The organism is Ekhidna sp. (assembly GCF_039960695.1).
In the GTDB taxonomy this organism is placed as follows: Bacteria; Bacteroidota; Bacteroidia; order Cytophagales; family Cyclobacteriaceae; genus Ekhidna.
In genome coordinates, this window is sequence record NZ_JBDVKP010000012.1 from 115,343 (window position 1) to 172,705 (window position 57,363).

General features: G+C 40.0%; 60 protein-coding genes (2 of these 60 only partly in view). 35 read left to right on the forward strand and 25 right to left on the reverse strand.

Annotated elements, in window-relative coordinates; genetic code table 11:
* The 4 genes from ABJG98_RS08335 to ABJG98_RS08350 all read right to left on the reverse strand — a co-directional run.
* A protein-coding gene (locus ABJG98_RS08335; protein WP_348279041.1) for a SusC/RagA family TonB-linked outer membrane protein crosses the window boundary here: on the reverse strand, window positions 1–63 show its 5' end (the start). Its footprint begins 2,895 nt before the window's first position; 63 of the gene's 2,958 nt are visible here — the first part of the coding sequence; the start codon lies at window positions 61–63; its stop codon lies off the left edge, out of view.
* Between the two features lie 156 nt (window positions 64–219).
* Complete coding sequence (locus ABJG98_RS08340) at window positions 220–1,200, reverse strand: NADPH:quinone oxidoreductase family protein (protein ID WP_348279042.1); 981 nt, start codon at window positions 1,198–1,200, stop codon at window positions 220–222.
* Entirely contained in the window at window positions 1,197–1,544 is a 348-nt protein-coding gene (arsC, locus tag ABJG98_RS08345) for an arsenate reductase (glutaredoxin) (protein WP_348279109.1), read from the reverse strand. The genes ABJG98_RS08340 and arsC overlap by 4 nt, the downstream gene beginning before the upstream one ends.
* Entirely contained in the window at window positions 1,535–2,530 is a 996-nt protein-coding gene (locus ABJG98_RS08350) for an acetamidase/formamidase family protein (RefSeq protein WP_348279043.1), read from the reverse strand. Before ABJG98_RS08350 ends, arsC begins: the two co-directional genes overlap by 10 nt.
* Window positions 2,531–2,597: 67 nt before the next feature.
* On the opposite strand from ABJG98_RS08350, the gene ABJG98_RS08355 reads away from it, so the two are divergent.
* From ABJG98_RS08355 to ABJG98_RS08370, 4 genes are all read left to right on the forward strand, one after another.
* A complete protein-coding gene (locus tag ABJG98_RS08355; protein WP_348279044.1) occupies window positions 2,598–5,495 on the forward strand; it encodes a glycosyl hydrolase in 2,898 nt (965 codons plus the stop codon).
* A 119-nt stretch (window positions 5,496–5,614) separates the two neighbouring features.
* Window positions 5,615–5,947 carry a metalloregulator ArsR/SmtB family transcription factor gene (locus ABJG98_RS08360; protein ID WP_348279045.1) on the forward strand — a complete coding sequence of 111 codons (333 nt, stop codon included), beginning with the start codon at window positions 5,615–5,617 and terminating at the stop codon, window positions 5,945–5,947.
* Entirely contained in the window at window positions 5,944–6,453 is a 510-nt protein-coding gene (locus ABJG98_RS08365) for an SRPBCC domain-containing protein (protein ID WP_348279046.1), read from the forward strand. Before ABJG98_RS08360 ends, ABJG98_RS08365 begins: the two co-directional genes overlap by 4 nt.
* Window positions 6,434–6,670 carry a DUF1059 domain-containing protein gene (locus ABJG98_RS08370; RefSeq protein WP_348279047.1) on the forward strand — a complete coding sequence of 79 codons (237 nt, stop codon included), beginning with the start codon at window positions 6,434–6,436 and terminating at the stop codon, window positions 6,668–6,670. The genes ABJG98_RS08365 and ABJG98_RS08370 overlap by 20 nt, the downstream gene beginning before the upstream one ends.
* A 23-nt stretch (window positions 6,671–6,693) precedes the next feature.
* Here ABJG98_RS08370 and ABJG98_RS08375 read toward each other — a convergent pair whose 3' ends face one another.
* Window positions 6,694–7,236 (reverse strand): EF-hand domain-containing protein, encoded by a 543-nt coding sequence (locus tag ABJG98_RS08375; protein ID WP_348279048.1) that lies wholly within the window; start codon window positions 7,234–7,236, stop codon window positions 6,694–6,696.
* 127 nt (window positions 7,237–7,363) lie between these two features.
* The gene (aroQ, locus tag ABJG98_RS08380) at window positions 7,364–7,783 is read right to left on the reverse strand and encodes a type II 3-dehydroquinate dehydratase (protein ID WP_348279049.1); all 420 of its coding nucleotides are present in this window, start codon (window positions 7,781–7,783) and stop codon (window positions 7,364–7,366) included.
* A 28-nt stretch (window positions 7,784–7,811) separates the two neighbouring features.
* Between aroQ and xerD the strand changes: the two genes are divergently transcribed.
* The 15 genes from xerD (at window position 7,812) to ABJG98_RS08455 (ending at window position 21,639) form a co-directional block, all read left to right on the forward strand.
* On the forward strand, window positions 7,812–8,729 hold the full coding sequence (gene xerD / locus ABJG98_RS08385) for a site-specific tyrosine recombinase XerD (RefSeq protein ID WP_348279050.1): 918 nt from the start codon (window positions 7,812–7,814) through the stop codon (window positions 8,727–8,729).
* A complete protein-coding gene (locus ABJG98_RS08390; RefSeq protein ID WP_348279051.1) occupies window positions 8,729–9,757 on the forward strand; it encodes a quinone-dependent dihydroorotate dehydrogenase in 1,029 nt (342 codons plus the stop codon). Before xerD ends, ABJG98_RS08390 begins: the two co-directional genes overlap by 1 nt.
* A 39-nt stretch (window positions 9,758–9,796) precedes the next feature.
* Entirely contained in the window at window positions 9,797–12,340 is a 2,544-nt protein-coding gene (locus ABJG98_RS08395; protein ID WP_348279052.1) for a DNA translocase FtsK, read from the forward strand.
* Between the two features lie 92 nt (window positions 12,341–12,432).
* The gene (locus ABJG98_RS08400; protein ID WP_348279053.1) at window positions 12,433–13,059 is read left to right on the forward strand and encodes an outer membrane lipoprotein carrier protein LolA; all 627 of its coding nucleotides are present in this window, start codon (window positions 12,433–12,435) and stop codon (window positions 13,057–13,059) included.
* A gap of 76 nt (window positions 13,060–13,135) precedes the next feature.
* On the forward strand, window positions 13,136–13,381 hold the full coding sequence (locus ABJG98_RS08405; RefSeq protein WP_348279054.1) for an RNA-binding protein: 246 nt from the start codon (window positions 13,136–13,138) through the stop codon (window positions 13,379–13,381).
* A 110-nt stretch (window positions 13,382–13,491) separates the two neighbouring features.
* Window positions 13,492–13,707, forward strand: coding sequence for a hypothetical protein (locus ABJG98_RS08410; RefSeq protein WP_348279055.1), 216 nt, complete (start codon window positions 13,492–13,494; stop codon window positions 13,705–13,707).
* A 102-nt stretch (window positions 13,708–13,809) separates the two neighbouring features.
* On the forward strand, window positions 13,810–14,625 hold the full coding sequence (gene pyrF / locus ABJG98_RS08415) for an orotidine-5'-phosphate decarboxylase (RefSeq protein ID WP_348279056.1): 816 nt from the start codon (window positions 13,810–13,812) through the stop codon (window positions 14,623–14,625).
* A gap of 30 nt (window positions 14,626–14,655) precedes the next feature.
* Complete coding sequence (locus ABJG98_RS08420) at window positions 14,656–15,921, forward strand: DUF2851 family protein (RefSeq protein ID WP_348279057.1); 1,266 nt, start codon at window positions 14,656–14,658, stop codon at window positions 15,919–15,921.
* Entirely contained in the window at window positions 15,922–17,091 is a 1,170-nt protein-coding gene (locus ABJG98_RS08425; protein ID WP_348279058.1) for a hypothetical protein, read from the forward strand.
* Window positions 17,092–17,124: 33 nt separating this feature from the next.
* The gene (locus ABJG98_RS08430) at window positions 17,125–17,760 is read left to right on the forward strand and encodes a NeuD/PglB/VioB family sugar acetyltransferase (RefSeq protein WP_348279059.1); all 636 of its coding nucleotides are present in this window, start codon (window positions 17,125–17,127) and stop codon (window positions 17,758–17,760) included.
* Between the two features lie 16 nt (window positions 17,761–17,776).
* Complete coding sequence (locus ABJG98_RS08435; RefSeq protein WP_348279060.1) at window positions 17,777–18,394, forward strand: hypothetical protein; 618 nt, start codon at window positions 17,777–17,779, stop codon at window positions 18,392–18,394.
* A gap of 17 nt (window positions 18,395–18,411) precedes the next feature.
* Window positions 18,412–19,275, forward strand: coding sequence for a hypothetical protein (locus tag ABJG98_RS08440; RefSeq protein ID WP_348279061.1), 864 nt, complete (start codon window positions 18,412–18,414; stop codon window positions 19,273–19,275).
* A 48-nt stretch (window positions 19,276–19,323) separates the two neighbouring features.
* Entirely contained in the window at window positions 19,324–19,686 is a 363-nt protein-coding gene (locus ABJG98_RS08445) for a carboxypeptidase-like regulatory domain-containing protein (RefSeq protein ID WP_348279062.1), read from the forward strand.
* Window positions 19,687–19,782: 96 nt separating this feature from the next.
* Window positions 19,783–20,745, forward strand: coding sequence for a rhodanese-related sulfurtransferase (locus ABJG98_RS08450; RefSeq protein ID WP_348279063.1), 963 nt, complete (start codon window positions 19,783–19,785; stop codon window positions 20,743–20,745).
* Between the two features lie 33 nt (window positions 20,746–20,778).
* Window positions 20,779–21,639, forward strand: coding sequence for a nucleoside phosphorylase (locus ABJG98_RS08455; protein WP_348279064.1), 861 nt, complete (start codon window positions 20,779–20,781; stop codon window positions 21,637–21,639).
* Here ABJG98_RS08455 and ABJG98_RS08460 read toward each other — a convergent pair.
* Together ABJG98_RS08460 and ABJG98_RS08465 are read right to left on the reverse strand one after the other, a co-directional pair.
* Complete coding sequence (locus ABJG98_RS08460; RefSeq protein WP_348279065.1) at window positions 21,636–21,905, reverse strand: hypothetical protein; 270 nt, start codon at window positions 21,903–21,905, stop codon at window positions 21,636–21,638. The genes ABJG98_RS08455 and ABJG98_RS08460 overlap by 4 nt on opposite strands.
* 24 nt (window positions 21,906–21,929) lie before the next feature.
* The gene (locus ABJG98_RS08465; protein WP_348279066.1) at window positions 21,930–22,943 is read right to left on the reverse strand and encodes a hypothetical protein; all 1,014 of its coding nucleotides are present in this window, start codon (window positions 22,941–22,943) and stop codon (window positions 21,930–21,932) included.
* A gap of 172 nt (window positions 22,944–23,115) precedes the next feature.
* On the opposite strand from ABJG98_RS08465, the gene ABJG98_RS08470 reads away from it, so the two are divergent.
* From ABJG98_RS08470 to ABJG98_RS08485, 4 genes are all read left to right on the forward strand, one after another.
* Complete coding sequence (locus tag ABJG98_RS08470; protein ID WP_348279067.1) at window positions 23,116–23,688, forward strand: Crp/Fnr family transcriptional regulator; 573 nt, start codon at window positions 23,116–23,118, stop codon at window positions 23,686–23,688.
* Between the two features lie 96 nt (window positions 23,689–23,784).
* On the forward strand, window positions 23,785–24,195 hold the full coding sequence (locus tag ABJG98_RS08475; RefSeq protein WP_348279068.1) for a hypothetical protein: 411 nt from the start codon (window positions 23,785–23,787) through the stop codon (window positions 24,193–24,195).
* A 10-nt stretch (window positions 24,196–24,205) separates the two neighbouring features.
* The gene (locus ABJG98_RS08480; protein ID WP_348279069.1) at window positions 24,206–24,814 is read left to right on the forward strand and encodes an START domain-containing protein; all 609 of its coding nucleotides are present in this window, start codon (window positions 24,206–24,208) and stop codon (window positions 24,812–24,814) included.
* Between the two features lie 83 nt (window positions 24,815–24,897).
* Window positions 24,898–25,317: a gamma-glutamylcyclotransferase gene (locus ABJG98_RS08485; protein WP_348279070.1), complete on the forward strand. Its 420-nt coding sequence runs from the start codon at window positions 24,898–24,900 to the stop codon at window positions 25,315–25,317.
* Here ABJG98_RS08485 and ABJG98_RS08490 read toward each other — a convergent pair.
* From ABJG98_RS08490 to ABJG98_RS08505, 4 genes are read right to left on the reverse strand one after another with little or no spacing between them, the layout of a single operon-like run.
* Window positions 25,314–26,096 carry a queuosine precursor transporter gene (locus tag ABJG98_RS08490; protein WP_348279071.1) on the reverse strand — a complete coding sequence of 261 codons (783 nt, stop codon included), beginning with the start codon at window positions 26,094–26,096 and terminating at the stop codon, window positions 25,314–25,316. The two genes, ABJG98_RS08485 and ABJG98_RS08490, sit on opposite strands and share 4 nt — an antisense overlap.
* Window positions 26,086–27,009, reverse strand: a complete 924-nt coding sequence (locus ABJG98_RS08495; RefSeq protein WP_348279072.1) for a ribonuclease Z — start codon at window positions 27,007–27,009, stop codon at window positions 26,086–26,088. Before ABJG98_RS08495 ends, ABJG98_RS08490 begins: the two co-directional genes overlap by 11 nt.
* Window positions 27,010–27,011: 2 nt before the next feature.
* The gene (locus ABJG98_RS08500; RefSeq protein ID WP_348279073.1) at window positions 27,012–27,383 is read right to left on the reverse strand and encodes an STAS domain-containing protein; all 372 of its coding nucleotides are present in this window, start codon (window positions 27,381–27,383) and stop codon (window positions 27,012–27,014) included.
* Window positions 27,384–27,389: 6 nt separating this feature from the next.
* Window positions 27,390–28,328 carry a phosphoribosylaminoimidazolesuccinocarboxamide synthase gene (locus ABJG98_RS08505; protein WP_348279074.1) on the reverse strand — a complete coding sequence of 313 codons (939 nt, stop codon included), beginning with the start codon at window positions 28,326–28,328 and terminating at the stop codon, window positions 27,390–27,392.
* A gap of 48 nt (window positions 28,329–28,376) precedes the next feature.
* On the opposite strand from ABJG98_RS08505, the gene ABJG98_RS08510 reads away from it, so the two are divergent.
* Window positions 28,377–29,204: an alpha/beta hydrolase gene (locus ABJG98_RS08510; RefSeq protein WP_348279075.1), complete on the forward strand. Its 828-nt coding sequence runs from the start codon at window positions 28,377–28,379 to the stop codon at window positions 29,202–29,204.
* Here ABJG98_RS08510 and ABJG98_RS08515 read toward each other — a convergent pair whose 3' ends face one another.
* The 5 genes from ABJG98_RS08515 to ABJG98_RS08535 all read right to left on the reverse strand — a co-directional run bounded on the left by ABJG98_RS08515 (window position 29,205) and on the right by ABJG98_RS08535 (window position 33,624).
* Entirely contained in the window at window positions 29,205–29,366 is a 162-nt protein-coding gene (locus tag ABJG98_RS08515) for a hypothetical protein (protein ID WP_348279076.1), read from the reverse strand.
* Between the two features lie 186 nt (window positions 29,367–29,552).
* Window positions 29,553–29,711 carry a hypothetical protein gene (locus tag ABJG98_RS08520; protein WP_348279077.1) on the reverse strand — a complete coding sequence of 53 codons (159 nt, stop codon included), beginning with the start codon at window positions 29,709–29,711 and terminating at the stop codon, window positions 29,553–29,555.
* A 181-nt stretch (window positions 29,712–29,892) separates the two neighbouring features.
* On the reverse strand, window positions 29,893–30,900 hold the full coding sequence (locus tag ABJG98_RS08525) for a beta-ketoacyl-ACP synthase III (RefSeq protein ID WP_348279078.1): 1,008 nt from the start codon (window positions 30,898–30,900) through the stop codon (window positions 29,893–29,895).
* Window positions 30,901–30,943: 43 nt separating this feature from the next.
* Window positions 30,944–32,959 carry an OmpA family protein gene (locus ABJG98_RS08530; protein WP_348279079.1) on the reverse strand — a complete coding sequence of 672 codons (2,016 nt, stop codon included), beginning with the start codon at window positions 32,957–32,959 and terminating at the stop codon, window positions 30,944–30,946.
* Window positions 32,960–33,024: 65 nt separating this feature from the next.
* The gene (locus tag ABJG98_RS08535) at window positions 33,025–33,624 is read right to left on the reverse strand and encodes a hypothetical protein (protein WP_348279080.1); all 600 of its coding nucleotides are present in this window, start codon (window positions 33,622–33,624) and stop codon (window positions 33,025–33,027) included.
* Between the two features lie 84 nt (window positions 33,625–33,708).
* On the opposite strand from ABJG98_RS08535, the gene ABJG98_RS08540 reads away from it, so the two are divergent.
* The 5 genes from ABJG98_RS08540 to ABJG98_RS08560 all read left to right on the forward strand — a co-directional run bounded on the left by ABJG98_RS08540 (window position 33,709) and on the right by ABJG98_RS08560 (window position 38,613).
* A complete protein-coding gene (locus ABJG98_RS08540; RefSeq protein WP_348279081.1) occupies window positions 33,709–34,269 on the forward strand; it encodes a sigma-70 family RNA polymerase sigma factor in 561 nt (186 codons plus the stop codon).
* Window positions 34,262–34,780 carry a hypothetical protein gene (locus ABJG98_RS08545; protein ID WP_348279082.1) on the forward strand — a complete coding sequence of 173 codons (519 nt, stop codon included), beginning with the start codon at window positions 34,262–34,264 and terminating at the stop codon, window positions 34,778–34,780. Before ABJG98_RS08540 ends, ABJG98_RS08545 begins: the two co-directional genes overlap by 8 nt.
* A complete protein-coding gene (locus ABJG98_RS08550; RefSeq protein WP_348279083.1) occupies window positions 34,752–35,813 on the forward strand; it encodes a hypothetical protein in 1,062 nt (353 codons plus the stop codon). Before ABJG98_RS08545 ends, ABJG98_RS08550 begins: the two co-directional genes overlap by 29 nt.
* Window positions 35,814–35,987: 174 nt before the next feature.
* The gene (locus ABJG98_RS08555) at window positions 35,988–37,412 is read left to right on the forward strand and encodes a carboxypeptidase (RefSeq protein ID WP_348279110.1); all 1,425 of its coding nucleotides are present in this window, start codon (window positions 35,988–35,990) and stop codon (window positions 37,410–37,412) included.
* Between the two features lie 40 nt (window positions 37,413–37,452).
* Entirely contained in the window at window positions 37,453–38,613 is a 1,161-nt protein-coding gene (locus ABJG98_RS08560; RefSeq protein WP_348279084.1) for a hypothetical protein, read from the forward strand.
* On the opposite strand, the gene ABJG98_RS08565 is transcribed toward ABJG98_RS08560, so the two are convergent.
* Window positions 38,607–39,560 (reverse strand): L-threonylcarbamoyladenylate synthase, encoded by a 954-nt coding sequence (locus ABJG98_RS08565; RefSeq protein WP_348279085.1) that lies wholly within the window; start codon window positions 39,558–39,560, stop codon window positions 38,607–38,609. The two genes, ABJG98_RS08560 and ABJG98_RS08565, sit on opposite strands and share 7 nt — an antisense overlap.
* Window positions 39,561–39,647: 87 nt before the next feature.
* Here ABJG98_RS08565 and ABJG98_RS08570 point away from each other — a divergent pair, with 87 nt between their 5' ends.
* Window positions 39,648–39,806 carry a hypothetical protein gene (locus ABJG98_RS08570; RefSeq protein ID WP_348279086.1) on the forward strand — a complete coding sequence of 53 codons (159 nt, stop codon included), beginning with the start codon at window positions 39,648–39,650 and terminating at the stop codon, window positions 39,804–39,806.
* On the opposite strand, the gene ABJG98_RS08575 is transcribed toward ABJG98_RS08570, so the two are convergent.
* From ABJG98_RS08575 to ABJG98_RS08590, 4 genes are read right to left on the reverse strand one after another with little or no spacing between them, the layout of a single operon-like run.
* Entirely contained in the window at window positions 39,803–42,580 is a 2,778-nt protein-coding gene (locus ABJG98_RS08575; RefSeq protein ID WP_348279087.1) for a FlgD immunoglobulin-like domain containing protein, read from the reverse strand. The genes ABJG98_RS08570 and ABJG98_RS08575 overlap by 4 nt on opposite strands.
* A gap of 2 nt (window positions 42,581–42,582) precedes the next feature.
* Complete coding sequence (locus tag ABJG98_RS08580) at window positions 42,583–42,936, reverse strand: carboxypeptidase regulatory-like domain-containing protein (RefSeq protein ID WP_348279088.1); 354 nt, start codon at window positions 42,934–42,936, stop codon at window positions 42,583–42,585.
* A gap of 10 nt (window positions 42,937–42,946) precedes the next feature.
* Window positions 42,947–43,534 carry a hypothetical protein gene (locus tag ABJG98_RS08585; RefSeq protein ID WP_348279089.1) on the reverse strand — a complete coding sequence of 196 codons (588 nt, stop codon included), beginning with the start codon at window positions 43,532–43,534 and terminating at the stop codon, window positions 42,947–42,949.
* Complete coding sequence (locus tag ABJG98_RS08590) at window positions 43,534–48,705, reverse strand: PKD domain-containing protein (protein WP_348279090.1); 5,172 nt, start codon at window positions 48,703–48,705, stop codon at window positions 43,534–43,536. The genes ABJG98_RS08585 and ABJG98_RS08590 overlap by 1 nt, the downstream gene beginning before the upstream one ends.
* Before the next feature lie 243 nt (window positions 48,706–48,948).
* Between ABJG98_RS08590 and ABJG98_RS08595 the strand changes: the two genes are divergently transcribed.
* Together ABJG98_RS08595 and ABJG98_RS08600 are read left to right on the forward strand one after the other, a co-directional pair.
* Entirely contained in the window at window positions 48,949–49,977 is a 1,029-nt protein-coding gene (locus ABJG98_RS08595) for a type IX secretion system membrane protein PorP/SprF (protein ID WP_348279091.1), read from the forward strand.
* A 23-nt stretch (window positions 49,978–50,000) separates the two neighbouring features.
* Window positions 50,001–51,233: a M48 family metallopeptidase gene (locus tag ABJG98_RS08600; RefSeq protein WP_348279092.1), complete on the forward strand. Its 1,233-nt coding sequence runs from the start codon at window positions 50,001–50,003 to the stop codon at window positions 51,231–51,233.
* Here the strand turns inward: ABJG98_RS08600 and ABJG98_RS08605 are convergent.
* Both ABJG98_RS08605 and ABJG98_RS08610 read right to left on the reverse strand, forming a co-directional pair.
* Window positions 51,230–52,306 (reverse strand): NAD(P)H-dependent glycerol-3-phosphate dehydrogenase, encoded by a 1,077-nt coding sequence (locus ABJG98_RS08605; RefSeq protein ID WP_348279093.1) that lies wholly within the window; start codon window positions 52,304–52,306, stop codon window positions 51,230–51,232. The two genes, ABJG98_RS08600 and ABJG98_RS08605, sit on opposite strands and share 4 nt — an antisense overlap.
* Complete coding sequence (locus tag ABJG98_RS08610; protein ID WP_348279094.1) at window positions 52,284–53,957, reverse strand: 1-acyl-sn-glycerol-3-phosphate acyltransferase; 1,674 nt, start codon at window positions 53,955–53,957, stop codon at window positions 52,284–52,286. Before ABJG98_RS08610 ends, ABJG98_RS08605 begins: the two co-directional genes overlap by 23 nt.
* Window positions 53,958–54,023: 66 nt before the next feature.
* Here ABJG98_RS08610 and ABJG98_RS08615 point away from each other — a divergent pair, with 66 nt between their 5' ends.
* Complete coding sequence (locus tag ABJG98_RS08615; RefSeq protein ID WP_348279095.1) at window positions 54,024–54,998, forward strand: polyprenyl synthetase family protein; 975 nt, start codon at window positions 54,024–54,026, stop codon at window positions 54,996–54,998.
* On the opposite strand, the gene ABJG98_RS08620 is transcribed toward ABJG98_RS08615, so the two are convergent.
* Window positions 54,999–55,739 carry a TspO/MBR family protein gene (locus ABJG98_RS08620; RefSeq protein ID WP_348279096.1) on the reverse strand — a complete coding sequence of 247 codons (741 nt, stop codon included), beginning with the start codon at window positions 55,737–55,739 and terminating at the stop codon, window positions 54,999–55,001.
* A 99-nt stretch (window positions 55,740–55,838) separates the two neighbouring features.
* Between ABJG98_RS08620 and ABJG98_RS08625 the strand changes: the two genes are divergently transcribed.
* Both ABJG98_RS08625 and ABJG98_RS08630 read left to right on the forward strand, forming a co-directional pair.
* On the forward strand, window positions 55,839–57,026 hold the full coding sequence (locus ABJG98_RS08625) for a phosphoglycerate kinase (RefSeq protein ID WP_348279097.1): 1,188 nt from the start codon (window positions 55,839–55,841) through the stop codon (window positions 57,024–57,026).
* A 54-nt stretch (window positions 57,027–57,080) separates the two neighbouring features.
* On the forward strand, window positions 57,081–57,363 hold the 5' portion of the coding sequence (locus tag ABJG98_RS08630; protein ID WP_348279098.1) for a hypothetical protein. Its footprint extends 269 nt past the window's final position; 283 of the gene's 552 nt are visible here — the first part of the coding sequence; it begins with the start codon at window positions 57,081–57,083; its stop codon lies off the right edge, out of view.

The window sequence follows — 57,363 nt, forward strand, 5'->3', positions numbered from 1 at the left end:
CAAAAAACTAATGGGCACTAATAAAGTAAGTACCAATAGTTTTCTTTTTAAGTAGTTTTTCATCATAGTAGAGTTTTTAACTTAAAAAAAATTTAACATACCGATAAAACTCACCAAATAATCGATAAATACCAAAAAAGCTCAGGTTAAAATAGTTGCTTAAACAACAAAGAAGTGTTAAGAATTACGTAAACAAAATTTTATTTGGATAAATAAAGGTTATTCTTCAACTATCAGAATAATCTTACCCATAACTTTCCTATTTTCGATTCTTTGTAACGCATTTTTAGCAGTAGATAATGGGTATACTTTATCGATTATTGGTATCAACTTCTTATTTGCCACCCACTTCAATAGCTCTTGAATATTTGACTGATTGTCATCAGGATACTTACGAAAGAAATTACCCCAAAACACTCCGGTGATTGATGCGCTTTTAAGTAAGGGTAGATTCAAAGGTATAGCTGGAACAGAACCAGAAGCAAATCCAATAACTAAATGCCTGCCCATAGGTGCAATCGCTCGAAATGCTTGCTCTGAGTAATCACCTCCTACTGCATCAAAAATCACATCTGCACCATCGCCTCCAGTCATATCTTTTATCGCTGATTTCAGGTTCTCTGGACTGTATTTATGCAAAAAATCGGCTCCTGCGTTTTTGCAAAATTCTAACTTTGCATCAGATGATGCACAGGCAATGACATTAGCGCCCATAATCTTACCAACTTGAATAGCTGCTGTCCCAACCCCTCCTGATGCTCCGAGAATAACCAAAGTTTCTCCTTTTCGAAGTTTTGCTCGATCTATCAAAGCATGAATGACTGTGCCATGCGTCAACAAGACTGAGGCGGCTTCTTTGAAGCTCACTTCATCAGGAAGATGATGTGTATTAAAAGAAAACGCATTCACTTCTTCAGCAAAGCCCCCAGCAGTTGTGCCGGCAACCACACGATCGCCAACTTTGAAATCAGTAACTCCTGCTCCAACCTCTCTGACTACACCAGCTACTTCACCCCCTGGCGAAAATGGCAACTCTGGTTGAAATTGATATTTACCTCGTATAATTAGTGTGTCAGGGAAATTAACACCCGCGTATTTTACATTAATTCTTACTGCTCCGGGCCCTGGTGGATCAATCACATGATCCCTATACACTAGCTTTTCAAGTCCACCCAACTCCTCTACAAGTATGGCCTTCATAAAAGTTTTAGCACGTTTTCCGGAGGACGACCTAATACGGCATTATCCCCATCAATTACAATTGGTCGTTCGATTAGCTTGGGATACTTTATCATGGCCTCAATCCACTCGGCATCTGTCAGATCTTTTCCCTTAAAGTTTTCTTTAAATTCCGGCTCGCCTTTCCTCACAAGTTGTTCTGGCTTAATGGCCAATAAATCAATTACTTGTTCTAACTCCGATTTAGTTGGAGGATTTTTCAAATACTCTTTTACAACAAATTTTCGGCCTTTTTCTTCGATCAATCCGAGCGTCTGCCGGCTCTTTGAACATCTTGGGTTGTGATATATGGTAATCATTTTGATAATACTTCTTTGTTTATGGACATGGTAACTAACATATGAGGAACATCTACAGTCTCAGCAATTTTTAAATCGCCTGCTAAAGAACATAGCATATATGCATCGTTTCTACTTAAACTATACTCCTTCATTAAATAGTCAATCATATAACGAGTTGCTTTTTTGGCCGCTTCATCTAGCGTAGTGGCAAATGCTGTCACTGCATAAACATCCTCATTTTCATATTGCGGTTCCTTAATACTTCCATCCTTTAGCAATTCTATCTCCACCAAAAACTTCATCGGGGCTTCAATTGCTGTTCCACAGACTTCACCTAACCCCTGAGCTGCATGCGCATCTCCAATAGAGAATAATGCGCCTTCTACAAAGACTGGCAGGTACACCGTGGTTCCTTCTACAATATTGGGATCATCCATATTTCCACCATTTGCCCTGGGTGGGATTGTTGACAGTAAAGAATCAGTATTCGGTGCAACACCTAAAACTCCTGGAAATGGCTTCAATGGTATATTTATCCCATCGGAAAAGCGAACATTATTCTTACCTGCCAGCTCAAAAGTTTTAAGTGCTGGTTCAGTAAACTCTTCCGCAAGAAATCCAAAGCCCGGCAGGATGGCCGTCCAGCCCCAGTTTCCGATTTCAATTTTATGCAATGTCACGGCAATAACATCTCCAGGTACTGCTTCATTGATATAGATAGGTCCAGTAAGTGGATGAATAGGGTCAAAACTCAGGTTCATTAAGTCTGATGTATCTGAATCAATTGTCAACTGCCCATCCGTAGCTTCTTCAGTACTTATTTCAACCACTTCACCAGAATTTATTCTTATTATCGGCTCAATTGATCGACTCCACTTATTATGAGTCTGATCGGAGGATAAAACATAATTTGCAGTGGGGAGCTCTTTAGTTGGTATATCATTATCAACTTTTACTGTAGTTGTACATCCAAAGACAACTACCACTAATATCCAGATATGCTTCTTCATATGCTTTAGGGTTGGTTTCAGTGAGTTTAATTTTTATACTTACTAACTTATCAAAAAATCTAACCTCATGAGAATCATTTATCTACTTCTCTTTTTGAGCATAGCAGTTATGCTACCTGCTCAGCGAAAGAAAAAAACCAATGACACACCCCCTCCCACCTCTGCAGAAGATCGCTGGAAGGGCTATCAACAACGTCTAAAGCTCGAGGAGAATTCACTAATAAAAAATGTTCCATTTAAAAATGTAGGTCCGACTGTCATGAGCGGACGAGTGGTGGACTTAGCTGTAGATCCAGTTGATCCTTCTCATTTTTATGTGGCTTATGCATCTGGATCTCTATGGGAGACTAAGAACAATGGCACTTCATTTGACCCAATATTCGATAATCAAATCGTAATGACCATTGGTGACATTGCTGTTGATTGGAAAAATGGAATCTTATATGTAGGGTCAGGTGAGAATAATTCAAGTCGCTCTTCATATTCTGGTTACGGCATGTTCAAATCATCTGATAATGGAGAAACCTGGGAAAATATTGGCCTTACTGAAACACATCATATTGGACGAATATTAATTCATCCTTCCAATCCGAATACACTTTGGGTGGGCGCTCTCGGACATCTTTATTCAGAAAATCCTGATCGAGGAGTTTACAAATCCACAGATGGTGGAAAGACATGGAATAAAACTCTGTTTGTGAATAATAGAACAGGGATAGTAGATCTAGTTATGCAGCCTGCCAATCCTAATGTATTGATTGCTGCAGCATGGGAAAAGGATCGAAAGGCCTGGAACTTTAAAGAAGCTGGTGCCGGCACCGCCATGTACCGTTCTGAAGACGGAGGAAACACCTGGCAAGAAATAGCGGATAATTCGGGATTTCCAGACACCAACGGTACAGGAAGAATCGGGCTATCTTTTGCACCATCAGATCCGAATAGAGTATATGCCATTTTGGACAATCAGGATAGAAGAGATAAGGATGATGAAGATGAAAGTGGTGACCTATCAAAAGATCAGTTGCGCACCATGAGTAATCAAGAATTTCTCGACCTTGAGAATACCGACATCAATGAGTTTCTAGACGACAATGGCTTTCCCAGAGAATACAATGCAGTAGATATTAAAAAAGATGTTCAGGCAGGAAAAGTAAAGCCGCAAGATCTCGTGATATATACAGAGGACGCTAATTCATTACTTTTTGATACACCAGTTAAAGGAGGAGAAATGTATCGATCAAACGATGCTGGAAAAACCTGGACAAAAACACATGAGGATTATATCGAAAGCATGATCTTCTCCTATGGATATTATTTCGGTCAGGTGCGTGTAGATGCGCAGGATCCCGATGTGATTTATACGATGGGAGTTCCGGTTGTTCGATCAGATGATGGAGGTAAGACTTTTAAAAGTATAAATGAAGACAATGTTCATGTAGATCATCATGCTTTGTGGATCAATCCGAAAGACCCGAGACATCTAATTTTAGGAAACGACGGAGGTGTATATGTAAGCTATGATACTGGAACAACCTGGACCAATTGCAATTCCCCTTCTGTTGGTCAGTTTTATTCCATAGCAGTTGATATGGATGAACCTTACAATGTTTATGGGGGACTCCAAGATAATGGCGTCTGGAAAGGGCCAAGCACCTATAGCTATTCTCGAAGATGGTATCAGGAAGGTAAGTATCCATATGAAAGACTAATGGGAGGAGATGGGATGCAAGTAGCTGTAGATACTCGAGACAATACAACAGTATACACTGGCTATCAGTTTGGAAACTATTTTCGCATAAATACCAGTACAGGAGAAAGGAAATACATTACCCCAAGACATACCCTGGGAGATGCTCCGTACAGATGGAATTGGGAGGCACCAATTGCAATTTCCAGCCATAATCAAGATATCATATATTTTGGGAGCAATCGATTTCATAGATCCATGGATAAGGGCGAAAGTTTTGAAACACTGAGTGATGACCTTACACAAGGTGGCAAAAAAGGTGATGTGAGTTACGGTACACTTACTTCAATCTCAGAATCCCCCACACGGTTTGGGCTGATCTATGTGGGCAGTGATGATGGACTTATCCATCGCTCAGACGATGTGGGAGACAGCTGGACTAAAATTACCAATGGACTTCCCACGAATTTCTGGATAAGCGCAATTGTTTCCTCAAAGCACAGTGAAGGTCGTGTGTATGCTTCACTAAATGGCTATCGATGGGATAACTTTCAGCCATTGGTGTATCGCAGTGACAACTATGGAAATAACTGGAAAAACATTTCAGGCAATCTTCCAAATGAGCCAATCAATGTAGTAAAAGAAGATCCTATCAATGAAAATATTATTTATGTCGGCACTGATCATGGCGTATATGTTTCATTGGATGGTGGCATCAGCTACCATGCCTTTGCAGAAGGACTTCCAAACACACCAGTGCACGATTTGATTGTGCATCCAAGAGAGAATGACCTTGTCTTGGGCACTCATGGGCGAGGGATTTATATTGGAAATGTAGCTCTCATTCAGCAAATGAATAGTGAGATACTGGCTAAGACACTACATGCCTTCCCGATAGATGAAGTAACCTTTAGCAGTCGGTGGGGAAGTAAGACCTGGACATGGGGAGATGTTATAGAGCCGACAACAGTTGTAAACATTTACTCAAATCAGACTGGAAAAGGAAAAATCGAAATCATTTTTAAGGATGAAGTTGTATCTTCGAAAGATATCTCAGCTGACAAAGGACTAAACATTGTTGAACTCAGCTTAGAAACTGATTCATCTTTCAAGGATCTTTTGGACGATGATGGAAAAGAAGACTATAAAGCTGCTGAAAATGGAGATTTCCATTTGGTAGTTGGTGAGTATTCTATAAGGGTCACATTAGGAGACACTAACGTAGAAACACCACTCACCATAAAAAAACCGAGGGAGAGACCAGGTAGAAAGGAATAGGATTAAATAAGCTAATGGTACAAGAGAGCCACTTTCATGTTGAAGGTGGTTTTTTTTATTGCTTTTCATTTGCGTAAGTGTTTACTTACTTATATACTTGTAAGCACATACTTACATAAATGAGTACAAGAAGAGATGTATTTCAAGCAATAGCCGATCCAACAAGAAGACAAATAATCGATCTCCTATCGGAAGAACCTAAGAACCTAAACAGTCTGGCCGAACAGTTTGATATCAGCAGACCAGCGATTTCTCAGCAGATTAAGATATTAGAAGAATGCGGACTTGTAGAGATCACAAAAAAAGGAAGGGAGCGGTATTGCAGCATACAGCCATCTCAACTAATTCCAGCCTTTATGTGGATAGAACAATATAAAAAACTCTGGGAAGATCGTATCGATTCCTTTGAGAGTTACTTAGTGAAACTTCAATCTGAAAAAAAAGAAAAATGACAGTAAATAACAATCCGAAAACTATAACTATCAAACGCACACTTGATGCTCCTATTGAAGTAGTTTGGGAAGCATGGACTCAGGCGGAGCATATCGTAAATTGGTGGGGTCCGCAAGGTATAGAAACTGAAATAGTAGAGCATAATTTCAATGTAGGTGGCCGATGGAAATATATTATGGCTATGCCAGGTGGAAAGGATTTTATCGCGGAAGGTGAGTATCTGGAAATCGTCGCCCCAAATAAATTAATCACCAGTGCTAACTTCCTACCAATGACGGAAGGAGTTATTATGGAAGTCCACCTAAAAAGGTTAGACGATAAGACAGACTTTACCTTCAATGTCATTCATAAAACCGAGGAATATAAACTTCAGCAAGAAAAAATGGGAGTCTACAATGGCTGGGGTTCAGCATTCGATCGACTTGCAGAATTTCTTTCTAGAAAAATTATTGAGTTATCACAACAACAAACAAAATCTAAAAATCATGAAAACAATGACCTGTAAACAACTCGGTGGTGCCTGTAATCTAAAGTTCCACGCAAATTCATTTGAAGAAATGGCTGAGCAAAGCAAGCAACATGGCATGGAAATGTATCAAAAGGGAGATGAAGTTCACCTTAAAGCAATGAATGAAATGCAAGAGCTCATGAAGTCACCTAACGCTATGCAAGAGTGGTTTGAAGGGAAACGTGAAGAGTTTGATGCGCTACCTGAGGATTGAGGCAAGGCCTCCGCAGGAGGCTGTTATGTATTTCGCCAGTCACCAAAAATCCAGTTTCCAGGAGCATTTTCGTCAGTTGACATAAAAAATTCTTCAAATGCTTTTACCAGTTCACCTCCACTGATTCTGCCATCACCATTTATATCTAGCATATCAAACGCTTTTTTAGCTACAGACATATATAAACCATAAGCTTTGAACATATCCAGATATTCTCGTTCGTCTATATGACCATCTCCATCCTGATCAAATAATGAAAATAGATAGGTTGACGATTGATTGACATAATCATTTGGTTGTGAGAACACAACCTCATCAAAAAACTTGACCCACTCATCAGAGGTCAACTCAGCTTCTTCCTTATTTATGTCCTTTAGGATTTGAACAAATAAACCATGAGCCTTGAGTTTCAATAGCAGACGTTCTCTGGCATTATCACTAAATCCAATAATATCACTCATAGTTTCACCTACAAGTTCAAAGTCATCTTTTTCAAGGATACCATTCCCATTGTTATCCAATACGTTGAAGAAATGTAAAATTTTTTGCTTTTGAAGGTCAGTCATAGGCCGTGATTTAGTCGAAAGTTAACATGAGTTTTCACGCAACCGACGAAAAATTCGATAAATGAAGTTTTAAAATAGTTTGAAGCCTGCACTTGACATGATTCCCCTTTATTTTGGGATGGTATCTCTAATTTTTGGTAAAAAACTCTACCGCAACAACATACCCCTCAAGACCCATTCCATTAATAGAACCTACACATACATCCTTTACGTAGCTTACGTGTCTGAAATCTTCTCGCTCAGCTAAATTGGAAATATGCACCTCAAAAACCGACGTGCCAATGCCAGCAATGGCATCTCTCAATGCAATACTAGTATGGGTATAAGCCCCAGGATTAAAAACCACACCATCATAGCTAAAGCCTACCTCGTGTAACTTATCTATCAAAACTCCTTCGTGGTTGGACTGAAAATATTCCAAAGAATGATCGTGAAATTGGTTCTTAAGTTTTCTGAAAAAGTCCTCAAAAGACTGATTTCCATAAATTTCAGGTTCGCGCTTTCCCAGAAGATTTAAGTTTGGTCCGTTTAAAATTAGAATTTTCATTGGTATGAAAGATAAGGAGCTAATTTAGATGCTAAATTATAATCACTTGTCCTGGGAAACTTATACCAAGCAATTTAAAAACTATCTCAAGCTAGAACGCTCATTAGCTAAAAATTCAATTGAAGCATATTTGGCTGATATTTCTAAGCTAAGGCAATTCTTGGACCTAAAAGAATTGGATGTCTCACCAACCAAAGTTGTTCAACAAAATCTCATTGACTTTCTAGAATTTATCAATGAATTAGGGATGTCTGCTTATACACAGGCACGGATGGTATCAGGACTCAAAGCCTTTTTTCGATTCCTAGTTTATGAAGAAGTGATCTTAAAAGACCCTTCCGAATTATTGGAAGCTCCCAAGCTTGGCCGCAAACTACCTGACACCTTAGATCTGCCTGAAATTGAACAAATCTTTGACGCGATTGATATGTCGACTCCTGAAGGGACGCGAAATCGCGCCATGCTGGAAACACTTTACAGCTCAGGATTACGTGTTTCTGAGCTTATAAATCTAAAGATCAGCAACATCCATGAAGACATTGGCTTTTTACGAGTCATTGGAAAAGGAAGCAAAGAAAGATTGGTGCCAATTGGACGCTCAGCCCTCAAACACATCAAAATATTCAAGGACGAAATAAGAAATCACATTGCGGTGAAACAAGGTTATGAAGATCACTTATTTGTTACTAAACGAGGAAAAGCAATCAGCAGAGTCATGGTGTTTATGGTCATTAAAGACCTGGCCATAAAAATTGGTTTAAAGAAAAACATCAGTCCACACACATTTCGCCATAGCTTTGCAACTCACCTGATTGAAGGAGGAGCAGATTTACGAGCGGTGCAGGAAATGCTTGGACATGAATCCATCACCACTACGGAAATCTATACACACCTAGATCGGGACTATTTGAAACAGGTAATCACCCAATTTCATCCTAGAAGCTGATGTATAAACTCTTAAAACCAATACTTTTTCTCTTATCACCGGAAAAAGCCCACAAAATCACAACTGGTCTACTTCATTTCATCTTAAGAGTTCCTTTGGGAAAGACACTTGTTAGGGGAATGTTCAACTTTGAGGACCAGCGATTGAGTCGGGAAGTATTCGGGCTAAAATTCAAAAATCCTGTTGGTCTGGCTGCTGGATTTGATAAAAATGCTGAGCTCATTGATGACTTCTCAAATCTTGGTTTTGGATTTATCGAAATAGGAACACTTACACCAAAAGGTCAGCCAGGTAATCCACAACCACGGCTTTTCAGACTACCGCAAGATGAAGCTCTGATTAACCGAATGGGGTTTAACAATGATGGAGTAGCTGAAGCAGTTGAAAGACTTAAAATGCGTAAATCAGATATCATCGTTGGAGGCAACATTGGCAAAAACAAAGTCACTCCAAATGAAAGTGCTCTTGATGATTATCTCATTTGCTTTGAACAACTTTTTGAATATGTTGACTACTTCGTAGTGAATGTGAGCTCTCCTAACACACCAGGGTTGCGAGAATTGCAAGAAAAAGAGCCCCTATCAAAGCTTTTAAAAGCACTTCAAGATGAAAATGTAAAGAAACAATCACCAAAGCCCATTCTACTAAAAATTGCTCCAGACCTTACAGAGTCTCAACTTGATGACATCATATCAATTACAAATGAGCTTAAATTGGATGGCCTCATTATCTCTAACACTACCATTGACCGCACGGGATTAAAGACAGCTCCAAAAAAAATAGAAGTTATAGGCGCAGGTGGACTTAGTGGAAAACCTGTATTAAATAAGTCCAGTGAGGTATTAAAATATATCAGAAGACACCTTCCGCTCGTTCACATAATTGCAGTTGGAGGTATTCATTCAGCACAAGATGCTATTGATAAAATTCAGGCTGGTGCCAACCTTGTTCAGGTCTACACCGGATTAGTTTATGAGGGACCAGTATTAATTAAACGGATTAACAAGGAACTACTTAAGCATGTTTGATCTCCGCTAAAAACTCCATTATTTTTGGAGGCATAACCTATGGCAAAAAATACCTACAAGAAGAAGACAGAGAAGAAGGAGAAGACAAGCCTTAAATTCAATTTCATTACCGACAGGAAATTTCATTTATTTATTGGCCTTACGCTATTGCTGATTTCTATATTTCTCGGGGCTTCTTTTATATCTTATCTGAACACCGGACAAGCTGATCAAAGCGTGGTAGAGGCCTATACGCATACAGATATTAAAGAGTCGGGCACCGAGGTTCAAAATGTATTTGGACTTATCGGAGCTATCTCTGCTCACTATTTCATTTTTTTATGGTTTGGAATTGCAGCTACTCTTATCCCTCCATTTCTATTTATTGTAGCATACAAAATCATTTGGCACAGAACACTACTACCAATTACCAAGTCATTCAACTTTGTCGTATTCTACTTGATATGGATAAGTATGGTGATGGGCTACTTCCTGCTTTCACAAGAGGAGACGTCCATGTTGGGGTTTCTTAGCGGTGGAATTGGTTATGAACTATCGATGATTGCTCAAAGCCTGATGGGCTGGGGCGCAATTTTATTCCTGACCTTCCTTTTTGTTGTGTTTAACATGTTCTTTTTCGATATCACACGCTTACCAGCAGTTAGTGGTATTATACCTTCTTTTGAAAACCTGATCAATCAGATTAAAGCACTATTCCCCAAAAAAGAACCAAAGAAAGCAAAGACAGCAGATATATCATCCGTTTTAGACCAGATCAAAAAAGAAGTAGAAGATGAAGATGCAAATAAGGACGAATCTGAAACTTGGGTAGTAAAAAAGATCCCAACAAAAACAGCAGCGAAAAAAGAAAAAACAAATCCAGAGTTCACCATTGACCTTCCTGAATTTAAGGAAGAACCACCTCTACCAAAGGAAGTAGAAGAGAAGGTCTTTGCTAAGAAAGCAGAAATCGAAAAATCTACCCCCGAACCAGAGGAAAAAGAACCTGTTGATAAAAAAGAAGATTTGGAAGATCTCTCTTTTGAAGTGGAACAAAAAGAATTTCAGGAAGAGGTAAAAGAAGAGTCCGTCAATTACGATCCTACACTTGATCTTCCACGCTATAAGTTTCCAACACCTGCACTTCTGATCGAATATCCAGAAAAGGATGTGAAGGTTTCAAAGAATGAGTTGGAGCAAAACAAAGATCGCATCATCGAGACCCTTGTCAACTTTAAAATTGGCATATCAAGTATTAAAGCTACGATTGGCCCAACTGTAACTCTTTATGAAATTGTCCCTGAAGCAGGCGTCAAAATTTCCAAGATCAAGAATTTGGAGGATGATATTGCCTTAAGTCTTGCGGCATTGGGGATTAGAATTATTGCACCTATTCCTGGAAAAGGGACAATTGGAATAGAAGTGCCAAACAAAAACAGAGAGATGGTTGACGCTCGTTCGGTCATCACTACCAGTAAATTCATGGACAGTAAAATGGATTTGCCTGTAGTATTAGGTAAAACCATCTCCAATGAAGTCTATGTGACTGACCTGGCTAAAATGCCTCACCTACTCATGGCAGGAGCAACAGGACAAGGTAAGTCTGTAGGTTTGAATATTATTTTGACTTCACTCTTGTACAAGAAACATCCATCTCAGTTGAAGTTGGTACTTGTAGATCCTAAGAAGGTGGAATTGACATTGTTCAATAAAGTAGAAAAGCACTTCTTGGCTAAGCTTCCAGACAGTGATGAACCCATCATTACTGACACCTCAAAAGTGGTGAATACGCTGAATTCACTTTGCATCGAGATGGACAATCGATATGATCTCCTCAAAAGTGCCGCTTGTAGAAACCTGAAGGAATACAATAAGAAATTTACAGAGCGTAAACTCAATCCAAATAAAGGTCATCGATTCCTACCATACATTGTACTTGTGATTGACGAATTAGCTGACTTGATGATGACTGCCGGTAAGGAAGTAGAAACTCCCATTGCCAGACTGGCACAGTTAGCACGAGCAATAGGTATTCACCTTATTGTGGCAACTCAACGTCCATCTGTAAATGTTATTACGGGTATCATCAAGGCGAACTTCCCAGCAAGACTATCGTTTCGGGTAACTTCCAAGATTGATTCAAGAACTATACTTGATGCTGGCGGTGCAGATCAACTGATCGGAATGGGAGATATGCTACTTTCGATGGGCTCGGATATGACACGTTTGCAGTGTGCGTTCGTAGATACACCGGAAGTAGAAAAAATTTGTGAATACATCGGTGACCAAAGAGGCTATGATGATGCATATTTATTACCGGAATATGTTAGCGAAGGAGAGACAGGCATTGGTGAAGTAGATTTATCGGATAGAGACGCCCTCTTCGCAGATGCTGCCAGGCTCATAGTCATGCATCAACAAGGATCAACCTCGTTGATTCAACGAAAAATGAAGCTTGGATACAACCGCGCCGGACGTTTAATCGATCAACTTGAAGCCGCAGGAATCGTTGGTCCTTTTGAGGGTAGCAAAGCTCGTGAAGTACTAATACCTGACGATCACAGTTTGGAACAGTTATTGTCTGAGATTGAAATAAAATACTAACAAAAAGAATAAAGCATGAATTTGCGTAGCAAGAGTGGAGGATTTCAAGACTCATGCAAATTTGATGTGACTTTCACATAATAACTCTACACATGAAAAAGCTAATTATCGCTGCATTATCTCTATTAATCCTTTTGCAGGTACATGCCCAGTATGATCCTTCTGCATTAGCAGTATTGGATGCTATGAGTAATAAATACAAAGACATAACATCTTTTAAAGCATCATTTTCTCAAAAACTTACCAACGAAAGCGCCGGTCTCAATGAGACCATTTCAGGTGAAATTGTAGTGAAGGGCGACAAATTTGTCCTCGATGTTGTTGGCCAGAAGATATTCAATAATGGCATTGACATCTATACTTTCAATCAAGAACTAAATGAAGTGACGATAAGTCCTTATGACGCAGAAGAGTCTGAAATTACACTAAGTAATGTGTATGATTTATATAAAAAAGGATTTAAGTATGTCCTCGCAGAAACTTCCTCAAATGGTGATCGTATGATCGAATTGGATCCTGAAAGCCGGGACAAAACCTATTTCAAGATCAGAATGACAATCAACGCTAAGGATGAATTAAAATCTTTCACTGTTTTTGAGCGAACAGGTAATAAATATATCTACTCCATAAATTCATTTACACCTGCTCCATTTAATGATAATTATTTCACGTTTGACACTTCGAAATATCCAAATGTTGAGGTGATAGACTTCAGATAATCAAGAATACCATAAAATAGCTTATCTTTGCGGCGTTCAGAACAAGTCTGAACGCTTTTTAATTTTATTTTTTTTAATGAACATTTTTGTAGCTAAGCTTAACTATGCAACTTCAGAAGACGCATTGAGACAAGCATTCGAAGAATTCGGAACAGTAGATTCCGCTAAAGTTATCATGGATAGAGACACTCAGAGATCGAAAGGTTTCGGTTTTGTTGAAATGCCAAATGATGACGAAGGTAATCAGGCTATTTCTAGCCTAAATGAAACAGAATTAGATGGTAGAACCATCGTTGTAAAAAAAGCGAACCCAAGAGGGTAAGCACGAGAAACAGATTCTAAGTTTTTGATTTTATATAATTGCTCGTGCGGAAACTTTTCCGCACGAGCATTGTTTTATATAATTGTTAGCACACATAAAATACTATCGATTTGGCTAGACCTGCAACTACTCCCGTAAAACTTAAAGACGGATATTACATAGAACTTCGACACAAAGGTGAAAGAAAAGGGATTAAACTGAGAAGTGAGACAATTCCTGAGCTACACCAGTCTATCAAAAAGTATGAGAAACTTTACGACATCCACTTCTATGGAGAAGTGAAAAAAGGAAAAGTCGTAAACGATAAGCTTCCAGATCTTAAGTAAGCCTAAATTTTTATTGTTCATAATCCACTCCCAGTGCTGGGATCAGGAAACCTATGTCCAAAGATTTTATCTTTAATTTAGCGGGAAATCGCGCTTACGCTCATGACACGTCAACAACTTTTTGACAAGATCAAAGAAAAAGAATCCTTTCTGTGTGTTGGATTGGACACTGACATAAAAAAGATTCCAGCGCACCTTCTTTCTTTAGAAGATCCAATTTTTGAGTTCAATAAGCAGATCATTGACGCTACACAGAACTATGCTGTCGCATACAAACCCAACACTGCATTTTATGAGGCTAATGGCTCGAAAGGATGGGAATCGCTTCAAAAAACTCTTGATTATATCCCTGACGATATCTTCACTATAGCTGATGCCAAGCGTGCAGATATTGGCAACACGTCCTCCATGTACGCCAGAGCTTTTTTCGAAAATATGAATTTCGATTCAGTCACAGTAGCTCCCTATATGGGTTCAGACTCTGTGAAGCCATTTCTTGAGTTCAATGGAAAGTGGGTAATCCTTTTAGCTGCAACAAGTAATCCTGGTGGCCTTGATTTTCAAAACTTACTAGTAGGTACTGACGGTGAAAAATTGTATGAAAAAGTAATTCGAAAAAGTACAGAATGGGGTGATTCAGACAACCTCATGTACGTTGTAGGTGCAACCAGACCCGAAGCACTAGCTGATATCCGAAAAATTGTCCCCAATCACTTCCTTCTCATTCCTGGTGTGGGAGCACAAGGCGGAGACCTTCAATCAGTATGCACGCATGGAATGAATAATCAATGCGGATTGCTAGTGAATTCGTCTCGTGGAATCATTTATTCCGACAATACTGAACAATTTGGGAAAACAGCAGGTGTACAAGCGCAGAAAGTACAGCGAGAAATGGCTCAAATACTTCAGCTATTATAGCTCAGGCCGTATCTTAGGAAACTAATCGCTATGGACGAGCAGTTTCTTCACTACATCTGGAAATATCAAAAATTTGAGTCAGGTCAGTTGCAGCTTAGCAATGCTCAGTTCCTAAAGGTATTTTATCCAGGGAATCACAACCATGACTCTGGACCAGACTTTGAAGAAGCCAGAGTCAAAATTGATACTATCGAATGGGCAGGGCAAGTAGAGATACACATCAATTCCTCCGATTGGCTTCACCATAATCATCAGCATGATCCATCCTATAAGACAGTGATTTTACATGTTGTCTGGAATCACGACAAAGAAATTAAAATTGATGATGAGGTGATACCCACATTAGAACTAAAAAAACTCGTTGATCCTGGCTTATTCAAAAAGTATCATCAACATATTAAATCAACAGACGAAATTCTATGTGCAAGTCAGATAGCTACACTTTCATCATTGCAAATAAATAGCATGCTCGATCGAGCATTGATCGAAAGGTTAGATGAAAAATCATCAGTGATTTTATCGAACTTAAAAAACCATACAAACGATTGGGAAAATGTGACCTATCGGACGATTGCGGTAAACTTTGGATTTTCTACTAATAAAGAATCATTTCTGCGATTGACTGAGATACTACCATTTGGAGTATTAAAAAAAGTACTTCACAATCGCAAGTCTACAGAAGCTCTATTGTTTGGGCAATCAGGGTTTTTAGAGGAAAGTTCAGATCATTATCAAAAAGAATTGAAATCAGAGTTTGAATTCCTTCGTAAGAAATTTCTGTTAAATGAACCACTTTTGAAATCACATTGGAAATATGGCAAGCTGAGACCTGCAAACTTCCCTAGTGTGAGGATCAGTCAATTGTCAGCACTTTTGCATAGCAGACCACAACTATTTACTTTTTTAATTAAAACCAGCCATATCGAAGACATCAAGAATAAGCTCTTGGTAGATGTAGGAGCGTATTGGCAACTGCACTACGATTTTGGGAAAGCACGCAAAAAAACAACCTTAAAAATGGGAGAAAACTCATTTCAGAATCTTTTAATTAACTCAGTGGCTCCAATTCTAGTTGCTTACTCCAAGTTTACCGACGAACAGAGGTACATGGATCGTGCGGTTGAAATTTTGGAATCTGTAGCTGCAGAAAGTAACCGGATCACAAAAAAGTGGGATCCTTTAGGTATTAAATCTAAATCCGCTTTTGACTCGCAAGCACTCATACAGCTTCACGAAAATTATTGTCAAAGACGTAAATGCCTCCAATGCAATATTGGTGTAGAAATACTTAAGTAAATGATCTACTGGACCATTCATATCGTCTTACTTGGACTTCTCTCCTATTTAATCTTTCGGTTGGTCAAGAGTGAGTTTCCCCCCTTTGTATTTTGGGTAGGCTTGATATTCAAGCTAGCTGCAGGGCTAATTCTTGGATATATTTTCTATGAATACTATGGGATGGGTGACACCATCACATTTTTCGAACTGGCTAAAAAGCCTGAATCTGAAAATCTTAAAAGCCCTAGAATTCAATTTTTTGTAGCTCTACTAAAACCCCTTATTCAATCTACGGGAGGCTCTTATTGGATTACTTCCCTGTGGCTTTCATTTATCAGTTTCGCCGCTTGTTGGTATTCGGTGGTCATTCTTTCGGGCTTGTATAAAACAATTAAGAATCTTATTGCCGGCTGCTTTTTATTCGTTCCATCGATTGTCTTCTGGTCATCAGGGATCCTAAAAGATTCCTTAGCCTTTGCTGCTATGGTCACATTAGTAATGCTTGCCATAAAGCTTTACAAAGAGGCTAAATTTTCAGCAAAAGATGTCTTAATTCTGATTTTGAGTGGATTTTTGCTTTATAAAATCAAGCACTACCTATTCATCACCTCTCTCCTGTTTTTTGGGATGCTAATCACATCATTGATTCTTAGAAAAATACAAGGAAGACAGAAATGGTTGATAGCCATTATCACGCTTACAATTGCTCTTGGAGCCACACAGTTTATCCATCCTTATCTCAAAATAAGCAGAATAGCTTGGACACTATTTGAGAACAATCAAGCAATCAACAAAAAATCAGACACTAGTCAGCTTCATATCTTTATTGAGGATGCTTCATGGAATTCGGTCGTAAATGAGATTCCTGTTGCACTTCACACCGGATTGTTTCGTCCTAGTATACTAGATAAAACTCCAGCCTGGGGTTGGATTCACAAAATCGAGAATCTTATTCTAGCCACCTTGATCTTTCTATCTCTACTTCTTTGTGTCAAGCTAAAACCAGATATTGATTGGCCGTTATTCCTGGCAGCATCTCTCTGCATTTTATTGCTGGCAATTATGCTGCCGCTATCAACGCCCAATTTTGGTACTTTGGTTAGGTACAAGAATGCGTTTATGCCATTTTTACTCCTATTGAGTAGTATTCTTCCCTATCAATATCTTACTTCTCAATCGAATGAATAATCGCTAATTTTGCGCCTTCAAACAAAGTAGGACATGGAAAAACCAGTAATCATTTTTGGAACCACGGGCTTAGCTAAAGCTGCCCTAGAAATATTCAACTCCAACAACATCGTTGTTTATGGATTCCTGGATGATGATGAAAAGACGCATGATACCGAAATCAATACCGTCTCAGTTCTTGGTGCTACTGACGATCACGGATTCACAAAGCTGATTGGACAAAAGTGTGAAGCATTCGTTGCAACTGACGACAATTCCTTGCGAAAGAAATATGTCGAATATCTGATTGAAACCAGGAAAGTAATGCCAATGAATGCAGTGCATCAGTCCGCTTCAATATCTGAATCTTTCGGGATTGGTCATGGCAATTTTGTGAATGCTGGGGCTGTGCTCTCCAATGATTCAAAAATGGGAAATCATAATGTGATTAATTCAAAAGTGATCATAGAGCAGGAAGTGGAGATTGGAAATTTCGTACAAATAGGTGCCGGTTCAATCATCAACACCAAAGTAAAAATCGAAGATCAAGTCTTCATTGGATCTGGTGTAACCGTAGTTGCCGGTGTATCACTAAGTAAGGGAGCAAGAATAGGTGCCGGTTCTGTCGTAGTTAGCGATGTGAAAAAGGGTCAAACTGTGTTTGGAAATCCTGCAGTGGAGGTGAAGTAATTAGTATCTTCTGCGGATGAAATCAAAAATCTTAATTCTCTTTACCGTATTTCTACTCAATAGTTGTGTCCCTGAGGGGTTGATGCGGACCTGGAGCACCACCGAAGAATATGATCGAAAATTCACTAACGTGCTGATCATGGGACTTGTCAACAATGTTAATCTTAGGAATGAAGTTGAGAATGAGGTGGTCTATGCTGGTAAGAAAGCCACACTTAAATGTGTGAATGGAATGTCCATGTTTCCTCCAGAATTGGGCAAACCTTTTGAAGATGTGGAAAGAGCAAAGGAGCGTCTACGAAATAATGGATTTGATGGTGTAATTACGGTAGCTCTTGTAGATATCAATGAGGAAAGATATGTACCTCCTTCTGCAGATTATGAACCACTTCTCTATTATAATCGATTTGGAAATTACTTTTTCCGAACCTACGATCTGGTGTATCGACAAGGATATTTCACCAGAAATACGAGATATTTTATTGAGACTAACTTTTATGAACTCAAAGGTGGGAAGCTTGTCTGGTCCGGGCGCTCCACCGTCTTTGCTCCTTCTGAATTGAATCAATTCCTTCCTACCTATGCCCGTGGACTATTCAAAGAGTTGAGAATTGAGAGCATAATTCAGAAATGATGGATTAACTTGTAATGATGAGGTTTTCCATCATTACACTTATGCTTGCTTTCCTACCTATCTCTTGCGGAGATAAAGCTGAAACCGAGTCCTTGCAAAAGGAAATTGCAGCGCTTAAGAATGAAAACAAAGCACTCAAAAACAAGCAACGCTTGCAAGAAGCCTCTATTAGTGGCTATCGGCGAACGCTTGAAGAAATAGACTTCAACCTGAATAAAATTGAGCTTAGCTGGTCACTTATCCATGAACTTAAAAGTGAGTCCCCTCAAGATAAAGCAGCTGAAGAACGGATTAAGTCCAGAATCCATTTCATAGATAACATCATAAGCAATACAAATCTTAAGATTCAGGTTTTAGATCGGAACTTGAGTGATTTGAGAAAAGACAGTCAAAACAAAAGTGATGAAATTCTCACGTTGGATAGGTCATTAAAAGCAAGTGCCCGAACCTTGATTCAAAAAGAACAAGATCACAATAACAAAAGAAAAGAGCTTGAAATCGAGATTGAAGATTTAGAAAAAATCTACATTGAACAAAAGGCTTATACTGAAGAACTCCGGAAAATGCTGAATAGAGCATACTATTTTACTGGAACAAGTAAAGAACTCAAAAAATCAGGAATTGTAAACCAAGAAGGCGGCTTTATTGGAATTGGCAGAGTTAAAGTTTTAAATGCCCAAAATGATGAGGTAAACTTTCAGCAAATCGAGAAAGATCAAACTCATCTCCTCAACCTCAATGCTGCTAAAATAAAACTGATAACAACCCACCCAAAAAACAGCTTTTCAATCCAATATCAAAATGGGAATGGGCGACTAACCATTATTGACAAAAAGGAATTCTGGAAGGCAGGAAATTACCTCATTATTCAGCTCAATTAGAGACAACTTTTTTTGTAGAATTCGTTATGCAATCCAAATAATATGAAAATGAAAAAACATTCAATCTTAGTACTAACAGGCCTCTCTCTGATTTTTTTATTGAGTACTGCTTCGGCCCCTATTCAAGTGCTCAAAACAAAACTTCATGTAACCGTGGTGGACGATCTGGGTAATCCAGTTGAAGGTGCCTCTATAACTATTTTCTCTTCCGCAAAGGATTATGAAAACAATTCGAACAAACTAATCGAAGGAAAGTCCAACAAGAAGGGTATCTATAAATTTAAAGGGCTCGAAACCAAACCGTATTTTTTGGATGTACGTAAAGACAAGCTGAAAAACGATGGTGAAGGTGTACAAACTGGTTCGCTTGCAAAAGGTAAAATCAATAAAGTCATTGTAGTGCTTAGGTAGCAAAATCAGTAGATTTTACTAATTCTCAGGCTTTCTCTATATAAAAATTTATTTTTGCCCCGTTTTAACACCCTGCTGAAACAGGGCCTGGTTATTATGAAAAGACACTACGTATTACTCTATTACTGTTATAGTAAGATTGAAAGCCCTGAAGAATTTAGGGAAGAACATCACAAACTTTGCCTGGATCTAAATCTAAGAGGTCGTATTATAGTTGCTACCGAAGGATTAAATGGAACCGTTTCCGGCACTCAAGAAGCATGTGAAAAATACATGGATGCAGTTACAAGCGACCCGCGTTTTGCTCATACTGAATTCAAAGTAGATACCAACGATCAGCCTGCCTTCGAAAAGATGCATGTGAGAGTGAAATCCGAAATTGTGCATAGCTCGCTCAAACATGTAGACCCAACACAAAAAACTGGCGGATATGTGGAGCCAGAAGAGTTCAGGAAAATACTGAAAGAGGCACCAGAAGATACCATCATACTTGATGTACGCTCCAATTATGAGCACATGATCGGTAAGTTTAAAAATGCCATCACACTGGATATTGATAATTTTCGGGATTTCCCTGAGCAGATCGAAGAACTCAAAAAATACAAAGACAAGAAGATTGTCACCTATTGCACTGGTGGGATCAAATGTGAAAAAGCAAGCGCGTACTTGCTGGAGCAAGGATTCGAAAATGTGCACCAATTACATGGAGGCATCATCAAATATGGACTAGAAGCAGATGGTGAAGACTTTGAAGGAAAGTGCTATGTATTTGACAATCGTATTGTCAAAGAAGTTAATTCTGTAAATCCTAAAATCCTTTCAAGGTGCTATGTAACGGATGAGCCATGTGATCGAATGGTCAATTGTGCCAATCCGCATTGTAACAAACACATTCCTATGAGTGAAAAGGGTGCTGAAATCTATAAGGGATCCTGCTCAGAAGAGTGCATGAACAACCCAGATAGTCGTCCATATGATGGAACTGGCTTTTATCAGAAAAAAATGAATGGGTACAACCCATACAAAGGCCTGAAAAGGAAGAAAGATCAAGTTTCCTAATTACCTTTAGGAAGCTTTAGCTTTTAACCAGCCATGCCTCATACATATTCTGAGACAGACCTAATTCTAAATCCTGACGGAAGCGTCTATCATCTGAGCCTTAGACCCAAGGATATTTCAGATAAAATCATTGTAGTAGGTGATCCTGGCAGGGTGCATCGCGTCTCCAGACATTTCGATTCTGTAGACTTTGAAATGAACAAGAGAGAGTTCATTACACATACCGGAAAATATAAAGGAAAACGCCTTACCGTCATCAGCTCCGGCATGGGTACGGATAATGTAGAAATTCTGATGACAGAGCTTGATGCCTTGTTCAATATTGACTTAGTGCATCGTGTTCCCAAACCCAGAAAAAAGAAGCTACAAATCATTCGTATTGGTACATCAGGGACCATCCGCGATGACATTAAAGTTGGAAGCCACCTGGCTACAGAATATGCAATTGGGCTGGATACTATCATCCAGTTTTATGAGTACAAGCATAGAGGTATTGAAAAACGAATCATCAAGAAACTGCGCGAAGAGCTAAACCTGCATTACACACCGTATTGTTTCAAGGGGTCAGCTTCGTTGTTTGAAAAATTTAAAGACTGCACGATAGCAGGTAATACAGTGACATGCCCCGGCTTTTATGCACCTCAAGGAAGGGAAATTAGAATACCGATCCGATACAAAGACATCATTGAAAAGATGCAGTATTTCCACGAAGAAGATGTTTGGCTAACCAATCTGGAAATGGAAACAGCTGGGTATTATGCTTTCGCCAAGTTGTTAGGCCATGAAATGTTAAGCTTGAATGCGATAATGGCCAATCGCGTCAAAGGACAATTTGCTAAAGACCCTAACAAGGTCATTGACAGCTTAATAAAAAAGGTATTGGATCGAATCTAGGTTTTGAAGAAAACTCCAATTGCTTTGTTGATAGCTGCTGCTGCATCATTCATATGGTCGCGAGCTTGCTCCCACTTTTCACCTGAACCAGAAGTTTGATTTTTCATATCTTCTTCTAGCTTGTTTTTTTGTGCTCTGAGCTTCTGAATTTGCTTTTCCATATCTTCAGTCACTTTATTTCCAGCCTTTTTGGTCTCACCTACTAGGTGATCGATTTTCTTTCCAAGCTCTGAAAGAATGTCTTCTACTTTTCGCTGCTCACTCATAGGTTTTCGGTTGTAAGCAGAAAATTAATGGTTTTTCCCATACCAGCGTGCAATCACCTCCTCTGCAGGCTTATCTTGAGGCGTCCACTCAGTACCACGCCACCTACCACCTCCGCGAGAGGTAAAATGCCACTTCCATAGAAATCCACCTCTAAACCAAGGCTCATTTATCAATGCCCGGTAGGTAGCTTCATACGCGTCTGCCTGAAGCTGCTCATTGGTATTCTCGCTCGACTTATCCAGCTCCCAATGTTTTCCTGCGGCACCATTAGCGCTTTGAAAGCCATATTCGGTAAACAGAATAGGTTTATTCCATTTCTGTGAAAAGGCTGATAGCCGATTTTTTATAGGCTTCCACCCTTCTTCTATTTCTTCAATAGCTGGATGATTACCCTCAGCCAAAGGAAAATAGGCATCTATGCCTATATAATCGACCGCATCCCACCAAGTGATGTTTTCATAGTTGTCCCAGTTAGACGCATAGGTGAGTTTTCCTGAGTAAACCTTTCGGATGTCTTTAATCATTCCACGCCAAAATTCAGGTCTTTCCCTGGCAGGAATGCGATACTCTGTGCCAATGCAAAGCATCTCTACGCCTAGAGAATCAGCAACGTGAGCATAATTCATGATATAGGCCGAGAAGTCTTTTTCCCAAATCTTCCAGTTCACGTCTGAAGACAACTTGAAATCGCCTGTCCAGCCTTCTCCTCTTACCCAAACATGTGGCTTGAGCATCACTTTGAGGTTGTGTGACTTGGCATATTCGATGAGCTTACAAGATCCTACTTTGCGCTCTCCCCACCATTGCCCATCGTGCTCGAAAGTAACAGCGGGTTCTCCTGAGCGTGAAAACGCATATGGTATCACAGCCACCCAGCCAGCATTGATACGCTTTACCTCACCCATTTCATCGACACTGATTACTCTGGGTGGGTTTACCAGGCTTACGCCATTGATCAATTCATTTTTCCCAGATGGAAGGATAACCATGGCTGCAATACCAAAGGCTAATAAGAGTAAAACAATGGATATACGCATGAAGGAAAGATACGATAGGATGCGGTGAGAAGTTGGGGAGAATGACTAAAACGTTCACAAATGTTTCTAGACGACCATATCCGCTAAAAAAAGGTTAGCTGCAAATGTGTCATGCGCATATTTGTAGGTTTTCAAGTACTTTTAAAAGACCGTGTTTTACACATGAGAAATTATGGAAAACATAATTACATTCTTCAATGGTATTATACCTCTTTCTCAAAAGACATTGGGTTTGATGAGTGAGATTTTCGTGTCCGGTGAATTGGAAAAAGGTGAATACTTCGTCCGAAAAGGCCAGTTCGCAAAAGAAATTGCATTTTTAGAAACTGGTATTGTAAGAGCTTATTACATAAATGGTGAGGGGAAAGAATACAACAAAACTTTTTTTTCAGGGCCTACCATCATTGGCTCGTATGCATCACTCATCAGTAAGCAAAAAAACGCTGTAGCTCAACAGGCCTTAACAGATTGTAAAATCTGGAAAGCCTCCTTTCACAAAATTGAAAAAATATCGGAAGACAACTTTGAGATCGAAAGGTTGAGAAGAATTATTGCGGAAGGTTACTTTTTGAGTAATGAGAAAAAAGAAATTGAAATGGCCCTCCTCGATGCTGACAAACGCTATTTAATTCTGCAAAAAGAATACCCGGGAATTGAATTAAAAATACCCCAATACCATATAGCGTCTTACCTTGGTATCAGCCCAACACAACTCAGTAGAATAAGGAATAAAATGGCTCAATAGAGTTATTTCTTTACATATGTAAATGCACAGGACTTTCTAATATTCCTTCTTTGCAATAGAGTTTATCACAGCCTATAGATCTTAAATTTTATTGTAATGAAAAATAAAGAAATTGTTTTTTTTAGAGCACTTTTTATCGTTTCTGCCTTGTGGAATTTTTTAGGTGCAATTTTTGGGTATTTCAACACAGCTTATACCTTCCAGAGCTTTTTCAATCGAGAATTGACAGATCCGCTTTACTATGCAATCTATCAAGGTGCCTGGGGGACAACTCTCGTATATTTTATCGGTTATTCCATTGTGGCGTATAATCCATTAAAGCATACTGGAATTGTTATTGTTGGTGGAATTGGAAAGATCGGTTTTGCCATTTCACTACTTAAGTTCTATTTATCCGGAATTGCAGGACCTATTGTTTTTGTGGTCATTATTGGTGATTTCATTTTCGCTCTACTGTTCTTGTATTACTTCTTCCGGTTATTCAAAACCAAGGAAAGCATCCTTTAAACTTAAAAATATGATTTACCATAAGACGCTACTCTTATTATTGAGTGTCTTGACACTCCCATCAATAGAAGCTTTTCCTCAAACATCTTGGGAAATAGATAAAAGAAAAGATGGGATTGTAGTTTATACGAGAGCTGAAAAAGGCTCTGAGTTCAAATCTTTTAAAGCATTTGTACTTGTAGAGGCGACTACAGATGAAGTTATCAGAATATTAAAGAATGCTGATAGCTATGCAGAGTGGTATGGCTATACCCAAACATCTAAACTCTTAAAACGAGATGAGAACATTCAATTCAATTATGTTGAAACCATATTTCCATGGCCTTTTAAGAATAGGGATATGGTGTATAGAATGTCAATTAATTCTTCTAACCCAAATGAAACTGTAATATCCCTTGAGGGAATCCCAAATTATATGCCAGAAAAAAAAGGAATCGTGAGGATGAAAAAAGCAGAAGGATACATCTTATTAAAACCTCTGGAACTGAAGACAGAGGTCACTTACGTTTTTCATTCCGAACCTGGTGATAATATCCCTTCGTGGATTGCAAATAATTCAATTGCTGAACTCCCCTATAAAACACTTGATGGGTTAAGAGAAATTCTCAATGGTAGATAACAAACATAATCACTAAGCTACCTTTACAACGGATGATGAGATCAGGTACGTTTAATTAAATTGAAAAGGTTGAGAAATTGAAAATGAATTTGCATGTATTCTTCTACGGCCTGTTTATGGATGAAGTCATATTAGTAAAGAATGGCATAAAGGCCACCAATCCAAGGAAAGGCTATTTGAATGGCTATGCATTAAAAATCGGGAATAGAGCCTCACTCATTCCCTCCAAGAATGAAAAAGCCTATGGAATCGTGATGACTATTGATGCAGATAAGATACAGGATTTATATGCTGAGGCTAGTGTCTCAGATTATATACCGGAAGAGGTCACAATCATCCTAAAAGGCAATGAAACCATCAAGGCAATGTGTTACAATCTTCCCCCAACATCCCTGACCGGAACAAATACTGCTTATGCGCAATCCCTTTATGCTTTGGCAAAGCAGTTGGATTTTCCAGAGGATTACCTAACCGAGATAAAACAGGCGGCAACGCAAGATTAAAAACCACTCTGACTCGCTTCTTCCTTAATCTTGTCAGCCTCTTCCTTGCCCAAGTATCGGTCGATTAGGAAATGACCTAAGTAGATCAAAGGTGTCAAAGCAATCGCAACGATAAATTTATAGATGTAGTTGAGCGAGCCGACAGACATAACTTGAGAAAAATCCCAGCGACTCTCAGCGGGTGCCAGGATGTAAAAAGCAATTGCCAGTACTACAAAGCTATCAATGAGCTGGGAGATAAGCGTGGAACCCGTTGCTCTCAGCCAGATCATCTTCTCTCCCGTGATCTTACGCAAACGCTGAAAAATGATCACATCCAGTATCTGTCCAATTAAAAAGGCAATGATGGAACCAACGATGATACCAAGTCCTTGCGTATATATTTTATTGAAGGCGAAATTCATGTTGAAAGGATTTCCTTCTGCATCTGTATTGTTGACTTCCAACCAGAAAGCCGCCGGACTAAGCTTAGTCACCAGCCAGATCATGAGGAAAGCATACATAATACAGCCGACAGCTATGAAGCTAATCTTACGTACTCCAGCCTTTCCAAAATACTCATTGATGATATCGGTAGTAATGAATACCACAGGCCATATCATCACTCCAGCAGTGAGGTTAAAGTCCAGCGTGTATCCAAAGATGTTCAGGTTCGCAGGTAGCCAGCCAAGTGTTTCTTCCAACGAAAAGATCTTGACACCTATTAGTTCAGCAAGGATCGCATTGGTTAAGAAAATTGCGCCCAGTATAATGAATAGGTTTTGTTTCTTATTTCCCATCCACCACAAATTTGGTTCCTTCAATCGCCAGTTCAGAAGGTTCAAAAATGGCTCTGGCTTCATTTATGATTGGATCAAGCTCTTTATATCGTGCTGAGAAATGGCCTAAGATAAGCTTACCCACTTTTGCATCTTTTGCAAATTGAGCGGCTTGTTCAGCTGTGGTATGATAGGTTATAAATGCTCTATCTTTCATGTCATTGGCGAAGGTCGCTTCATGATAGAGCATGTCTACTCCTTTGATCTTTTCCTGTAATTCCGGTCTCAGTCGGGTATCTGAGAAAAATGCATAGCTGAAGCTAGGATGTGAATCGAGTGTCAGCAGTTTGTTTTCATGCTTTACTGATCCATCTTCATTCATAATGTCTTCTCCGTCTTTCAATCGGATGATATCAAGATTTGAAAGTTGGACATCTGCTAGTACTTTTCGATTAATCCTTCGCTTCTTCGGTTTTTCCTTGAACAAATAGCCCGAACATGGCACCCTATGATCCATTGGTAGGGTGGTTACTGTAAACTTGGGATGATCCATCACTATTTCTGATTCTCCTGGTTTAAACTCCACGAATCGAATGTGAAAATTGAGTGAAGTTTCTGAATGCCTCATTTGCAGTTGAAGGATTTCCTTCAACCCAGGAGGGCCTACAAGTAGCAACTCTTTTTTTCTTCCAAACAAATGCATGGTGGACAAAAGTCCAATCAAACCAAAATAATGATCACCATGCAAGTGAGAAATGAATATATGATCGATACGCGAGAGTTTCACTTTGTAGCGCTTCATCAGCAGTTGCGTGCCTTCTCCACAGTCGATTAGAAAATATTGATCCTGAAGTTTGAAAACCTGCGCGGTATGATGTCTGCGATGAGCAAACGCCGCTGAATTAGATCCAAGTATTAGTAATTCAAGGCTCAAGTCTATTCAGCTGTGCCTTGACCCTTATTAATCTCCGCCAGTAGTACAGCATCAGCAGCCTCTTCTTGTCCGGCTACAATTGTCATTACTTTGTCCAACTGGCTGATAGAAATTAGCTTCATCACGTGATCGGTAACATTATAAAGTACGAATACACCTGACTCACTAAATGAACGATTCCCCACTAAAAGCGCACTTAGACCACTAGAATCTACATATTTAACATTTGCCATGTCTACAATCAAGCTCTTCACTCCATCCTGAGCAAGGTTCATAAACTCTGACTTCAGTTCAGGAGAAACTCCAGAATCCACTTTTTCCTGATTGATTTTTGCTATCGAATAGTTTTCGTATTTGTCTACTGTAAATTCCATAATTCTTTATTCTACTATTTGGGCTATTTCCTCTTTAATACGGGCTAATTTATCTGAGTATTCGTCCTTAACAAACTTTTCCCCAGAGATGTTCTCATAAAGTTCGATGTATCGGTCAGAAATCATTGCAATCCTTTCCTCCGGCATCTCAGGTATTTGCTGACCTTCCTTACCTTGAAAACCCTCTGAGATCAGCCATTGTCTTACGAACTCCTTGGAAAGTTGTTTCTGGGGCTGATCGTTTTTTAGCAATTCCTGATAAGGATTTGAATAGAAGTATCTTGAAGAATCTGGTGTATGTACCTCATCTATTAGATAGATTTCGTCCTTATAGTTTCCAAATTCATACTTGGTGTCTACTAATATTAAGTCTTGACCCGCTGCTATTTCTGTTCCTCTCTCAAAGAGCTTTCGTGTATAATCTTCAAGCTGAAGGTAATCAGCTTCTGATACAATTCCCTGCTTCAAAATTTCTTCTCTTGAAATGTCTTCATCGTGTCCCTCATCTGCTTTGGTAGTCGGTGTAATGATAGGTGACACAAACTTTTCATTTTCCTTCATCCCATCCGGCATTGGCACGCCACATAGTACCCGTTTGCCAGCTCTATATTCCCTCCATGCATGTCCGGTCAGGTAACCTCTAATAACCATTTCTACCTTAAACGGCTCGCATCGCTTCCCGAAGGTTACATTGGGATGCGGCATCTCTTCCACCCAATTTGGAACAATATCCTTTGTTGCTTTAAGAAATTTGGCCGCTAGTTGGTTAAGAACCTGACCTTTATAGGGTATTGGTTTAGGAAGTACCACATCAAATGCAGAGATCCGATCTGTTGCAATCATAGCCAGTTTGTCGCCAAACTCGTATACTTCGCGAACCTTTCCGGTGTATTTTCCGGTTTGTCCTTTAAATTGAAAATTGGTAGAAATGATGCCTTGGGACATAGACAGCAAATATAGCCCGATGTGTATGATTGCATGAATATTCAAGCGATGAAAAAAACTGCTTTTCTAATTCTTATTCTAACTGCCTGCGAATTTCGAATCGATGATTCGGAAGCGAAAGAATCATTGGAATCTATAGAGATCCAGTTTGGAGATTTGACTGTGGATATGCGAAATATTCACTATGCATATCTGGATCAGGGGCATGATACCATGCTTGTCTTCATACATGGATCTCCAGGTTCCTGGAGTGCATTTATAGACTTCTTCAAAGCTGACTCACTGCTCAATCGATTTGATATGATATCTATCGATCGGCCGGGGTTTGGCAAATCCGACTTTGGTATAGCTGAGCCATCCATGGAGGTGCAAGCGTATCAAATCAATGAGGTACTCAAGCTATTTCCAAAGAAGCAGATGGTTCTTATTGGTCATTCGTTGGGTGGGCCAGTTGCTGCTCGTATGACAATGGATTTTCCTGAAGAATATTTAGGGATGATATTGGTTGCTCCATCCATTGATCCTGAAATGGAGGAAGATGAATGGTATAGAAAAGTGATTGACACAAAATTAGGTGCATTCTTTACCCCTAAGGAGTTCGAAGTGAGTAATGACGAGATTTTGCCATTGCAAAAAGAATTGGAAGAAATGATGCCGATGTGGACGCACATAAAAATACCAACGATCGTCATTCAGGGGACTGAGGATTCGCTGGTACCTAAAGAAAATGCAGCTTTTGCTAAACAAATGCTTCCGGATTCTTTGCTTGATGTCTACCTTCTGGAAGGTGTGAATCACTTCATTCCATGGACTCATCCGGAAGAGATAATAAAAGCCATCCACATTATTGTAGATGGCCGGAGTTATTATCCATAGCTAGACGCTAAGCGTCTGTTTCATAAATGTCTCGCATTTTTCCCTGCTGCCTATATAAAGGATGCTAAAGCCTTTCTTTACCATCCAATCACCTGTTTGGGATTTTGTCAGTTTTACACGATCCTTATCGCTTCTCTTTGCAAATAACCTAAAAAGATTCATAGTGAGTTTATTTTAAGTCAAAAATTGTATCATTTATATATTAAACATAAATATAACAATAATGTTGCATAAATAGTTATATTTTTTATTTAAATATTTCTATTTATTTAAAATAAAGCCAAAATAAAAGGCAATGCCTGGTGAGGTGCATTGCCTTCTAGGTTAGGTTTTTTCTTTTTGCTGATGCTAAAGCGCGTGACTCATGTAAGTTTCACACTTGTCTTTCGAGCCAATATAAAGGACAGTAGATCCTTTACGCACAACCCAATCCCCACCAGCCTCTTTTTTCAATTTTAGTTGGTTTTCGTCAGTTGACTTTCCGAGTAAAGTTTTAACAAATTTCATTTCGATTTATGATTATGGTCGATTTATACTTTGATGAGAACAAATTTAACTATTCTAAGTTAATAATTAAAATAATTAAATAAGTTCTTTATAAAGTACAATTATAGAATTGCTAAGACTTCATTAGTCGATAAAAACGTGCGTTTTGTCCAATTCGGATTTTATCAAATGATATAATGCGCTACCACTTGATGAGCGCGGAAGCCCAAGTAAAGCCGCTACCAAAAGCAGCCAGACAGACTAGATCACCCTTCTTGATTTTTCCTTCTTGTAAAGCTTCACTCATGGCTATAGGGATGGATGCGGCTGTGGTATTGCCATATCGCATGATGTTATTGTAAACCTGCTCATCGGTCAGTTTCATTTTAGCCTGAACATATTGACTGATTCTAAGGTTGGCTTGGTGAGGAACGAGCAGGCTGATATCTTCAGGCTTCTTATTATTAGTGGCTAGCGCCTCTCCTATTACTTCCATGAATCGTGTTACCGCATGCTTGAACACAAAATTTCCATTCATATGAGGATAGTAACTTGAATCCTCCGGATCACCATCTGCAATTATTTCTGGCACCCACCTTCCTGTATTTGGCCCTATTAGGGCAAGCTCTTCTGCATGCTTTCCCTCTGAATGTAAATGTGTCGAAAGAATTCCACGATCGGCATCCTCACACCGTTGAACCACGGCAGCACCTGCCCCATCTCCAAAGATTACGGTTACACCTCTACCTCTATCTGATCTCTCAAGACCCCCGGAATGATTTTCTGCACCTATCACAAGCACATTCTTATACATTCCAGTTTTAATAAATTGATCCGCTATTGATAAACTGTAAACAAATCCAGAGCATTGATTTCTAACATCCAATGCCCCAATTTCCTTAATTCCAAGTTGCTCCTGTACCATTACACCGGGGCCGGGAAAGTAATAATCCGGGCTTAGTGTAGCAAAGATGATAAAGTCTATGTCGTCAGGTGTAAGGCCCGCATTTGAAATTGCCACCTTGGCGGCTTTGGTTCCCATGGTGGATGGGCTGTCGTCAGTCTTTGGGTCTATCCACCTTCGCTCTTTGATTCCAGTTCGCTCAGTAATCCATTCGTCACTTGTGTCCATGATCTTGGACAGGTCTTCGTTGGTCACAACATTATCGGGTACATAATGTCCTAGACCTGCAATAATTGAGGTGTACATGCTATTTATTTTATATATCTAAATATACAGGAAAGAGTAATTATTATCGGATGATAATCTCTATTCTTCGATTGAGCTCTCTCCCTTCACGCTCATTGTCGTTTGTTGCAAGGGGCTGAGCTTCGCCGTAACCTTTAGCAATCATTCGATCTTTGGTAACTCCATTTTTAATTAACCAATTTCTTACCGCATCGGCACGCTTTTGCGAGATCCATTGATTGGTTTTTTCGTCGCCCACACTATCTGTATGTCCGGCAATTTCAATCTTCATTTGCGGATACTCATTCATTTTAGAGAGGATGGCTCTTAAAATAGGTAGACTTTCATCGGATACTTTCGTATCACCAAAATTGAAATAAATATTTCTTACTACTGCACGATCACTTGTGCTATTCATTCGTCCCAAATCTTGAATCTTAGATTCTTTTCGTTGTGATGGACGAGGTGCTGGGTTATTTACAGGAACAGTGGGCTGAATGCCTGCTGGCCTGGTAGAAGCTATTGGTGCTGGCGGTGGAGGAACATCTCCAATGTAAAAATCCTTCAAATAGGTTGTATTTGCTCCACCCGTTGCATGGATCTCGAAATCATCTAACTTGACAACTTCGTTGTTTCCCATCTTCACCTCGACCTCATAAACATCATCCGCATTGATCACCATTTCATACTGGCCTTTAGCATCGGTAGGTGAGAAAAAGTACATATCTGTATACTCAACTGGTCGGAAGAAAATTCTGGCATCCGTAATAGGTTTGCCTGTTGGTCCATCTATTAACCTTCCCTTTATTTTCACTGTATGAATTTCCCAGAAAAAGAAAATATCGTAATCCCCTATTGTATGGAGCCTATTGGAGGTAAAGTACCCCGACATCTGATCATTATTAAGCTTAAAATGAATCTCATCGTCTGGTGAATTTACAGGGAAACCCATGTTTAAGGGTTCGCCCCAGGTACGTGTATCAGGGTCAAACTCCGACTTAAAAATATCATACCCACCCATGGTCTCATGCCCATCTGACGCGAAGTAAAGCGTCTTTTCATCTGGGCTCAAATAAGGACTATCCTCATTGTACTCGCTGTTAATAGTTGTGGCAAAAAGTGCAGGCTTGCTCCATTCCCCTGTTTCATGATCCCGATATGATTGAAATAAATCAAGATTTGGCTCCTTTTTGCTACCTACATTTTTCGCAAAAATAATACGGTCCTCATGTTCATTAATGAAGAAATGAGAGCTAAGATGCGTAGATGATATCTTGCTATCAAACTCGCGGGGCACTGACCATCCTGTCTTGCTATCGGTTGGTTCACTATAGAATAGATCACCGCCCTTGTCTGCTCTAAACTGAAACAATCGACCATCTTCTGCTACTACTTCAATATTGGAACTCTCTCGGGTAAATGTGCCTACATTATAAAGTACTGTCGGTTCTGACCATGTGCGACTTCCTTCATGCTTTGTATGATAAATCTGAAATTGATCCGGCTTAGATTCATCACGATTAGACAAGAACATTAATTCTTCATTGTCTGCAAAATACACAGGACTGAGCTCTGCATACTTGGTGTTTATACCTTCTTCTAGCAAGTGAATTTCATAGAATTTTGGGTTATCCATAAATTTCTTTGCTGCTGTTGCCCAGTTGGCCCAACGTCGGGCTTCAGCCAGAATCTCATCACTTTTTTTTGCGGGTAGTTGTATGAATTTTCTTAATGATTCAAGAGCAGCTTCAAATTCATACTCTTTCATAAGTATTCTACCTCGCCAGTAGTAATAAAATTTGTCCCTTTCAGCCATTACTGCTTCGTAATTATTGAATGGCAGCATATTTTCATACTGAGTGATAGAAAGGAGCTTACATATCTCGATTTTATACTGGATATCCTCGTAGCCTGAATCTATTTCCTGAATTGCGAGGTACTTTTCTAAGGCATCTCCAAACTGTTCTTCGTAGAAGGTCTCCTCAGCATCTTTATACATTTTAAACGTCCGTTGTGCCTGTAATTCTGCAAATGCTATCATAAACAGAATGGCACAAAACACACGAATCACTCTAATCATAGTTCCCTTTTCTTATTATTGTACAAGTTTAATTAAATAACCCTAAACCTCTATAAATAAATAAGTTATTGGTTAAAATAACCCATTCGAATTCCCGCTGCAACAAACAGACCTGAAAAATTATTTTCCTCTAATCGACTAATATTGAGATTACTCATTTTTTGGTAGCCAATGGAGATATGGGGCTTCACATATCTAAACTTTGCAAATTCTCCTCTCAATCCCATTTTGATCAAATTGAACTCATCTCTCAAAAAATCCTGTCCATCTTCCAAATTTCTCCACACCATATCACCCTTATTGTAGCTTATACCAACAAATAGGTCGAGGTTGTCTTGATTGTATAACTGATAAGCAAGGTTGATACCAGCATATCTGTACTTCAATTCAAATGTGTTAGGAAACACAACAAAAGATTGGATTGTTCCTTGAAAATCAAAGCGCTTAAAGTCCAAACTCCAACGATCATACTGAGCTCCAACGCCCAGAATGCTGAAAAAATTATTCCTTGGTGTACTCGCTTCAAAACTAAGACCTCCATTAATGTACAATCCTAAGTAATGCACTGGAGGCTCTATTTCTACCGTATCATAGGCTAAAGTATCTGTCTCTTGCGCTGATACGAACCCTGAAATTAAGAAAGTAATCCAGAAGTATTTTTTCATTTTGTTAAACTTATCCGCTAAAATTAACAACAACATGCAACCCATCTTCCCTTTCACAGTCTTTACATCGAACTAACCTAAAAATTGGAAGCAAACACGGTAAATATCCACGCTGACCTAATTGTAAGGTGTAGAAATGAGGATCGCTCAGCACAGTTTGAGATATATAAGCTGTATAACAAAGCGATGTTCAATACTGCGCTAAGAATTATTGGTGATGAAAATGATGCAGAAGATGTATTGCAGGATGCATTTGTAAGTGCTTTTCAGAATCTGAAGAGCTACAGGGAAGACGCTTCATTTGGAGCATGGTTGAAAAGAATCGTGATAAACAAAGCGCTGAATCAGGTACAGCGGATAAAAAAAGATTTGATGTTGGCTCAAGACATTAAAGAAGAAGCCAACGAATTTGAACCTGAAAAGACAGAGCCCAACTATACATACACTGTTGAGCAAGTCAAAAGTGCAATAAGTGAATTGCCATCAGGGTTCAGAACGGTACTATCACTCTATCTATTTGAGGGATATGACCATAAAGAAATTAGTGAGATACTAGGCATTACGGAATCAACTTCCAAGTCTCAGTACAAGCGAGCAAAAGACAAGTTAAAAATGATTGTAACACAGGAGGTGAATTATGGGTGATCAACTAGAAAGATTTATCGTGGAAAACCGGGAAGCATTTAATGATGCAAGCCCTAGTGATAAAGCCTGGGAAGGTATTGATCAGAAGTTGAGTAAAAAGCATACGATTTGGCCTACAATTTGGAAAGTTGCTGCGATGCTATTTATGGTCTCTACTATTTATCTGATGATTGACAGAAGTCAGTCTGAATCCGAGGAAGGACCTATGCTGAGTGATGAGTTCACTCAAGCAGAAGATTACTATGTGTCTTTGATTGCACAGCGAAAGCGCGCAATTCAAGAACAGCTTACTCCTGAGCAACAGGAACAATTTTTGGTAGACATCGACCAACTGGATTCCATGTATTTAGAATTAAAGAAAACCTACCAAACGAACGCTTCCAATGACCGTGTGATGGACGCCATGATCAGCAACCTGCAGCTGAGACTGGACATCCTAAACAAACAACTGGACATTTTACAAAACATCAAAAACCAAAACAATGAAAACGACATATCCATTGAAATATAGAATAGCAACGCTTTGCCTTCTTCTTGCGGTTTCGGTATTCGCTGGTAAGCAGGAACAAAAGAAAAAGTACGTTGAACGAAATTTTAAAGTAAGTACTACAACCAAGCTGAAAATTGAAAATAAGTTTGGAAAGGTTGAAATCAACTCTTGGGAAAAAAGCGAGTTTGACATCAAAGTGGAGATTATAGGTAAAGGACGAAATGAAGAACGCGCTCAAAACATTCTTAATGCTATTGAAATTGACATTACAGAAAGCTCAGCAGAAATAGTTTTCGAAACTGAAATCGCGAACACCAAGAATAAAAATGAGGAAGGCTTTGAGATAAACTACACCATCTACATGCCTGAGTCTAATCCTCTGGAAGTAAAGAACAGCTTTGGTGATGTGACTATGGGAGATCGTAAAAACGACCTTGACATCAATGTATCTTATGGATCTATGCGTGTGGGCGATGTTTCCGGAGACTCCAGAATCAAGTTGTCTTTCGGAGGCGGAAGCATTGGTGTGATTAAAGATGGTGAAGCAACTGTTAAGTATAGCAATTTTGAAATCGATGGTGCCGGTAAGTTAGACCTCACACAAGGGTTTTCAGAAATTGAAATTGGCGAGGTTGCAGACCTGGAAGTCGAAAGCAAGTATGGAAAATTAGAAATAGAAAAAGCAGGCAAAATAGATGCAGATGCGCATTTCTCCGGCTTTGATATAGAAGAACTGACAGGTAGTATAGAACTGGACTGTAGTTACCTGGGTAACTTCAGAATAGAAAAGCTTGCAAAAACTTTCACACTCGTAGACATTGATGGCAAGTTTGGTTCTTATGAGATTGGACTTGAAGAAGGTTTGAATGCTGACATCAATGCAGAGTTCTCTTTTGCTGACTTGAAATATTCGTCCGATGTAAATGCTACTTTCAACTATCGAGTGAAAGAATCCAACAAAAGCACTTATAAAGGGAAAATAGGTAAAGGTGACCCGAATAAAATGATTCGAATTGATTCCAGTTATGGAAATTTACGGCTGAAAATGGATTAAATTCTCAGATTCAACTAACCGAAAGACATGCTCATTTGCCGAGCATGTCTTTTTTCTTTTCTACTGAAGGCATTTCTTGGTACTTTTCTTATCTAATTCAAATCTAAACCCATGAGAACAGTACTCACCATTTTTACGCTTTGCATTTATCTTTCATTGCACAGTCAGGATCGAATGATCGCAGCTAATGAAACGACAACAACTACACATCAAGTAACTATCAAAGGAAAGTCTGTTCCTTATTCTGCCACCACTGGTACACAACCCGTTTGGGACGAAGACGGAAAAGCTATTGCAGCGGTTCATTTCACTTATTATCAGCGAAGTGATATTAAAAATCGTGCAGCACGTCCATTGGTTATTTCATTCAATGGAGGTCCAGGTTCAGCTTCCGTATGGATGCATCTTGCATATACAGGTCCTAAAATCCTAAAGGTGGACAATGAGGGTTTTCCTGTGCAACCTTATGGTGTAAAAGACAATCCCAATTCCATACTTGATGTAGCAGATATTGTATTTGTAAATCCAGTAAATACAGGCTATTCACGCATTCTGGACAAAGAAAATACAAGCAGAGATTTTTTCTTCGGAGTAAATGAAGATATCTCCTACCTCGCTGAGTGGATCAATACGTTCGTAACACGTATGAACCGGTGGGAATCACCGAAATATCTAATTGGAGAAAGTTACGGTACTACGCGTGTTTCAGGTTTGGCGCTTGAACTACAAAATCGACAGTGGATGTACCTAAATGGAGTAATTCTAGTTTCGCCTACTGAGCTTGGCATCCATAGTGGACAAGGAAGAAGAGAAGGGCCGCTCGGAGCAGCACTTCGAGTACCCTATTTTGCAGCAGCAGCATGGTATCACAAAAAGCTCCCAGCTGACCTTCAAAGCAAAGATTTGCTTGAAGTGCTGGACGAAGTAGAAACATATTCAGTACAAGAACTGATGCCGACTTTAGCAAAGGGTGGATTTGTGAGTAGTGAAGAAAAGAACGACGCAGCTAGAATGATGTCTAGGTATTCGGGAATTTCAGCGCAAGTGATCCTTCAATACAACCTGGATGTTCCCACTTCATTTTTCTGGAAAGAACTCCTACGTGAGGAAGGCTTTACTGTTGGGAGATTGGACTCACGATACAAAGGCATAGACCGAACCGATGGCGGTGATCGCCCAGACTTTAACTCGGAGCTTACTAGCTGGCTTCACGCTTTCGCTCCTGCGATCAACTACTATTACAAAAATGTGCTTAACTACGAGACGGATATTAAGTACAACATGTTTGGACCTGTGCATCCATGGAATAGAGATGGCAACAATACCGGTGAGAATTTACGCCAAGCAATGGCTCAAAATCCGTATTTACACACCCTGATACAAAGTGGCTATTATGATGGTGCCACCAAGTATTTTGACGCGAAATATACCATGTGGCAAATCGATCCAAGTGGGAAAATGAAAGACCGACTCTCCTTCAAAGGTTACCGAAGTGGACATATGATGTACCTTCGGAACGAAGATTTGATTAGTAGTAATGACCACCTTCGAGAGTTCATTCAAAAAACACTTCCAGGTAATAAACCTGCGAAATACTGATCTGGGCAATTTGAATTGATGTAATACGTTGGTCGGATAAATGAATAAACGAATACCTCTGCTTGCTTCCATATTTCTTTTATGGACTTGGTCATATGGCCAGATTCCATCAGATATTCAATCGGTTAGCATAGAGGATGATAATAATTTTTCAGGATTTGATCTGATCGAGATTGACAGCAATCAGGTATTTGTTTTGGCTGAACACTGGCATAATATCCGCAGTGTACCGAGAGCAACCATGAAAGTCTTGAGCTACTTGCATAAAAAGGGCAATGTCCGGATATTGGCCATTGAGCAAGGTGCCAGTGCCGCTTACATGGTCAACAAATATCTGGAGTCTGGCGATACTGTCATGCTTCGACAAATCGCTCGAAACACAATGTTTTGGGGGAAGGAAAACTGGAATTTTTTCGAAGACTTGAGAGCCTTTAATCAAAAGCTGCCAGAGGATCAGCGCGTGTTTGTAAAAAGTATTGATATTGAATACAAGATGGAATCCGCCATTTTCGTCATCAATCAATTGATAGGTAATAAAGAAATACCAATAGCCCTTGAAAATACGCTAGGTATTTTCAAGCAGTTATTTGAAAATACAAGAGAGCATCGTGAATCGTATCAGGGACTTTCTGTTATGTATTATTATGATCGTGAGGTAATTGAAAGTCTGGTGCTGAAGACCATTGACGAGATAGAACGAAAAAGTGAAGAATATACCAACTTTTTCGGGGATGACTTTGTGCAGTTTGCCACCTTGATTTTAGAAATGGATGATGGTCTGACATTCGATTATACCAACCCGAATAACAATTATAAATTTAGGGATCGATTGATCTATCAGAAGTTCACTTCGCTCGTAGAGGAATTTCCAGATACAGGTATTTTATGCGTAATTGGCATGAGACATGCGACAAAAGGCAGTTCTATTTACAAACTTGATAAACTAGATTTTTCACCCGTTCAAAATCAAGTAATGATCATTAAAGTATCAGCGCTATTCAATAAATTGATTATTTCGAGTGATCTAAGGAAATTTAATTTCAACTATCCTGGGCATTTAAAAGTTAATCCAGCGACATTTATTAAACATAGCCTGGATGATACTGCATTAAAATCCAGTAAGGGATTCGACTATACACTATTTATTAATAGCTCCGGAGAATTAACTTCTTTTGAGAAAATCTATAAAGGAGATTACTGAACAGCTGCACGTCTCAATCGGTCATTTACAGCCCTACCCAAACCTTCATTTGGAAGGTATTCTGACAATACTACTTTGATATGTGGTTGGTCCATTTTTCTCAATGCGGAGAAAATATTTCGCGCAGCTTCATCCATATCCTCGTTTGAAGAAAGAATTGCCAGATTCCGCTCGGGCACGTTGAAAGCTTTGTTATACGAAACAACTCCTGTGCTTTCGGGATCCAATTCAGCCAAGTTTTTCCCAATGTCGCCAACGATCATTTGTCGTCCAGGTGAATAGTGTGATTTTAACATTCCTGGAGCCGCAGGATTTGAACTCATATTCACTTTGATTTCTACCTTTCCAACAATCGACTGAATGGCTTCCACCTTAGTTCCCCCGAGTCGGTATACAACAATCTTATCCTCTTCAAATCCAACAATAGTGGATTCCAAACCCACACTACAGATACCGCCATCAAGAATATAAGGGATTTTTTCTCCAAGTTGATTTTCAACATGTGTTGCAGTGGTAGGCGAAACATAGCCAAATGGATTGGCACTTGGTGCTGCAAGCGGGAAGTCTAGCTGAGAAAGTAGTTCGAGTGTAAGTGGATGCTTAGGAATTCTCACCGCCATCCGATCCAGCCCTGAAGTCAAGAGGTCTGGTACACATGGTTTCTTCTTAAGTAAGATTGTCAACGGACCCGGCCAGAAGTTTTCTGCTAGTGAAAGGGCTTTCTCAGGAATTTCATTTACCAGGCTTTCTATTTTATCTAATGTATCAACGTGAGCAATAAGTGGATCAAACTTTGGCCTGTTTTTTACTGAATAGATTTTAAGTATCGCCTCTTCATCCAGCGCATTACCAGCTAGCCCATATACCGTTTCAGTTGGCATAGCTACCACATCACCACTGATCAGAAGTGCTTTCGCTTTGTCTATATCGGTTCCTATTTCGGCCACTGATTTTATTTATGTGGCAAAGATGATGAACCTTTTGAATTTGTCATGTGGCAGCGAAATACTTATTTTAGTCTAAAACCTATTCCAATGACTAAAAGCACACGAAATACCCTACGAATTGCATCAATAGTTCTTGCCATTCTTGTCATCCTGATGGATCTGGGTATCATTCCAAATATTGTGAATTACCACTTTTGGGTAATGGTTATAGCTTATTTCCTTTTGGTGCTGAGTATCCGCGCCTAGCGACGAAGGACCAATCTGCCTGATTGGCTCTGACCATTATATTGGACGCGATAAAAGTACACGCCATTAGCTAGAGAGGTACCTGAAGCATTGTTTCCATCCCAGGTTACTGAGTTGGTACCTGCATATTGTGGACCCCACAGGATGGTATTTATAAGGCCACCACTTGGTGAAAGGATATCTATCCGAACATTTCCATCCTCGGGAATGGAATACTGTATTTGCGCATTTTCAAGAAAAGGATTGGGGTATGCCGCCACAATTTCAAATGGCTTTTCTTCTTCTTCATTCACCGTTAATGCTTTAAAATCTGCAATGTTCGTTGTATAAACTCCATTTCCATGAGTAGCAACAGCCAGCCTTCCATCGCTTGGGCGATAGTCCATCATGGTGATAATAGCACTTCCAATGACAGTTGGAGACTCCTTTAACCATGTTGTGGTCGCAGAAGTCGTTTCAGTTGAAAATAAACCAACACTTGTACCTACAAGTCTCAATGCTCCGGTGTTCTTAGGAATTATTTCAGTCCAGCGCACACTTGGACCGTTTCCTGTTCCATCAGGATTTTCCTCTAAGTTTCCGCTGATATCAGTGAACGTCATTCCACCATTTATGCTTTCAAAAACTGATGAAACGCTGTAGTTAGAGAAAACTACCAATAGATGTTGATTATTATCTGGATTCACTGCTATGCTGGAAACATATGCCCCTTCTGGAAATCCGGCAGATGTAATCTCATTAACCAAAAAATCGGTCTGGTCACGCGCGTTATCAAGTCGAAATACTTGACCATCTGTAGTTCCATAATACACCTTTTCTCCATCAAATGACACCTCAACAGCACTAACCAATCCATCTACCAACGGATCTGAATTAACACGCTTCCAGCCTATTGCTGTTGGGGTTTGAGAACCACTTGGGATTTGAGAAACGTTGGAATGGAAATAAAGATAATTCCCTCCTGCACAGAACATGCGATTCTGGTTGATCGGATCTAAAGCAAAAGGATTTATAAACAGGTAAAGTGAACCCGCCGCCTGAACGAGACCTCCCGGATCCACTCTGCCAAATGAGGTAAGATTAGAATCTTCATTCAATGTCAGTCTCAAGGTTTGTCCTCTTTGAAAAGAAGCAAACCACAAAGAATTGCTTTTAGTAGTTGCGGCATATCCACCGTCGCCCCCTATCAATCCACTCCAACTTGTGTTGCCATTGAGTGAGAAATCTGTTCCGTTGTCTTGCATACCACCAATGAGTGTTTCGTCACCAGTTGTCTTCGATTGTGCGATTGTGAAAAATTGAGAAGTGACAAATCCGTCATTGCTGCTTTCCCACATTACTGAGTCTGCAACTATGCTATTTGTTCTTATCAATCCTCCGTCACTGGCAGAAAGTGCAACATTGGCATTGCTTGGTAAAAACAGCAAGTCATGCTGGTCTGGGTGATGATTTGGATAAATACTACTACCCCCTTCAGGGTTGTATCCGCCTATCCATTCAATACTTTCAGAGGTCTTGTAGGCATCGGTAGATCTAAACAGGTTGGTGCCTCCAATAAAAACGATGTTTTCGTTTTCCGGATGAACACGGATCATCATATTATATGATCCTTGTGTATTTAAATTTCCGAGCTCAGTACCAAAATCTGGAACCACCCGGGGTTCAGGATCGAATCCATTCACTCTGACTGTGCTATTGATTAGTGATAACCTATGCTCTACAATGAAAACCGGATTGGAGTCGATCATAAAATAAGTTACATCCGGATTGGAGGGGCTTGACCCAATCACAGTTCTCCTATACTGTGATTCTTCTGTTAAAGGTGTAATCTCTGTCCAGTTATCTCCATCAAGCGAATAGTAGATACCTGCTTCTGGTGAATCTTCATTAGAACCTGATTCCGTGGATAGAGCTGCATAAAACACATTGTCAGCAGAGCGCTCCAGTGAGGTGTAAAAAGATGCATTAGTTTCATTTAGGTCCACAGAATCATCCAACCCAAACAGCTCTTGCCCAACTTCTACCTGCCATGTATCCCCACCATTCAACGAACGAAGGATACCTCCATAAGCTGCTACAATCACCTCGTCCTCCACAAGATTTGCCGGGTTGATTTCGATATTCCAGATGTATTGAAACTGGCTATTGAATATATGAGGGTCTGAATCTTGTGTGGAAGCGATTGCATTCCATGTCTCTCCATTATCAGTAGATTTATAGATACCATTTCCACGAAACGGGGCAGCTCCTCCTCGAGAACTATTGCCTACGATTTCGCCGGTACCATGATACCAGATATCTTCTCTTCCTGGTCGTATATCTTGTACAATGCACGTAACACTGTTTCGATTTTCAGGATTTGATTTTCTCACCCAGGTGATACCGCCATCCAGGCTTTTCCAAATTCCACCCGACACACCTCCAGCCAGGATTATATTCTCATCACGAACGTCAAATGCTACTGCACGTGTTCGTCCTCCAACGTTGATTGGTCCTGCAGACTCAACCGTCAAAGCTTGCGCTCTCGCCAGATCCATTTGAGATAATAGTCGCTGATCGAAGAGGAGTTCAGCTTTACGGATATTTGCAGGAATCAAACCTGTAGAAGGATCTGCAGTGAGCATCTGCAAATACTCATTTCTTCCCATTAGATCCTCTTGACTGCTTATTTCGGAAGCAGCATCGACTATTAGAATGGTATATTCAGGATTGTACTCTCGAAGTGAATCTCCTACCAGAAAGGCTATACTTAGTGCAGTTAATACCTTTTTCAATCCTAATCTATGACAGTGTTCACCTTATTAAGTTTCCCCTCCTCCAACTCACTGGTTTTCACACCTGCTGCGTCGTTATTCTTATCTTCAAATTTAGCTTCGACAAAGTAAGCCATTGGCTTAATCTCTTTGAAAGTAACTCTTCCTTTTTTGTCAGTAGTCATTGTGGCGATTGCATTCTCGCTTGCTAAGTAATCTTTTTCAGTTTCATAAATAGAAACCGTAGCGTCCTCAACATAATTGCCAAGACCATCAATGACTGTGACTCTTAATTTTGTCGGTAATAGTTGTGCTTCTGCTGTGTTGATAGAAGCTGATCCCATAAGGATTATTGCAAAAAGGGTAATTATTCTCATAGTGTAATTATTACTTAATTGAAAAGATGTATTCCGCCAGGTTTTCAAAGTCATCTGCCTGTTTATATTTTCTGTCTGGATATGAATTTGCTATCAGTTTGATTCGAGTTGGTTTGTCATTCTCTTCGATGTATTCAATTTGAACGTTTCCGTACTTTTGATCAATAGGTTCAACACATCCACGTTTTGGCTTTAGGTAATGCATTTCTTTTAGTTCAACTACATCTCCTCTCTCCTGCATTGTATGTCTACTAATGACTAGACGATAATCCAATAACTTAGCCTGATCTGCAAGATAATCGAATAGGTATCGGAAGTTATTCTTTCCATACTTTGCTTCATAGCTAATGGCAAAGCCATTACTGTAAGTTGTCTCCAACAATAATATATGAGGGTCTTTATCTACACCTTTTCTTTGCCAGAAATACGATTGCCAAAGGTCATTTAGAAAATCGGCACAAGTATCAGAACTTTTCCAGGCCTGAAACCGATCTAAGAAAGATTGACTTCTTTGTATGATCTCATTCACCAACACCTTTGTTGGTGATGCTCCTGACTTTCCAAAAAGTCGATGGTATATGTAGTCAAAATAGCTCATTATCTTATTAGCGTAACGGAACCATATTGTTCGATAGTTCCTAAATCAGGTGCTAAAGAACTCGAAAACTTCATGATGTATGCATAGGTGCCTGGTGGAAGTAAAGCTCCTCTGTAAATACCATCCCATTGAAAATCTTGATTGTTTGCAGTGAACACAAGTTCACCCCATCGGGTATAAATCAAGATTTCAAATTCCTCAACGTAATCATTTGGGTAAACAAAGAACTGATCATTGATCCCATTTCCATTTGGAGAAAATGCATTTGGCGCCACGATCGTAGGTCTGCAGTCTTGAACCACCTCCACGCGATCTGTGGTGCAAGTAAAGCCGTTGTAAAGTGTCACTTCATATGTTCCGGCAACGCCAACATTCAAAACCTGATTTGTTGAAATAATAGTCGCATCTGGCAGCAACCTCCATTCATAGGTATTAAATATACCCGGATCGAGATCAACAGTTGGGTTGGCTAGATCACCTGGACAAAAACCTGCTCTTTCTGGCAGAAGAAGATCTTCAGGATTAATTGGAACCACAGCGATGTCCAATGCGTCGGTGGCGGTACAAACCCCAGACTCATTGGTCGCGACTACTGTGTATCTACCCGATTGGATAACAGTAAGAATTGAATCAACAACAGGCAACACGGTTCCGTTGGCATCCGTCCATTGATAAGTGACTGACGGATTGAAATAATTGGTTGTTGCAATAGCCATGACGCTTCCATTATCACAATCTGGCTCTAGCGTCATTGTGACTGTGAACTCAGGTTGAATATCCACATTTGTATCTCCTGATGTGACAGTACAACCTGTAAATTGATCCGATACTGTTACATTATATGTGCCCGTCGTGGTGACTGTACGTTGCATAGCTCCTCCTCCATCGTTCCAGTTGTAAATGTAAGATCCGCTTCCTCCTGTCACATTAGCCACCAATGTAACTTGCCCTTCACATGGATCTCCGTTCACCACTACATTAACTGTAGGATTCGTGTTGAAATTAACTTGAATGTCTTCAACGCGATCACAGAAACCTGGTGCTGATGCTGTCACGGTATAAGTCCCGGTCTGATCTACATTCACTGACACTCCGGTCGCTGGAGCACTTACTATATTACCATCTACTGTGGTCCATGCATAAGTGGTGCCTGGTGTTCCACCATCAGTAATTATCACAGCGCCAGAAGTCCCACATATTTCCTGAATTGCATCGAAGGTGAAGTTTGGTTCATTTCCTGCTATGACTGTAACCTGCTCTGTTTCAACACATCCAGGTGGATTATTATCTGTCACCTGAACAGAGAATGTTCCTGGATTCAGCCCCGATATTATAAGCGGATCTACAGTCTCATTCAGGCCACTAGCCACAATGACTCCATTTTGATTTTGAACTTCGTAATCATAGCTAGCTGGAAGCGTCGGTGTTGTTCCTGAAATTGTCAATTCAACTGTCCCGTCACAATTTCCTCCAGTGCTAATTGCAGTCATATTAAAACTTCCAGGATCTTCTACCTGAACGACTTCAGTATAATTACATCCCGAAACCAGATTTGTCACAGTCAAACGATAATTTCCGGGAGGTAAATTTCCGGGAGGAGCTCCTGTTGGGATTGATGCGGTTCCGGGTCCGTCAAAATTGAACGGACCGGCTGTACCTGGCCCTGATATTTGATAGGAATAGCTACCCACAGCATTAAATGTTATATCGATGGATCCATCATCATTCCCACAACCCGTGGTTGTGTTTGATGTGACAGTGACATCTGGTTCTTCCTGTATGGTGATCTGCACTGTATCTCTACCAATGCACCCAAAGCTATTCGTGACCTCAACAGTATATTCAAATACTCCAGCTGTTGTTGTGTCTATATCAAATGTTCTATTGCTTCCAAGCACGACACCATCAATGGACCAGGCATAGGTTGCCCTAACAACTTGAGCGTCCAGCGTGCCGCCGGGATCATTTTGACATATGGTTCTATCAGGCCCTAAATCAATGTCTGGACGCGCATCTGCTAAGAAGACCTGCAAAGTATCTGAAGTACAGCCAGTGACTATATTAATTATTGCCACATCAATTATTGCCGGGTTGCTAACTGTAATTTCTCGGGTTGTTTCTCCAGTACTCCAGTAGTAATTAAAATCAGGATTATCTACCGGCCATGCTGTTAAGATTATTGGCTGATCGCACAGAGCAGTATCTGTAGGTACTGTCGGGCTTTGAGGTATATTATTAATGGTGATAGTCTGCGTTAAGGTAGTATCCACATCACATCGATTGCTTAATACCAACTGCACATTGTAGGTTCCTGGGTTTGAATAGGTGTGTATGGTATCTTGAATTGCTGCAGAAGTCCCATCGCCGAATATCCATAAGTAATTTTCAATTTGATTGTTTGGGTCTCTACCTACAGCTGAAAAAGTAGTTGGCTGTCCGGCACATCCAAGTGTGATATTCATACTTGGTACTTGTATCGGAGGTGTTTGATTCTGAGCAAAGTTTGGAAGACCCAACCGGCTTGTTCTTCCTGAAAGATCGAAGCCGCTTGCATTGAAGCCTGCTCCAGCATCATCCCCGTCGGGGGAGTTTAAAGTTCCTATGGTTCCTGAATTATCAACAGCCATGTAGATTGTTCCATCGGGACCTAGCTGAAGTGCTCCATAATTGGCACCTTGTGGGTAGCCATCAAACTTTGTAGCTGCAATGTCGGTGTCAGGATTGGCTGAATTCAAGCTGTCCAAATCATACTGAATGAGCTTTGAAGCACCGGAATTTGTGGTTAGATAAAGTCGTAATCCTCCTGGAGAAAATTCCATTCCATACAGGTTGTTTTCACCTGTATCTATCAGCCTCGGATTGGACACTTCTCCTTGATTGAAATCAAAGATTTCTACCTGATTGGTACCTGGAATATTTACAGCAATTTGATTTAGCGTGGGCGATATTTTCATGTACCCTGTGGCACTTAACTCTTGCATAAAGTCGTGTATTTCTCCACTAGGTGAGAAAATCGGAGAACCCAATCCGGCTGCACTTGTACCAAAAGCTCTGAACGTATTATTTCCAAACTCGTGAGTTACAATTACATCATTACCGGTAAAGCCTGAACCAGTGATTCTCTCAGTACCATTCTCAATCAATTTGATGTTCTTCACCACCACTTTCCCCATTGCCGTATCACCCTTCATATCTACGATTGAATAGCGAAGTGCATACTCATCATCGCCGTATACACGCTCAGTTGTGAAGATGTAAAACATAGTTTGATCATCACCAAAAGGCATGATAAGGGAATTTTGTGCTGATTGTACTTCACCACCGATGGTATCACCATTGAGCATGACTTCATGCTCCCTATTCCAAACGGTGACTCCATTGGTATAAAACAGGAGGTTTCCTGTAATGTCTGATATGGTTGCACACCCTTCTTGTGCGTCTTGATTGTTTCCATCAAGGATAGCAATTGGACCATTGGTAAATTCAATGCCAGCCTGCTCACCAAAATACCACTGATTGGACGTTTGGTTTGCTACACCATATTCGGTTACTTCTATGTCATCAAAATCCGTACAGCCTGCTGTATTTGTAACTTCCACCCAGTACGTACCAGCGGTATCTACCTGGATGGTTTGAGTAGCAGCTCCTGTACTCCAAACAAAGGAACTGCCGGTACCTGCATCTAAGGTCAGTATTTCATCTACGCAAATAGTTGTGTCATTTCCAAGATCTACCATCAGGTCATTCACTAATATCTCTACAGGCTGACTTATCGTTTGTCTTATCCCGTTGACTACAGCTGTGAGACTTACCGTATATCCAGCCTCCATTGGGTATTCATAATTCGGTATCCATGCGTTGGAACTACTGCCGTCACCAAAGTCCCAGATAAGACTATTTGGAACTGGCTCCACAACTGGGAAAAATTTGGTCACATTGGTAGCGCAGCTATCTATCCAATAGAAATTAAGTGTATCAAATGCGAAGTTATATCCGGGAGTAAACTCTGGAAATTGACGTGTGTTGAAATCATCTGGAAATACAATTGCCTGGTATTGAACTGAATCTGCAACACTATCTGTTTGGTTAATTCTACCAAGGTTAAATGCTGAACCGTTGGTTGCTTGATATAAGTGATAAATTCGATTGTCTGGTGCTTTTTTCAATCCAAAACTGCGAAAGATTGGTGCTTGTAAAACTGGGTTGACTGCTCTTGTGCTATCATTAAAATCAATTTGATACAGCTGACCAGTGACTCCAGAACTTCCAAATCTGGAGAGATATAATTTAGAGCCGTCATTGGACCATTCTACATCATAAATGGACTCACCCTGGTTATCATTGAAACCAGAACCTGTTAATGTTGTATCCATGGCCAATGCACCTGTTGCCGCATCAAAATCCATGAGCCAGATATTACGATTGTTGCGGCGAGGAGCCATTACTAATTGCGCTGAATCTGCATTATATGCAAAGTGTGCGGCTTCAAATCCAGGAGTCGATCCATCAGTAAAATCATAATTTACAGTAGCGCCAATTCCTCCTCCATCTACTTGTGTCACACGTATTTCGAATGTGTTTCTGTTCTGGGTAATTAACCAGTACAGTTGACCGTTCCCGGAAGGGATAAGTAGCATTCCTTGTGCAGGATCTGTGAGCCCTGTGGGAACATTGAACATCCCCGTGACAACATCTCCATATGGAAACTGAGCTGAACCGTTCCCCTGAATTGTTGCGTCTACTACGGTGTATTGAATTTCATTTACTCCTCCGGAACCTGAATTAGTAAACAAATAATATTGTCCGGGATTATTTGTGACTGGACAGGCTACAACTGGCACATTGATACTCGAAACTCCAGACATGCCCGCGCCATTGGGTAGGATCAGATGTGAGGCATCGTAGATATTTATTCCATCTGTATAGAAAAGCAGGTTGCCTGTAAACTGATCTGTAATGGTTACTGCACCAGCAGTTCCGAAAGGAGTTGCTTGATCGGTCTGGAGATACACATCTCTTCCGTTTCGATCAAAAACAAGGTTTTCCGCAGAATTGCCAAAGTACCAGCGCGTTTCGGTAATGTTTTGAGACCACAGCGAATTGGCAATAAGAAAAAGGACGACAGGTAAAACCCATCTACTGAACGCAGTGGCATAAGGGGTACGCTTCATAAAAATGTCCTTAGTCATACACAACACTTTGTAAAAATACGGTTAACCCGAATAATTCGTGACTTAATCGCCGACAATGTAGCAACTCTATCATCGCGATGCCCAATATTTTAAATTCAGATTTATGCATCTTAAAATTTCAACGTTATACTCGTCGTTACATTACTTGTGTAAGTCAACAAAACTTAAGTTGATTTGTATTAATTGTATAATTTGCTCAATGATTTCGAATTAAATATTTGCATGGTCAGGAAGGCTTTTTTCTTCATTGTAATCATTAGTGCCCTTAGTCAGGAAAACACTTTGCAAGCGCAAGACCCTCAGTTTTCGCAGTACTATGCAGCACCACTATATCTCAATCCGGGATTGGTTGGAATAAATCAGAAAGGTCGAATGGGCGTGAATTACCGAACGCAGTGGCCCAATCTGGATGCTAATTTTGAGACCTTCTCTGCCTATTTTGATTATCATTTTGAGGATTATCAGAGCAGTGCTGGCATTATTTTCACTACCGATAAAGCTGGATCAGCGGGTTTAAAATCCAATACCATTGGGCTGCAATACGCTTACCAACTTCAGATAAATTACGATTGGACGTTTCGGCCAGGCGTGGAAGCAGCATATACCTTTCAAGATCTCAACTTCGACAAACTGATCTTTGGTGATCAGTTAAGCAGTACTGGGGTGACTGGAAATCCAACGAACGAAGTTTTTAATACTGGCCTCAACGCACGATTCTTTGATTTATCGTTTGGAGGAGTACTCTACAATCCGTCAATATGGATTGGTGCGGCCATGCATCATGTGCTAGAACCAAACCAAAGCATTGCTGGTGGAAATGCGCCTCTTCCGCGTAGATTCTCAATTCATGGCGGATATCGAATTCCGCTTAATCCAAGTACGACTAATACTTCTGTAGGTGAGCGAAGCATTACGCCAAGCTTTAATTATCGAACCCAGGGCGATTTTGATCAATTGGATATTGGTGCGTATTTCACGCTTGATCCAATATTGGTTGGGCTATGGTATCGTGGACTTCCGATAAAAAACACGGATGGTGTTGTCAATAATGAATCCATCATATTCATGCTAGGTCTGCAATCCAATAGAGCCACTTTTGGATATAGCTACGATTACACACTTAGCGACCTGGGTATTGGTACCGGTGGCGCTCACGAGATCAGCATTGCCTATTCATTCAGCCTAGGCGACCCATTGAAGCCTGCAGCAGATGTACGTAGGCTGAAGTGCCCAATTCCGTTTATATTCTAGAATATTTGTAGAAACCTTTCATCATGACCGAAGAAACCATATTCACCATACTCTTGGTGATCATCACCTTTGATTTTACGCTTGAGCGCATGCTAAGCTTTCTCAATAGGAAAAGTGCTAAAAAGCCCATACCAAAAGAATTAGAAGGTATTTACAATCAGGAAAAGTATGCTAAATCACAAGCGTACAATGAAGAGGTCTCCAGATTTGGCTCCTTCTCGGCCACCTTCAGTTTCGTCCTGTTAATACTCGCTATTTACAATGGCTGGTTTGGTATACTCGATCAGTGGATTCGTACCTTTTCTCCGTTGAGCCTTGTTTCACCACTGATCTTCTTCGGTATCTTATATGTGCTGTCTGATATCATCAACACGCCATTTTCGATCTATCGAAACTTTGTGATTGAAGCTAAATATGGATTCAACAAGATGACGGTTAAGACTTTCATTTTCGACAAAATCAAGGGATACATTCTCACAGCAATCATTGGAGGTCTTTTACTAGCGGTCTTAATCTATTTTGTCAATGCCATAGGAAGTGACTTTTGGTATTACTTCTGGGGAGTAATGACGGTATTTGTACTCTTTGCCAATTTTTTTTACACATCACTCATCCTACCCTTGTTCAATAAGCTTAAACCTATGGAAGATGGTGAGCTTAAATCTTCTATTCAAGCTTACTGTGACAAGGTTAATTTCCCGCTCAAGAATATATTCATCATGGATGGTTCTAAGCGAAGCAGCAAAGGGAACGCCTTTTTCAGTGGTCTTGGACGAAGGAAAAAAGTTGTCCTCTTCGATACGCTTGTAGAGAAGCATTCAACACAAGAACTCACGGCGGTATTCGCTCATGAAGTGGGGCATTATAAAAAGAAGCACATTCTGTTTTCAACCATCTTTAGCATTGGTTTGATGGGATTTATGCTATTTCTTTTTTCGCGAATGGCTTACAATGCTGAATTGAGCTGGGCAATGGGCGGACAGACTTCTGCTCTTCACTTAAATCTTCTTGCCTTTGGAATTCTTTATTCTCCGATTTCAACTATTCTGGGAATCATTGGCAATGTAATTTCAAGGAAGAATGAATATCAAGCAGATGCATACGCCAAAGAGACATATGATGCTACGCCATTGATCACCGGATTGAAAAAGATGAGCTCAGATCACCTGTCTAATCTGACGCCTCATCCAGCTTATGTGTTTGTACATTATTCTCATCCGCCACTCAAGGAGCGAGTAAAAGCTCTGGAAAGCTAGTCTTGAGAATTCGTATCAATAAAATCAATCTCGGCTCTGAAAGGGAAGCTCATTAAATATCCATGTGCTTCCTGTATGGTCATTTGATTGTGAATAATACGATGTAGTGTTTCTGTGATCGGACATCTCACTTTGTATGAATCTGCCAGCTGTTTTACAATATTTATGGTCTTAACACCTTCAGCCACCTCTTCCATTGACTCAATGATTTCCTCCAGGGTTTCTCCTTTGGCCAGACGGAATCCTACCGTGAAGTTTCGACTAAGATTGGAAGTACATGTGGCAATTAGATCTCCTACTCCTGCTAACCCTAGAAAAGCCTGAGCATTGCCTCCTAGTGCCTTTCCTATATAAACCATCTCTACCAATCCTCTGCTTATAAAAAGAGACTTGGCATTTTCGCCCAAATCCATCCCGGCGATCGTTCCAGCGCCAACAGCTATAATATTTTTCAAAACACCACAGAGCTCAATACCAATCAGGTCACGACTGCCATAGATCATGAATCGATCATTTTTCAACAGGCGTTGACCTATTTTCACTACTTCATCAAAATGAGATGCTACCACAGTAGCCGCAGGTTTTCTCTGATCCAGCTCTCTTGCCAAGTTAGGTCCTGCAAGACATCCAACTCTTAGCACCGAGGTTTCTTCCTTTATCACCTCAGAAATTGTCTTCACATGCTCACGTGTGAGTGGATTATTAGCGTTGATTTTTTGATTCTTTGGCACGAATAAGTCGAATCCTTTGGTTCCATGAATAAGCACATGATACGGTCGGAGATGTGGTGCCAGTTTGATGATCATGTCGCGAAAATTGGCTGATGGCACCATAGGGAAAATCACCTCACATTGCTGTGGCACTTCCTCTAAATTATTGGTTACTTCTATATTTGCGTGAAGTTTTTGACCAGAACTAACCCGCTCTTTTGCTATCTTTTTCGTCTTTTCCGGGTCACGGATATATAAAATCACTTTCGCGTTATTCTCCGCTAGAATATTGGCGATGGCTGTTCCAAAGCTACCGGCACCAATGACGCCTATTACTTCCTCAGATGTACTTTTCGAGCCCATAGCCATTCATTCGATTGTGATAATAATAAAGCGTGTTGGTGTCCTGCACTATGATTTTATCCCCTTTCTTGACAAGTGGGCGTTGATCATGGTACAATCCAACATTTTGCAAACCATGCGCAATAGCAGCCGTAGCTCGTTCCTTCATATGATCGGCCATGTCCACTTCTCCTTTTTTATGAATTTTATCCAGTTGATCTCTCAGCTTTTTAAAATTCTCCTTAAACTCCTCATAATCCAAGATTAAATCTTCATCAGGGAGGCGAAGCACATGATACAAATCAAGCTTTGGATTCATCCTTTCCAGCATCTTAAATGCCGTAAATGCCACCAGATGACTCGCAAATACACGGTTGTATTTATGATACTCTTCAATAATTCGTTTGGAGAGCACACGAACGTATTCTTTCTCGCGTTGTGCATCAAATGTGATTTTCTTATCTCGAAGGAAGTAATCACGAACATTTATTGGATTACCATTCTTGTCGAAGCTGTTGCCGTCACTATCTACATAGTTTCCAAGGATATCTGTGCCGCGACCAACATTTACCGAAACATCAGAGCCTTTTGTGAAAAACTTAAACATGAATGTTCCAAGCTTATAGGAAGTGGAAAATTCATCCGCCTCTACATAGTACCGTTCTCTACCTGTTCTCTTTAAATAATCTCGAATCAGTGATGGAGCTTCCAGTGTAAAGTGATAGTTGATAACTACCGGCACTATAAAGACCTTAGGAGCCTCCTCGCCTTCTTTCGCATTTAGATATAATTCTCTTTGCGCCTCAATGGCTGTACCTAAAAGACCCATGCGTAAGTTTGTTTCTATTTCTCCTGAGCGCGAGCGAGTACCTCCTGGGAAGAATAAGGAATGACATCCTTTCTTAATCGCATTCCTGGAGTAGGTTTTTAGTGTCTCCAGATAGATTGGATTTTTCTTTCTCCTATCTACTTTATAGGCACCGAGGCTATTCATGAAATAAGCCAATATTTTAATATTGAAGAGGTTTAAGCCAGCTCCATAAATAAATGGCGGTAGTCCAAGGTGTTGTATAGCCCAGCCGATAAGAATAGAATCTAAATTACTAAAATGCGTAGGTACCATTACAACAGTACCTTTTTTTGCTAAGGTGCGGATGTGTTCTGTCTCACCAATCACGTGAACCTTGTCATCCAAATCTAGCTGGCGACTAAACAACGATAACAGCCCCTTGACTCTGGCTGCATTGAGCAGGCGAGCAAAGCCGAAAGTGATAAAGCTTTGAGCAAAGCGGTATGCTGACTTTTTAAAATTTCCTGCAATTTCCTGAGTATATCGATTGATGATTTCTAGCAATAGACCCTTTTCCAAAGCAGCTGCTTCCTCTTTTTCATCCACATTAATATCAAGTAATCGGGCTTGAATATTCTTCCAGTACACCTTTTCATCTGGGGGGTCTACACGCCAAGGATTTGCTTTCATCCTAAGCTTTTCCCGATGAACGGTCATCTCAATCTCTTCTCTGAGGGATCCATTCTTAGAGGCAACAAGGTGCTTATACGTCTCACTAGTTACTTCATCAATAAACTCCTTACGGTATTTGGACAATTTTACAATTGGCCATTCGCTCTTGTTTGGGATAATTTCTGAATACCTGACTTTCTTTCTGCGCATTTACCTGTTTTAGAAATTGGCGGAAAGATAATTCTAAGAGTTAACATCTGTATAATTGCACCCGGAATGACACGTAAATTGCAAGACATCCAAGCCCCGGTGGCCGCAGAAATGGAGGAGTTCGAAAAAAAATTTCGGCAATCCATGAAAAGTAAGGTGATGCTCCTTGATAAAATCACTGGATATATTGTGCGAAGAAAGGGCAAGCAAATGCGCCCACTTTTTGTTTTTCTTAGTGCTGGGGCCACGGGTAAGATAAGTGAGTCTACATATAGAGGTGCTTCGCTTATCGAGTTGCTTCACACTGCATCACTTGTGCATGATGATGTAGTGGATGATTCGTCTACACGAAGAGGCTTTTTCTCTATCAATGCGCTTTGGAAAAATAAGATAGCTGTTCTTGTCGGAGACTTCCTACTTTCCAGAGGTCTCATTCTTTCCATGGAGAATAATGATATCAACCTATTGAAGATTACTACAGAAGCAGTGAAGGAAATGAGCGAGGGAGAGCTTTTGCAAATGGAAAAGGCTCGTAAGCTTGATATCAGTGAAGAAGTTTATTATGAAGTGATTCGACAAAAAACAGCAAGTCTAATTACTTCTTGTTGCAAGGTTGGTGCAGCTTCCGGAGGAGCTGATGAAGAAAATATCGAAAAAATGGGCGAATTTGGATTGGCAGTAGGCATGGCATTCCAGATTAAGGACGATTTATTTGATTATGGCACCTTCGAAATTGGCAAACCAAGAGGAATAGATATCAAAGAAAAGAAGATGACGCTTCCGCTAATTTATGCGCTTAATCATGCTTCTAAGCTGGAAAGAAAAAGGATAAAGAAACTGGTAAAACGAGCTGAAAAGAGACCAAAGCTTGTTCATGAGGTTATCGATTTTGTGAAAGCTTCCGGCGGGATAGATTATGCCATCTCAGTCATGGAAAATTATCATCAAAAAGCTAAAGATATTCTACAAACCCTCCCTGACTCCCAATATCGCAACTCGCTTGAAGATTTGGTTCAATTTACCATTGAGCGTACGAAGTAATCAGCTAAAAAATAAGCTTCTGATTCCTTCTATTATCAAAATCACGAGAATCAAAATCATAACAACAGCGGCCGCCCCTGCTACTTCGGGAGTACCGACTTGATTTTCTGTAATTCCGTATGCTGCCCAAGCGACAACTCCACCAAAGATCGGATCTCGGTAGCGAATGATCATAACCGTACCTACTGCCCCTGCCAGAGCTAATTCTACAAACACCCAAACTGTTTTTGTCATCATCCAATTATCCATTCCAATCACCGTCTGCTCTACACTAATATTGGCAAGTGTAGCCACTGTAATCCATCCTAAGTACAAGCTGAAGGGGATTCTCATAAATAGTCGATCCATTAAACCTTCAACTTTACCTGGAAGAATATGTCTATAAATACCAATCAGGGAAGTTAAGATTACTGCCATGAGTATCAGAGAGAGAGTAATGAGCTCATAGTGCCAGCAAATAATCCAAAGAATGTTTGCGGCACAGTTAACAACAAAATGTCTATTTATTCGATCAAAGGCTGCCCTGTATTTATTGCGAGGTAACAACTGATATATGGCGTAGGCTATCAAAAAGGCATAAATCAACCCCCATATTGAAAAAGTGAATCCTGCTGGAGTAAAGAGTGAAGGATACGATGCTGAAACCTCACCCGTAGTTCTTCCCCCAATTGGCAAAAAGTTGGCTAAGAAATTAACAACAAGAACTATCAAGAGAGATATGGCCGGAATGATTCGATTCATAGAACAAATTTAGGTATGAACTGCTTGGTGAAGTGTTTGTTTAAAATGGGTCAAATGAAATAGCCTTCTTATGTTTGCGGTTCTAAAAATTATAGGCGCATGAAAACGATTCAGGATTACGATTTCAAAGGAAAAAGAGCATTAATAAGGGTGGACTTTAATGTGCCTCTAAATGAGAATATGGAAGTAACTGACGAAACCAGGATTAATGCTGCTATTCCTACGTTGAAAAAAATTCTGGCTGATGGCGGCTCATGCATCCTGATGTCTCATCTTGGGCGTCCAAAAAATGGCTCGGAGGATAAATTTTCACTTCTCCATATTGTAAAAATCTTAAGTAACAAGTTAGGTGTTGAGGTGAAATTCGGTGGTGATTGTATTGGTCAATCTGCTAAAGAACTCTCACGCCAACTTAAAGATGGTGAGGTTATGCTTTTGGATAATGTGCGCTTTTACAAAGAAGAAACTGCCGGTGACGAAGCATTTGCACAAAAATTAGCATCACATGGAGACATTTATGTGAATGATGCATTTGGAACAGCACACAGAGCACACGCGTCTACAACCGTAGTAGCTAAGTTCTTTACTGAAAAATGTTGTGGGAATGTGATGCAAGCAGAGTTAGAAAATGCTCAAAGAGTACTTGGAAACGCAAAAAAGCCTTTTACAGCTATTATGGGCGGAGCCAAGATATCTGATAAAATCATGATCATTGAGCAACTATTAGATAAGGTTGATCACCTCATCATTGGAGGTGGTATGAGTTATACATTCTTTAAAGCAATGGGCGGCCAAATAGGGAATTCACTTGTAGAAGAGGATAAACTGCCTCTAGCTAAAGAACTCATAACGAAAGCTAAAGACAAAGGCGTGGATCTGCAGCTTCCTAAAGACTCTATCATTGCGGACGATTTCAACAACAATGCCAATACTCAGACTGCTGATAACTATGCTATTCCTGAAGGATGGATGGGCCTGGATGTAGGCCCTGAATCTCGTATTGTTTTTTCGGAAATAATCGAAAAGTCAAAAACAGTACTATGGAATGGTCCCATGGGCGTTTTTGAGATGAGCAACTTTGCTGAAGGAACAAATACCATCGCACAAGCTGTCGTGAAAGCAACTGAAAATGGTGGTTTCTCACTTATTGGAGGAGGTGATTCTGCAGCGGCAGTGAACAACCTGGGCTATGGAGATAAAGTATCGTATGTATCCACTGGAGGTGGTGCGCTACTCGAATATATGGAAGGTAAAGTACTCCCTGGAGTTGCCGCGTTGGAATTGTAAAAAAGCATTGGCAAATAGCTAAAGGTTCGGTATCTGATTTGTGTTAGAACCTTCATGCAAACAAATCTACTATCTCTACTAATCCTAATTTTTCTCTTTGGATGTGTCTCGTATGGAGAAACAACAAAGTCTGATTTTTCTCCACTGAAGCAAATCACATGCGAGGAGAAACCAAAAGAAATTTATCTATTCATGGAGAATGAAAAGGTGGATTTTGAATACGAAAGAATAGGTTTGATAGAAGTACAGGGTGGTCAATACGTTTCGCTAACAGAAGTAACAAATGAGTTAAAATTCAAAGCTTGGGAAAACTGCGCAAACGGAATTTTAAACGTAT

What these genes read in the sequence shown, in the direction of transcription:
- ABJG98_RS08340 (WP_348279042.1), bottom strand. Translation starts at nt 1,200, where the DNA reads ATGAAGGCCATACTTGTAGAGGAGTTGGGTGGACTTGAAAAGCTAGTG.
- ABJG98_RS08350 (WP_348279043.1), bottom strand. Translation starts at nt 2,530, where the DNA reads ATGAAGAAGCATATCTGGATATTAGTGGTAGTTGTCTTTGGATGTACA.
- ABJG98_RS08355 (WP_348279044.1), top strand. Translation starts at nt 2,598, where the DNA reads ATGAGAATCATTTATCTACTTCTCTTTTTGAGCATAGCAGTTATGCTA.
- ABJG98_RS08360 (WP_348279045.1), top strand. Translation starts at nt 5,615, where the DNA reads ATGAGTACAAGAAGAGATGTATTTCAAGCAATAGCCGATCCAACAAGA.
- ABJG98_RS08365 (WP_348279046.1), top strand. Translation starts at nt 5,944, where the DNA reads ATGACAGTAAATAACAATCCGAAAACTATAACTATCAAACGCACACTT.
- ABJG98_RS08370 (WP_348279047.1), top strand. Translation starts at nt 6,434, where the DNA reads ATGAAAACAATGACCTGTAAACAACTCGGTGGTGCCTGTAATCTAAAG.
- ABJG98_RS08375 (WP_348279048.1), bottom strand. Translation starts at nt 7,236, where the DNA reads ATGACTGACCTTCAAAAGCAAAAAATTTTACATTTCTTCAACGTATTG.
- aroQ (WP_348279049.1), bottom strand. Translation starts at nt 7,783, where the DNA reads ATGAAAATTCTAATTTTAAACGGACCAAACTTAAATCTTCTGGGAAAG.
- xerD (WP_348279050.1), top strand. Translation starts at nt 7,812, where the DNA reads ATGCTAAATTATAATCACTTGTCCTGGGAAACTTATACCAAGCAATTT.
- ABJG98_RS08390 (WP_348279051.1), top strand. Translation starts at nt 8,729, where the DNA reads ATGTATAAACTCTTAAAACCAATACTTTTTCTCTTATCACCGGAAAAA.
- ABJG98_RS08395 (WP_348279052.1), top strand. Translation starts at nt 9,797, where the DNA reads ATGGCAAAAAATACCTACAAGAAGAAGACAGAGAAGAAGGAGAAGACA.
- ABJG98_RS08400 (WP_348279053.1), top strand. Translation starts at nt 12,433, where the DNA reads ATGAAAAAGCTAATTATCGCTGCATTATCTCTATTAATCCTTTTGCAG.
- ABJG98_RS08405 (WP_348279054.1), top strand. Translation starts at nt 13,136, where the DNA reads ATGAACATTTTTGTAGCTAAGCTTAACTATGCAACTTCAGAAGACGCA.
- pyrF (WP_348279056.1), top strand. Translation starts at nt 13,810, where the DNA reads ATGACACGTCAACAACTTTTTGACAAGATCAAAGAAAAAGAATCCTTT.
- ABJG98_RS08420 (WP_348279057.1), top strand. Translation starts at nt 14,656, where the DNA reads ATGGACGAGCAGTTTCTTCACTACATCTGGAAATATCAAAAATTTGAG.
- ABJG98_RS08425 (WP_348279058.1), top strand. Translation starts at nt 15,922, where the DNA reads ATGATCTACTGGACCATTCATATCGTCTTACTTGGACTTCTCTCCTAT.
- ABJG98_RS08430 (WP_348279059.1), top strand. Translation starts at nt 17,125, where the DNA reads ATGGAAAAACCAGTAATCATTTTTGGAACCACGGGCTTAGCTAAAGCT.
- ABJG98_RS08435 (WP_348279060.1), top strand. Translation starts at nt 17,777, where the DNA reads ATGAAATCAAAAATCTTAATTCTCTTTACCGTATTTCTACTCAATAGT.
- ABJG98_RS08440 (WP_348279061.1), top strand. Translation starts at nt 18,412, where the DNA reads ATGAGGTTTTCCATCATTACACTTATGCTTGCTTTCCTACCTATCTCT.
- ABJG98_RS08445 (WP_348279062.1), top strand. Translation starts at nt 19,324, where the DNA reads ATGAAAAAACATTCAATCTTAGTACTAACAGGCCTCTCTCTGATTTTT.
- ABJG98_RS08450 (WP_348279063.1), top strand. Translation starts at nt 19,783, where the DNA reads ATGAAAAGACACTACGTATTACTCTATTACTGTTATAGTAAGATTGAA.
- ABJG98_RS08455 (WP_348279064.1), top strand. Translation starts at nt 20,779, where the DNA reads ATGCCTCATACATATTCTGAGACAGACCTAATTCTAAATCCTGACGGA.
- ABJG98_RS08460 (WP_348279065.1), bottom strand. Translation starts at nt 21,905, where the DNA reads ATGAGTGAGCAGCGAAAAGTAGAAGACATTCTTTCAGAGCTTGGAAAG.
- ABJG98_RS08465 (WP_348279066.1), bottom strand. Translation starts at nt 22,943, where the DNA reads ATGCGTATATCCATTGTTTTACTCTTATTAGCCTTTGGTATTGCAGCC.
- ABJG98_RS08470 (WP_348279067.1), top strand. Translation starts at nt 23,116, where the DNA reads ATGGAAAACATAATTACATTCTTCAATGGTATTATACCTCTTTCTCAA.
- ABJG98_RS08475 (WP_348279068.1), top strand. Translation starts at nt 23,785, where the DNA reads ATGAAAAATAAAGAAATTGTTTTTTTTAGAGCACTTTTTATCGTTTCT.
- ABJG98_RS08480 (WP_348279069.1), top strand. Translation starts at nt 24,206, where the DNA reads ATGATTTACCATAAGACGCTACTCTTATTATTGAGTGTCTTGACACTC.
- ABJG98_RS08485 (WP_348279070.1), top strand. Translation starts at nt 24,898, where the DNA reads ATGAATTTGCATGTATTCTTCTACGGCCTGTTTATGGATGAAGTCATA.
- ABJG98_RS08490 (WP_348279071.1), bottom strand. Translation starts at nt 26,096, where the DNA reads ATGGGAAATAAGAAACAAAACCTATTCATTATACTGGGCGCAATTTTC.
- ABJG98_RS08500 (WP_348279073.1), bottom strand. Translation starts at nt 27,383, where the DNA reads ATGGAATTTACAGTAGACAAATACGAAAACTATTCGATAGCAAAAATC.
- ABJG98_RS08505 (WP_348279074.1), bottom strand. Translation starts at nt 28,328, where the DNA reads ATGTCCCAAGGCATCATTTCTACCAATTTTCAATTTAAAGGACAAACC.
- ABJG98_RS08510 (WP_348279075.1), top strand. Translation starts at nt 28,377, where the DNA reads ATGAAAAAAACTGCTTTTCTAATTCTTATTCTAACTGCCTGCGAATTT.
- ABJG98_RS08515 (WP_348279076.1), bottom strand. Translation starts at nt 29,366, where the DNA reads ATGAATCTTTTTAGGTTATTTGCAAAGAGAAGCGATAAGGATCGTGTA.
- ABJG98_RS08520 (WP_348279077.1), bottom strand. Translation starts at nt 29,711, where the DNA reads ATGAAATTTGTTAAAACTTTACTCGGAAAGTCAACTGACGAAAACCAA.
- ABJG98_RS08525 (WP_348279078.1), bottom strand. Translation starts at nt 30,900, where the DNA reads ATGTACACCTCAATTATTGCAGGTCTAGGACATTATGTACCCGATAAT.
- ABJG98_RS08530 (WP_348279079.1), bottom strand. Translation starts at nt 32,959, where the DNA reads ATGATTAGAGTGATTCGTGTGTTTTGTGCCATTCTGTTTATGATAGCA.
- ABJG98_RS08535 (WP_348279080.1), bottom strand. Translation starts at nt 33,624, where the DNA reads ATGAAAAAATACTTCTGGATTACTTTCTTAATTTCAGGGTTCGTATCA.
- ABJG98_RS08545 (WP_348279082.1), top strand. Translation starts at nt 34,262, where the DNA reads ATGGGTGATCAACTAGAAAGATTTATCGTGGAAAACCGGGAAGCATTT.
- ABJG98_RS08550 (WP_348279083.1), top strand. Translation starts at nt 34,752, where the DNA reads ATGAAAACGACATATCCATTGAAATATAGAATAGCAACGCTTTGCCTT.
- ABJG98_RS08555 (WP_348279110.1), top strand. Translation starts at nt 35,988, where the DNA reads ATGATCGCAGCTAATGAAACGACAACAACTACACATCAAGTAACTATC.
- ABJG98_RS08560 (WP_348279084.1), top strand. Translation starts at nt 37,453, where the DNA reads ATGAATAAACGAATACCTCTGCTTGCTTCCATATTTCTTTTATGGACT.
- ABJG98_RS08570 (WP_348279086.1), top strand. Translation starts at nt 39,648, where the DNA reads ATGACTAAAAGCACACGAAATACCCTACGAATTGCATCAATAGTTCTT.
- ABJG98_RS08580 (WP_348279088.1), bottom strand. Translation starts at nt 42,936, where the DNA reads ATGAGAATAATTACCCTTTTTGCAATAATCCTTATGGGATCAGCTTCT.
- ABJG98_RS08585 (WP_348279089.1), bottom strand. Translation starts at nt 43,534, where the DNA reads ATGAGCTATTTTGACTACATATACCATCGACTTTTTGGAAAGTCAGGA.
- ABJG98_RS08590 (WP_348279090.1), bottom strand. Translation starts at nt 48,705, where the DNA reads ATGAAGCGTACCCCTTATGCCACTGCGTTCAGTAGATGGGTTTTACCT.
- ABJG98_RS08595 (WP_348279091.1), top strand. Translation starts at nt 48,949, where the DNA reads ATGGTCAGGAAGGCTTTTTTCTTCATTGTAATCATTAGTGCCCTTAGT.
- ABJG98_RS08600 (WP_348279092.1), top strand. Translation starts at nt 50,001, where the DNA reads ATGACCGAAGAAACCATATTCACCATACTCTTGGTGATCATCACCTTT.
- ABJG98_RS08605 (WP_348279093.1), bottom strand. Translation starts at nt 52,306, where the DNA reads ATGGGCTCGAAAAGTACATCTGAGGAAGTAATAGGCGTCATTGGTGCC.
- ABJG98_RS08610 (WP_348279094.1), bottom strand. Translation starts at nt 53,957, where the DNA reads ATGCGCAGAAAGAAAGTCAGGTATTCAGAAATTATCCCAAACAAGAGC.
- ABJG98_RS08615 (WP_348279095.1), top strand. Translation starts at nt 54,024, where the DNA reads ATGACACGTAAATTGCAAGACATCCAAGCCCCGGTGGCCGCAGAAATG.
- ABJG98_RS08620 (WP_348279096.1), bottom strand. Translation starts at nt 55,739, where the DNA reads ATGAATCGAATCATTCCGGCCATATCTCTCTTGATAGTTCTTGTTGTT.
- ABJG98_RS08625 (WP_348279097.1), top strand. Translation starts at nt 55,839, where the DNA reads ATGAAAACGATTCAGGATTACGATTTCAAAGGAAAAAGAGCATTAATA.